Origin of the sequence: Arthrobacter sp. A5, assembly GCF_051131705.1 — a bacterium.
Taxonomy (GTDB): Bacteria; Actinomycetota; Actinomycetes; order Actinomycetales; family Micrococcaceae; genus Arthrobacter_M.
This window is the reverse complement of sequence record NZ_CP180316.1, coordinates 4096324-4152807: the sequence shown is the minus strand read 5'-3', so window position 1 is coordinate 4152807 and position 56484 is coordinate 4096324. Positions and strand designations below refer to the sequence as shown.

Below are 56484 nucleotides of genomic sequence, written 5' to 3'. Positions count from 1 at the left end.
CTGCGCGCGCAGACGGCATTCCGCCGGCTGTCGCTGTCCAACCTGGGGCGGTCGGGCGTGCTGCTGATCGGCCGGCGCGACGACGACGGCAGCTTCGTGCTGACGGTCACGGCCGCGACAAAGCGCCCGGTCAAGCTGCGCTTTGCGCCGTCGTCGACCGGCCTGACCGACGGCGGTGGAATGCGCGACGGCGGCCAAGTGGGCAGGGACAGTGGCGGCGGAATGCGCGACGGCGGTGGCGTGCCTACCGCTGACGGGCTGCGGGCTGCGCTGGACGCGGCGATTCCGCAGTCGCTCTATCACGATGACATCCACGGTCTGCCCGCGTGGCGCCGCGATATGACCTATCGGCTGGCGGAGGAAATCCGCGCCGAGCTTCTCCCTCCCGGAAACAACCTTGACGGAATCACCTCTGACGGAAACAGACCTGACGTAAACAGACCTGCCGGAAACAGTCCCGCCGGAAACGGCCCTGCCGGAACCCGCCAGGAAGGTGCGTAGGACATGGCGATGGACATCAACGGCTCGTCCACGGACGCCCAGCCCCGTCCCGGCCAGTGCTTGCGCACCTTTTTGCGTGAGCAGGGCAACCTGGGGGTCAAGAAGGGCTGTGACGGCGGCGACTGCGGAGCCTGCACGGTCCACGTGGACGGGAAACCGGTGCACAGCTGCATCTACCCGGCGGTCCGCGCCGACGGCCGGCAGGTCACCACCGTGGAGGGTCTGGCCACGCCGGAGGGCCTGCACCCGATGCAGGAGAATTTCCTGGCCGCCCAGGGTTTCCAGTGCGGGTTCTGCACCGCCGGAATGCTGATGACAGCGGCCACCTTTGATGAGGAACAGAAGCGGAACCTGCCCCGGAACCTCAAGGGCAACCTCTGCCGCTGCACCGGCTACCGCGCCATCGAGGATGCGGTCCGCGGGGTCTGTCATGTCGGCGGGGACCGCCAGCAGGCCGGCGACAACGTGGCCGCCCCCGCCGGTCTGGGCGTGGTGACCGGGGCAGCGCGGTACGCGCTGGATGTTCCGGCGGGGGAGCTCCCGGACCTACTGCATCTGAAGGTGCTGCGCTCGCCGCACGCGCACGCCCGCATTCTTTCCATTGATGCCGCGGGCGCGCTGGGGGTGCCCGGTGTTCAGGCGGTTTTCACCCACGAGGACGCCCCCGCCCAGCGCTTCTCCACCGCCCAGCACGAGGGCTATCTGGATGATCCGGATGATACCCGGGTGCTCGACGACGTGGTCCGCTTCATCGGCCAGCGCGTCGCCGCGGTGGTGGCGGACAGCGTCGGCGCGGCCGAAGAGGGAGTGCGCAGGCTCCGCGTTGACTACCAGGTGCTGCCGGCGGTGTTCGATCCGGTGGCGGCCATGAGGCCGGGGGCGCCGGTGATCCACGGGGAAAAGGATCCGCTGGAGTGCCGCATTTCGCGCCCCGAACACAACGTGGTGGCGGAACTGCACAGCGAGCTGGGGGATGTGGAGGCCGGGCTTGCTGTTGCAGACTTTGTCCACGAAAACACCTACCGGACCCAGCGCGTGCAGCACGCTGCCCTGGAAACTCACGCCGCCATTGCGTATTTCGACGCCGCCGACCGGCTGGTGCTGCGCACCTCAACGCAGGTGCCCTTCCTGACCCGGCGGGCACTCTGCCGCGTCTTCGGCCTGCCGCCGGAAAAGGTCCGGGTGATCTGCGAACGGGTGGGCGGCGGATTCGGCGGTAAACAGGAAATGCTCACCGAGGACATCGTGGCGCTCGCTGCGCTGAAGCTGAAACGCCCCGTGCAGCTGGAATTCACGCGCGAAGAACAATTCACCGCGGCCACCACCCGGCACCCCTTCCGGATCCATGTCCGGGCCGGCGCGCGCCGCGACGGAACGCTGACCGCGCTGTCCTTCGACGTTGTCACCAACACAGGTGCCTACGGCAACCACGCCCCCGGCGTAATGTTCCACGGCTGCGGTGAATCCATTGCCATTTACCGCTGCGCCAACAAGAAGGTGGACGCCCACGCCGTCTACACGAACACCGTTCCGGCCGGTGCCTTCCGCGGTTATGGTTTGAGCCAGATGATCTTCGCCGTCGAATCCGCAATGGATGAGCTGGCGGCGGGCATCGGGATGGACCCGATGGAGTTCCGCCGGCGCAACATCATCGCCAAGGGGGACGTGATGTTGTCCACCCAGCCGGAGCCGGAGGAGGATGTGATCCTGCTGCCGGGCAGCTACGGGCTGGACCAGTGCATTGCACTGACCGCGGACGCGTTGGCGCGCGGCCGCGAACGGGAGCGGGCGGCCGGCGTTGATGATCCCGGGCCGGGGTGGCTGGTCGGCGAAGGGTCCGCGGTGTCCATGATCGACACGGTGCCGCCGCGCGGCCATTTTGCCGAGGCCACGGTGGCGCTGCTGCCGGACGGTCGTTACCAGGCAAGCGTGGGCACAGCGGAGTTCGGTAACGGCACGACGACGGTGCACGCCCAGTTGGTGGCCACCGCGCTGGGGACCACGGCGGACCGGGTCCTGGTCCGGCAGTCCGATACCGACGTCGTCGGTCATGACAGCGGGGCGTTCGGTTCCACCGGCACCGTGGTGGCGGGCAAGGCATCGCTGGCTGCGGCGGAGGAACTCGCCTGCACACTGCTGAAGTCCGCCGCCGTTATCAGCGGCGCGGACGTGTCGGACTGCCGGCTGGACTCCGGCTCGGTCGGTTGCGCCGGCGTCCGCATCCCGCTGGAGGAGCTGTACCGGCACGCCGAGGCCGCCGGAACGCCGCTGCTGGCGCAGGGACGTTGGGGTGGCAGCCCGCGGTCCGTGGCCTTCAATGTGCACGGTTTCCGGGTGGCGGTGAATTCAGGCACGGGCGAGCTGCGGATCGTGCAAAGCGTCCAGGCGGCCGACGCCGGTGTGGTGGTGAATCCGATGCAGTGCCGCGGCCAGGTGGAGGGCGGCATTGCGCAGGCTATGGGTGCGGCGCTCTACGAGGACGTGGTGGTTGGCGCGGAAGGGGCGGTGGAGACGAAAATTTTTCGGCAGTATCACCTGCCCACGTTCGCGGATGTGCCGCGCAGCGAGGTCTATTTTGCCAAAACCTCGGACGAGTTGGGTCCGCTCGGAGCGAAGTCCATGAGTGAGAGCCCGTTCAACCCGGTGGCGCCAGCGCTGGCGAACGCGATCCGGAACGCCACCGGGGTCAGGTTCACCGAGCTGCCGCTGGCGCGGGACAGGATCTATCTGGGACTGCGGGACGCTGGCTTGGCGGACGTTGGCTCAGCCCAGCAGATGCAGGCCCTCGACGGTGTCAACGTCGGCACCGTCGGACTGGTCAGAGCAGTCGATCAGATCCACTAGCCCTGGGTTGGTCCGCAGGAAAGTACGGGCGCCAGAGTCTCCGGACGCTACAGCAGCCGCCTGCCGGGCCAGAGATGAATCGAAAAGGACCGGATGCCCGCGCTGCAGGACCGCTGCGCTGTAGGAGGACGCACTGTCCGGGGATGCGCCGTGAGAGGACGGGCTGTCGCGGGAAGCACTGTTGGCGGGCGCGCTTTCGGGGAAGACGCTTTCGGGGGAGGGGATGTACCCGGCGGCGGTCACCCTTCCGCCCCGGTGCGCCTCCAGCAGCCGGGTCACCGTCGCAGCGGTGAGTGCGGGCTGATCCACGAGCGCCACCAGCACGTGGTTCCCGGGATGGGCAGCGCCGATGCCCAGCCGGAACGAGGTGCTCATGCCCTCCGCCCAGCGCGGGTTCTCGAGGATCCGGTAGGACCGCAGATCGGTGCGGGACCGGACCAGCTGAGCATCCGCGCCCAGTACGACGACGACGTCCCGGCAGCCGCCCGCGCGGAGCACGCCGGCCAGATGCTCAACCAGCGTTGTTCCCCGGAACGCAAGCAGGGCCTTCGGGCCCCGGCCCAACCGGCGGCCGGCACCCGCGGCCAGCAGGACCGCCGTCGTCGTCCCGGTCACTCCCTGCTGACCTGCGCATCTGAAGCTTGCGCTGTTCCGGAGTCCGCTGTCCCCGCCCATGCCATAGCGCTAATCTATCCCCACCCGGGGACTCAGGCAGAATAGTCCGCCCGCTGGAAGGCCAGTTCGGCCAGGACAGCCGCGGCTTTCGGCAAGAGAGAGTCATCGAAGGCAGCGCGGGGAGAATGGTTCATAGCTGCCTTCAGGGGTTCCTCCTCGAGAGTTGCGCCGAGCAGCACATAGGCGCCGGGAACTTCGTGCAGTACGTGTGAGAAATCCTCCGAACCCGTCATCGGCACATCCAATTCGCGGAAGCTGCCGGTTCCGAAGGTTTTGGTGATGATGTCCGCCAAGTATTGGTGTTCCTGCGGCGCGTTGACGGTGACAGGGTAGTCCGGTGTCTGCACGAGCTCCACCGTCATGCCATGGGCATCCGCAATGCCGCGGCACAGGCGCTGGACATCGGCAACGATCCTGTCCCGGTTCTCCGACGAGAAGACCCGCAGCGTCAGATCAAAACTTGCCGTGTCGGGAATGATATTCCCCAGAGTACCTGCCGCTATCCGCCCGACGGTGGCCACCACCGGATCGAATACGTCGAAACCGCGCGTCACCAGGGTCTGCATGGCGAGCACCATTTCGCAGGCTACGGGCACCGGATCCTTGGCCAGATGTGGCTGCGACCCGTGTCCGCCCTCGCCTCTGACGGTGACATAAAATTCTTCACAGCCAGCCATGAGCGTGCCCGGACGGGAGTAGAAAACTCCATTGTCGAACTTGCCGGAAAAGACATGGAGCCCGAACGCGGCCTCGACCTGCCGGCCCGCTGCGTCCAGGACGCCGTCTTCAACCATGAAGCGTGCGCCGTTGTAATCTTCTTCACCCGGCTGGAACATGAAAACCACGTCGCCGCAGAGATCCTCCCGTCGCTGGTGCAGCACACGGACGGCGCCGTAGAGGGCGGCCACATGCATATCGTGCCCGCAGGCGTGCATGGCTCCGGGAATTTCGGAGCTAAAATCCAGGCCGGTCTCTTCGCTGACCGGAAGCGCGTCCATGTCCCCCCGCAGTAAAACCACGGGGCCGGCGGTGCCGTCTTCCCTGAGCCGTCCGCCGCGCAGCACGGCAGTGACGGCACTTTGCCGGTGGCCCAGGGTAATCTCCAAGCCGTCAAGGTCCTCCAGCCGGTCAAGCAGCAGCCGCTGTGTCAGCGGCAGGTTGAGGCCGATTTCCGGGATGCGGTGGAGGGCCCGGCGGAAATCGATGATCTCATCTCGGAGGGCGTCCGCGTCATGCTGAAGTGAAGGCACTGTGACCATTTTCTATCGGGCGGGGATTGAGCGTTTGAATACACAGTATTCGGTGTCTGTCCTCAAATCAACAGATTATTCGATGAGGAATTCTCCCGGCCCGGGACTTGGCGGCGTTGACTCGGTGGTCCTACTCGGTTGCGGCAAAGACGCCCGTCAGGAACGGCGGCCGGACGAGCCGGATGAGCCGGGTCTGCTGGATGAGCCGGGTCTAGCGGATGAGCCGGGTCTAGCTTCCGCCAGCCTCGGGCTCGAAGGTCTTCTGTGGTTCCTGCGGCTGTGACTGCGATTCCGCCCGGTTCGGGTCGCTGACATCATGGCACCGGCTCAGCACCTCGACGGCGGCCACCGGATCATTGTCCCTTAGCGCCTGCAGTATGCCGCGGTGGTCATGCACGACTTTTGCTAGATAGTTTGCGCCCTGGCGGTAGGTGAGGGTGATCCGTTTTTGGACGGGGTGGTTCCAAATGGAGGTGAGCACATTGACTAGGAAGTCATTGCCGGAGGGCTCCATCAGGGCTATATGGAAGGCCCGGCCGAGGCGGAAGATTTCCAGGCTGTCCGCCGGATCAATGATCGCGGTTTCCTCAACGAGGCTGTTCATGCGGATCAGTTGCTGCGGGGTGTAGACACCGCAGGCCCGCCGGACGGCCAGCGTTTCAAGGGCATAGCGGACTTCGAAGACATTGGCGATCTCACGGTCGTCGAGCTGATTGACAATGTACCCTCTGCCCGGCACCAGTGTGGTCAGGTTTTCCAACGTTAGCTGTGTCAATGCGTCCCGGACAGGAGTGCGGGAGACGCTGTACTGGGCCGCGACCTGTTCCTGGATCAGGGCCGTGCCGGCGGGGAGCACCCCACTTACGATGTCGCCGCTGATGTGTTCGTAGACCCGCACCGCCAGGGGTCTTACGTCTCTAGGTTGCGCGGCCAAGGCATTCCTCCGCTTTCTGTTCGTTCGACTCTGGCATCTTGGCGTGGCTTCAGGTTTTCCCCGCCACCGACCTGGAAAACTCTCCCCATCGCCTCGGAGCGACGAATTAAGGTAAGCGTAACAAAAAACCCTTGACCCCCGACTGTGACCTCGAATACATTGTATACACCGTCAGTCAGGAGACTTGAAATGTATGTATTAAATACTTGGTACGTGGCTGCGTGGTCCAACGAAGTGACCCGCAAACCGGTACGTCGCGTCATTTGCGAGCAGCCGATCGTGCTCTTCCGTAGGCAGGACAATGCAGCAGTCGCGTTGGCCGACCGCTGTGCTCACCGGGCGTTCCCGCTCTCGGCCGGGCGAACCATCGGAGATTCGGTGGAGTGCGGATACCACGGTTTCACCTACGGTGCCGACGGAGTGTGCACCAAGGTGCCGGGACAGACCACGGTTCCGGAGCGTGCACGAGTGCGGAAATACCCCGTCGTTGAAAAAGACGGGTGGATCTGGGTCTGGACCGGAGACGCGGAATTGGCCGATCCGGCCGATGTGCCGGACACGCATTGGATGGTCGACCCCGAGTGGGCTACCGTCACGCACTCCTACCATTTCAAGTGCCGTGCCTCCCTGATCCACGATAACCTGCTGGATCTGACCCACGAATCCTTCTTGCACAAGACAACTGTGGGCGATGACTACATTTACGAGCACGGCATAACGGTTGAGGTGGAAGGCAACGTGGTCAGTGTGGACCGGCTGATGCCGTCCGTCGCTGCGCCGCCGCTGTACGCCGAGACGATGGACGCCCGGGGGCTGTTCGACCGCTTCCACTGCACCGAGTTCTTCGTGCCCAATATGCATGTACTGCACTCGGGTATCACCGGTGTGGGCCGCCCGCGCGAAGAGGGGTACCTGATCAAGGTACTCAACGGTATAACCCCCATTGACGAACACAATGCCTGGTACTACTACGCCTTCAGCCGCAACTTCGCCGTAGACAATGAACAGGCCACCGAGGAACTGCGCGTCGGGCTGGGCACGGTATTGGACGAAGATGCCGAGGCGCTTGAGGCGCAGGAGATCGGTATGCAGACGCGCCCCGACGGCGAACATGACGTCCTCATCGCCCAGGACGGCGGCGTGGCCAAGGCCCGGCGCATCTTCAATGCTCTTCTCAAGAAAGAGCATCAGGCCCGGCCACAGGTCCAGGAGGCGGCACGACTGGAGCCTGCTGCCGCCAGGAACGGGTAGGTCCGGTATGTGGATGCTGATCAGGGCCAACGCCCTGGGCGCGGAAACCTCCGCCGAGTCGGGTGCGAGGATCCTTGCGGCCTGTCCGGACTCGGCCGAACGTGGCGACCCGTGGCGCTGGACGATAGAGCTGAACGAGTCGACGGTGGAACCGGCTGTGACGCTGGAGGCGGATGAAAGCCACATTGCCGCAGTCAGCGCACGCTACGAGGGCGGGTACACCGGCCTGTTTCAGCGCGGCGCCGGGGAGCAGCTCATCGTGGCGGCATTGACGGGCGAAGCACTCGTGGCCGCGGAGAACGGGCCGTGGGAACGGTGGCTGCGCCGCGGTGATGTCTTCATCGTCGAAGGCGAAGATCCGGAGACCATCCGGCTGTCGCTGCCCGTCGGAGATTCCGCTGTGCAGGTCATTACGCTCGCACCAACGAAGGCCAAGGTACTCCGGTGGGTACCCTGACGGGTTCCCTCAACACCGCGCAGTGCCGCACACGTCAAAACTGCGCAGTGCTGCACTAAATTTCGTCGGTTACGTCCAGAGACACTGTTGCCGGACCATTCAGGTCGGCCCATGAAAGGTATCCAAATGCATCCTTCCCGCAAATCCATCCTCGTGACCGGTTGCCTGCTCCTGGCGCTGTCCATGAGCGCCTGTACCACCGTTTCGGAGGCCGCACCGAAGAACTCCGGAGCGGACACATCGGCCGCAGCGCCGTCCATCACCGAGATCAAAGTCAATCAGAAGGCCCGGGATCTGCTGCCCGAGAGCATCCGTTCGGCCGGGGTCCTGCGAGTCGCGTCCGACCCCACCTACGCCCCGTTTGAGTACTTCGATACGGACAATAAGACCATCATCGGCTGGGATGTCGACTTTTCCGACGCCGTCGCCGCAGCTCTGGGTCTGAAGGCGGAACATGTGGCCGGAACCTTCGACACCATCCTGCCCGGACTGGCATCGGGCAAATACGACATGGCCCTTTCGGCCTACTCGATCACGCCCGAGCGCGAGAAAATTGTTGACTTTGTCCAGTACATCAACGGTGGTTCCGGTGTTGCCGTCATGGCCGGAAACCCACAGAACATCACGATGGATCCGACGTCGATGTGCGGCAAGAAGATTGCCGGGCAGAAGGGGTCCATCCAGTCCATGGAACTGATTCCGTCCTTCTCGAAGGAATGCACCGCAAGCGGAAAGGCGGCTATCGAGGTGCAGAACTTCCCAGCGCAAACCGAGGCCAATCTCGCCCTGACGTCCGGGCGCGTCGATGGAGTGGTGGCGGACAGCACCTCATTGGCCTACCAGAGCAAACTGGCCGGCAATAAGTTCGAGTTGGCCAAGGGCAAGGACTACGACCCGGCCCCCGCGGGGCTGGCGCTGGCCAAGGATTCCGGGCTGAAGGACGCCGTCACGGAAGCCACCCGGGATGTCCTCGACAGCAGCTTCTACCGCGGCATCAGCAGCAAATGGGGCCTTCCGGACAGCGTTCTGGTGACCTCCGACGTACTGGATAAGAAGTAAGCGATGAAGGAAGATTCAGCGACCCTGACGGCTCCGGCGGCAACGGCGGAGCCGTCAGGCGACGCCTACACTGTCGTCAAGGCACGGCATCCCGGCCGCTGGGTGTCCGCCGTCGTCATCCTGGCCGTGGCGGGACTGTTGCTGCGCTCTGTCCTGACGAATCCCCACTTCGGCTGGGACGTCGTCGTGCTCTACCTCAGCGAGGTGTCCATCGGCAGGGGGATCCTAATTACGCTGGAACTGACGGCCATCAGTATGGTGATCGGCACCGTGCTCGGCGTCATCTTCGCCGTGATGCGGCTGTCAACCAACCCGGTGGTGCGCACGGCGGCATTTGGCTACGTGAACTTTTTCCGGGGCACACCGGTCCTGGTGCAGCTGCTGTTCTGGTTCAACCTGGCGGCGCTATACCCGGTCATCACCCTGGGCATCCCCGGCATCCATCTGGACGCCAATCAACTGATCACACCAATGACCGCGGCCATTCTGGGACTGGGCCTGAACCAGGGCGCGTATATGTCCGAGATTGTCCGCGCCGGCATTCTATCCGTGGACAACGGGCAGATCGAGGCGGCCGAGGCACTCGGGATTACCCGGATGCAGACCATGCGCCGGATAGTGCTGCCGCAGGCCATGCGCGTCATCATCCCGCCCACCGGCAATGAGACCATCGGGATGCTCAAAGCCACCTCATTGGTCAGCGTCATCTCGGTGCCCGAGCTGCTGTACTCGGCCCAGGTCATCTACGCGCGTACCTTCGAAACGATCCCCATGCTGATAGTCGCCAGCCTGTGGTACCTGCTGATTACGTCCGTATTGACCGTCGGCCAGTACTACCTGGAACGCCGTTACGCCCGCGGCAACCAGCGGGCCCTGCCGCCCACACCCCTGCAGCAGCTAAAGAAGTTCTTCCGCACCCACGATGCGCTCTCCCTGAAAGGCGGACGGCCATGACGGCACAAGCAACACTGGAGCCGATGATCAAGGCGGATGCGATCTGCAAAAGCTACGGGTCCCTCGAGGTCCTCAAGGGAATCGACCTGCAGGTGGCCTCCGGTGAAGTGATCTGCCTGATTGGTCCCTCCGGTTCCGGCAAGAGTACTTTCCTGCGCTGCATCAACCACTTGGAAACAGTCGACGGCGGGCGGATGTGGGTCGACGGCAGGATCGTCGGCTATGACCTCAAAGGCACGAAGCTCCACGAACAGAGCCACAAGGACATCTGCCGCCAACGCACCGACATCGGCATGGTCTTCCAACAGTTCAACCTGTTCCCGCATATGACCGTCGTGGAAAATCTGATCGAGGCTCCACGGTTGGTGCGCAAGGAAAAGAAGTCGGTGGCGGCCGAACGCGCATTGCGGCTGCTGGAAAAAGTGGGGCTGGGCGACAAAGCCGGCGCCTACCCGCGGCAGCTCTCCGGTGGTCAGCAACAGCGCGTGGCCATCGCCCGGGCATTGTGCATGGAGCCTAAGCTCATGCTTTTCGACGAGCCGACCTCCGCCTTGGACCCTGAGCTGGTGGGCGAGGTGCTCAAGGTGATGAAGGACCTCGCACAGTCCGGCATGACCATGGTCGTCGTCACCCACGAGATGAATTTCGCCCGGGATGTGGCGGACCGGGTGATCTTCATGGACGGCGGACACGTAGTTGAAGAGGGACCGGCCCGCGGCGTCATCACCAATCCCCAGAATGAGCGCACCAAGTCTTTCTTGGCATCAGTGCTCTCCGAGTAGCGGGCAGCTGATGGCCACCGGCCCCGACGACCGAAAGTAAAGCAATGAAAACAGCAGAGTTCTTCGACGTTAACGTCAGCAGCATCAGCCGGGAGTCGGACTGCGTGGTCTCCTTGACGCTCCAGTGCCCCTTCGGCGGGGAGCTGCCGCAGTGGGAGCCCGGGGCGCACGTGGATCTAATGCTGCCCAACGGGGTGATGCGCCAGTACTCCCTGTGTTCGGAAACCGGCCAGGCGGACTGGCGTGTCGCCGTGCTGCGCGAACCGGCCGGGCGCGGTGGCTCTGCCTTTGTCCATGATGAGCTGCGGCCCGGCACCAAGGTCCAAGTCCGTCCACCGCGGAACAACTTCGCGCTGGCGCCGGCCCCCGAATACCTGTTCATCGCCGGCGGCATCGGCATCACCCCGATCCTGCCGATGATCCGCAGGGCCGCGGAGACCGGTGTGCCCTGGCGCCTGGTGTATCTGGGCCGCAGCCGGAACAGCATGGCATTCCTTAACGAGCTAGAGGCCTACGGCGGCAGCGTCCACATCCATGCCGACGATGAAAGCGGGCTTTTCCCGCTGGCGGAGCTGCTTCACCAGCCCGGCGCCGGATTCCATCTCTACACCTGTGGACCGGGGCCGCTGCTTAAGATCATCCAGTCCATGACCGGGGCCTGGGCGGACGCCTCCCGGTTTCACTTTGAGCGGTTTGTCCCGGACCCGGCGGACGCCGGTGCTGCTGCGGCGGTGGTGGACGGAGACCACGATTTCACCGTGGAGCTGTCCGATGGCTCCGAAGTCGAAGTGCCGGCCGGAACCACCGTCCTGAAGGCGCTGGAAGGCGCCGGCCTGCCGGTGCTCAGCTCCTGCCAAGAGGGCATTTGCGGTACCTGCGAGACAGCGGTGGTCAGCGGCGAGATCGATCACCGGGACAGCCTGCTTTCGGAGGACGAGCGCCTGGCCGGGGATACCATGATGATCTGCGTCTCGCGCTGCAAGGGTAAACGGCTCGTTTTGGACCTTTAGCAAGGCTTCGGATCTGTTCACGGAGCCGGTGTGCGCGTGGACCCTTTCGTCCTGCCGGGTCAGATCCGCACAGAAAAGCCGGTCCGTCATGGGCCGGCTTTTCTGTGCACTCCCGGTGGCAGGTCCTGCCGCCGGGACGACGGCGAAACCCCGCCTTTAGTGTGGCGCTGGCGCGGCGCTAGCTGTCGCCGCCCGCGCCGCCCGTGGTGCCGGCGTTGACGTTGTTCAGCTGGTACTTCTCCGCGGCCAGTACCGGTACCGAGGAGTCGACCTCCCCGCGCTTGGCGAGCAGCTGCAGCGTCCGGACGACGACGGAGTGGGAGTCGATCTTGAAGAACCGGCGGGCGGCGGCGCGGGTGTCGGAGAAGCCGAAGCCGTCGGCCCCGAGCACCGCGTAGTCGCCGGGCACAAACTGCCGGATCTGATCCGGGACGGCCTTCATGTAGTCGCTGACCGCGATCACGGGTCCGCTGCTGCCCTGCAGTGCCGAGGTGACAAACGGCAGGCGCGGTTCCGCCGTCGGGTCCAGGAACTCCTGCTCCTCGGCCTCCAGCCCGTCGCGGCGCAGCTCGGTCCAGGACGTCACCGACCAGACATCGGCCGAAACTCCCCAGTCGTCGGCGAGGATCCGTTGGGCTTCCAGCGCCCACGGCACGGACACGCCTGAGGCGAGCAGCTGGGCCCGCGGGCCTTCCGTCCGGGAGGGAGCCAGCAGATACATCCCCTTGAGCAGCGCGTTGACGTCCAAGCCCTCCGGCTCGGCTGGCTGCGTGATCGGCTCGTTGTAGACCGTGATGTAGTACATAACGTTCGGATCGGTGTGCTTGCCGCCGTACATGCGCTCCAATCCGGCACGCATAATATGGCCGATTTCGTATCCGTACGCGGGGTCGTAGGTGACCACGGCCGGGTTGGTGGAGGCCAGCAGCGGGGAGTGTCCGTCCGCGTGCTGCAGTCCTTCACCCGTGAGGGTGGTGCGGCCCGCGGTGGCGCCGATGATGAAACCGCGGGTCATCTGGTCCCCGGCGGCCCAGAAGGCGTCGCCGGTGCGCTGGAACCCGAACATGGAGTAGAAGACGTAGACCGGGATCAGCGGTTCGCCATGCGTGGCGTAGGCGGTGCCCGCGGCCGTGAACGCAGCGACGGAACCGGCCTCGTTGATCCCAGCATGCACAATCTGACCGGACGTGGATTCCTTGTACGCCAGCACCAGGTCGCGGTCCACTGACAGGTAATTCTGGCCGTTCGGGTTGTAGATCTTCGCCGTCGGGAAGAAGGCATCGATGCCGAACGTGCGGGCCTCGTCGGGGATGATCGGCACAATCCGCTTGCCGAACTCCTTATCCCGGATCAGTTCCTTGAACAGCCGCACGAAGGCCATCGTGGTGGCGGCCTGCTGTTTGCCGGAGCCACGCTTGGCGATATCAAAGCTCTTCGAATCGCTCACCGGCAGCGCCTTATGCGCCGTCCGCCTTTCGGGAACGGAGCCGCCCAGTTCGGCGCGGCGTTCCATTAGGTATTTAATCTCCGGCGCCTCCATCCCCGGGTGGTAGTACGGGGGCCGGTACGGGTCCTTCTCCAGTACCTCGTCGGAGATGGGGATGCGGAGCAGATCGCGGAAGTCCTTGAGGTCCTTGAGCGTGAGTTTCTTCATCTGGTGCGTGGCGTTGCGGGCCTCGAAGTTGGTGCCCAGCCCGTAACCCTTGACCGTTTTCACCAGCACCACCGTGGGCTTGCCCTTGAACTCGGTGGCGGCCTTGTACGCCGCGTAGACCTTGCGGTAGTCGTGACCACCGCGCTTGAGGTTCCAGATCTCGTCGTCGCTCAGATCGGCAACCATTTCCTTGGTCTGCGCGGTCTGGCCGAAGAAGTGCTCGCGAACAAAACCGCCGGACTCGGCCTTGTAGGTCTGGTAATCGCCGTCGACCGTGGTATTCATGACCTCCACCAGCGCGCCCTCGCGGTCCTTGGCCAGCAGGTCATCCCACTCGCGGCCCCAGACAACCTTGATCACGTTCCAGCCGGCGCCGCGGAAGAAAGCCTCCAGCTCCTGCATGATCTTGCCGTTGCCGCGCACCGGCCCGTCCAGCCGCTGGAGGTTGCAGTTGATCACGAAGTTGAGGTTGTCGAGCTTGTCATTGGCCGCGAGTTGCAGCAGGCCGCGGCTTTCCGGCTCGTCCATTTCGCCGTCGCCCAGGAACGCCCAGACCTGCTGGTCGGAGGTGTCCTTGAGACCACGATTGTGCAGGTACCGGTTGGACTGCGCCTGGTAGATCGCGTTCATCGGGCCAATGCCCATGGAAACGGTGGGGAATTCCCAGAACTCCGGCATCAGGCGCGGGTGCGGGTAGGAGGAAAGCGCGTGCCCTTCCTTGGACTTTTCCTGCCGGAATCCGTCCAGATCCTGCTCGGACAGCCGGCCTTCCATGAACGCGCGGGCGTACATGCCGGGGGAGGCGTGGCCCTGGAAGAAGATCTGGTCTCCGCCGCCGGGGTGGTCCTTGCCCCGGAAGAAGTGGTTAAAGCCGACCTCGTAGATGGTGGAGGCGCCGGCGTAGGTGGAAATATGCCCGCCCACGCCGATATCGGGGCGCTGCGCACGGTGCACCATCACGGCGGCATTCCAGCGCAGCCAACGGCGGTAGCGCCGTTCAATATCCTCATCCCCCGGGAACTCCGGCTCCTGGTCCGCGGGGATGGTATTGACGTAGTCCGTCGTGGTCACCATCGGCACGCCGACGCTCTGCGCACCGGCCCGCTGCAGCAGGCTGCGCATAATGAATTGGGCGCGTTCCGTGCCCTGTTCCTGGATCAGGGAGTCCAGGGACTCGATCCACTCGGCAGTTTCTTCCGGATCGCCGTCCGGCAGTCGGTGGGTTAGTCCGCTCAGGATGTGGGAGTTCTCTTCGCCTGCGGCCACGTCAGACCTTTCGTCGTTGAAAGCGTTTCTCCCGGAGGTTCGACCGGTACGTCATATTTTCCGTATTATGAGAAACAAATATTGTAGAATGAGAATACAGGTGTCTGCGGGAGCGGTCAATACCCATCGCCCGGTGGCATGTCGGTTGAATGTTGAAATGGAGATCCCGTGAGCAGCGGACTATGCAGCGACTCGAGGAATGACGCGGGGAGTATGTCGGACAGAGACCCGGGCAGCGGGTGCGTCGGCGGGAAGAACGACGGCGGCAGGGTCGCCGTCGTGACCGGCGCCGGCTCGGGGATCGGCCGGGCCGTGGCACGACTGCTGCTGCGCTCCGGATATCGGCTGGTCCTGGCCGGTCGGAGGGAGCAGGAACTCCACGACACCGCCGACGGTCATGCCGCCGCACTGATACAGCCAACCGACGTGACCCTGCCGGACGAGGTCGAAGCACTCTTTGACCGCGGGGTGGGGGAATTCGGACGGGTGGATGTGCTGTTCAACAACGCGGGCATATTTGGTCCCGTCGGGTCGGTGGACGAGATCTCCCTGCGGGACTGGGAAAGCACCGTGTCCGTGAACCTGACCGGATCCATGCTTTGCGCCGCGGCCGCAGTACGGGCCATGAAGGCGCAACAGCCGCAGGGCGGAAGGATCATCAACAACGGCTCGATCTCCGCGCATTCGCCGCGGCCCCGGTCGGCAGCCTATACGGTGACCAAACATGCCATGACGGGGCTGACCAAGTCCATCGAACTGGACGGGCGCGAATTCGGCATCACCTGCGGGCAAATCGACATCGGCAACACCGCGACGGACATCATGTCAACCCTCGGCGTGGGCACGGGTGCCCTGCAGGCGGACGGCCGGCGCCTGGTGGAGCCCACGTTCCCGGTGGCCGAAGCGGCCCGGGCGGTGCTGATGATGGTGGATATGCCGCCGTCGGTCAGCGTTGGATCCGTGCTGATCACGGCTGCTGGCATGCCTTTCATAGGCCGAGGCTGATCTGACGTAGTCAATGGATACAGCCGGCACAACGCTGCCGTCCGCTTCCCGGCAGGGCTGCTGACGGCAGCGTTGAGCCTGCTGCGGATCCAGTGTCCCGAACGCATCGACTGTGCAGCCGATGGGTGAACGAGACCCCGTTCGGTCACCTGCTGCACAGTCGACGTGAATCTAGTGCCCGGATTCGACCCGGCGGATCGGCACCTCGGAGCCGGCAGCATCAATGAGTTTGCCGTCTTCCCAACGGTCGCCGTGCTCCAGGGCTTCCACCACCTCAGCAGGAACCAAGCGGTCAGCTGCGGCGGCGAACACTGACGGGTTCTCCGAGTTGCCGGCCTTGAGGTGATTGAACAGCAGGTTCAGCAGGATCGCCATGATGGCTGCAGAGCTGATGCCGGAGTGGAAGATGGTCGCGAACCAGTCGGGGAACTTGTTGTAGAACGTAGGCGCGGCGATGGGAATGATCCCCGCACCAATGGCTGTCGCCACGATGATCAGGTTCATGTTGTTTTTGTAGCTGACCGTGGAGAGCGTACGGATACCGCTGGCTGCCACCGTACCGAACAGGACGATGCCCGCGCCGCCCAGGACCGACGTCGGCACGGCTGCCACCACGCGTCCCATCACGGGCAACAGACCCAGGATCACCAGGATGACGCCGCCGGCGGCAACGACAAACCGGCTCTTAATGCCCGTGACGGCCACTAGACCTACGTTCTGGGCAAAGGCGCTTTGCGTGAAAGAGCCGAAGATGGGGGCCACGGCACTGGCGGCCATATCCGCCCGCAGGCCGTTGCCGAGCCGTTTGGCATCAACCTTCGTGCCGACGATTTCGCCGACCGCCAGGATATCCGCTGAGGTCTCCACCATGATGACCAAAACAACGATGAACATGGAGATGATGGCGGCAATGTTGAACGTGGGCAAGCCCAGGTGGAACGGTACGGGGAACGCGGCGATCTCACCGACGCCGACTTTGGAGAAGTTGGCCATCCCGAGGGGTACAGCCACCAGCGTGCCGATCACAATGGCCAGCAGGATCGAGAGGCGCGAAATGGTGCTGCTGCCAAGCTTGCTGAGCAGCAGGACGATGGCCAGGGTCAGGGCTGCCAGCCCAATATTGGCGACGCTGCCGTAGTCCGGGGCTTTGGCGTTGCCCCCCATGGCCCAATTGGCCGCGACGGGCATCAGGGACAGCCCGATGACGGTGATCACGGTCCCGGTCACCACGGGCGGGAAGAACTTTATGATCTTGGAAAAGATGGGGGTGATCAGGAACCCGATCACGGAGGAGACAATGACGGCGCCGAAGACAGATTGGATGCCGCCACCGCCCTTGACGATTGCCACCATGGTCGCAACGCCGGCAAACGATACGCCTTGGACCAGCGGCAGCTGGGAGCCGAAGAACGGCACACCCACAGTCTGCAGCAACGTGGCGAGGCCGCCCATGAAAAGGCAGGCGGCAATCAGCAGGCCGATATCCGCGGTGTTCATACCCGCGGCCTGCCCAACGATCAGCGGCACGGCAATGATGCCGCCGTACATGGTCAGGACATGCTGGAGCCCGTAGCCGAAGCTGGCCCCTATCGACATCCGCTCGTCTTCGGGCCTGTCGGTGGTCGCGGGCCGCGAGCGTCGTAATCTGGTTGATTTAGACATTTTGCTGTATCTCCGTCTCGGCAATCAATCGTGCCGTCATGAAAAATTTTGGTCATGCGGGGTGCATGAAAAGCTTTGGTCATGAAACTGCCCGATTGATACTTCGCTTGGCGGGTTCTTCCGCGCTGAAAGTGTCGGGTCAAGAGTGTCCCGGGACGGGCGGTCAGCCCGTCCCCGGGGCACCAGGTCCTAGCAGAAGCCGGCGATGCCTTCCCAGGCCCGGCCGGCGTCGGATGCGTCTTCACGCAGGACCGTTGCTTCGATCAGACCGTAAGGACGGTCAGCGGCGAAGAAGACCTCGTTCGGATTGTCCAACCCGAAGGGAGACAGATCCACGAGGAAGTGGTGCTTGTTCGGCATGGAGAACTTGATCTCATCGATTTCGGGGTGGGCCTCGAGGACCTTCTTGCCCATTCCGTACAGGGTGTTCTGCAGGGCTGTGGAGTAGTTCTCCGTAAATCCTTCCAGCAGCAGGGCCTTGACGTCGTCGTAGGCCTTGTTGAAGTCAACGTCGGTGGTGTTGTAACGCCACCGGGCTGCGACCTCGGTCGACAAGATCCGCTCACTTGTCTCAGCCAAGGTGGTGTACTTGTCCACCGGGAAGCCCTCGAAGCCGGACTGAGTGGTCTTAAGGACCGTCAGGCCCTTGAGGCCGCCCACGACCTGGACGTCGTCGCCGTCCTTGACGACGACGGCGGTCCGGGTTTCCGTTCCGTTCTTGACGAACGAGTGGTTGTGCGCGGACCCATCGGCCTGGATGCGGTCCCAGGTATAGGACTCTGCCGCCCACCGGCCGCCGTCCACCCACTCGAAGCCGGAGGTGAAGTGCTCGGCCAAGCGGAGCAGGAACTTCTCCGGCGAGCCGACGCCTTCACGGGCAAAGGCGTAGACGGTGTTCTTCTGCGTATCCGTCGGGACGACATGCGCGTTGTCGCCTTCCAGGTGGGCTGCCTCGAAGTCCCCGCGCAGCTCGGAGGTGACGTTGAGGTCCTCGATCTCGTGGCGGTCCGTGTCGCGGGTGACCTTGACCAGGCGGACCTCCGCCTTGCCGAACTGGTTGGCGCCGAGAATGATGTTGTTGCTGCTCATGATTAGTTTCCTCTGTACGTTGAGTAGGCGAATGGACTGAGCAGCAGCGGCACGTGGTAGTGCGCCTCGCTCTGGGCGACAGTGAATGTCAGCACAACCTCCGGGAAGAAGGTGTCCGTGTTGATGCCGGCGAAGTAGGCCCCGGTGGCAAAGTGCAGCCGGTAATCTCCGGAGGCAAGCCGCTCGGGGCCAAGGTCTTTCACCCGACCGTCGGCATCTGTTTTGCCCGTCGCAATCGTGGACCAAGCGTCACCGTCGCGGGCATAAAGCTCGACGGCGACACCTGCCGCCGGCGTGCCGGCTGCGGTATCCAGAATGTGGGTGGTCACATGGGAGACGCTCACGCGGTTACTCCTCCTTTGAGCCGCAACAGGGCGATTTCGCGCAACTGCTGGGCAACGATGGGATTCTCGGTTTCGGGAGTGTTCTGCAGACGCTCGTTGAGGGCGGCCAGGATTTCGCGTGAACTCCGACCGGCGGCCCGGATCAGGAAGACCCGGCCGAATTTTTCCTCATACGACCGGTTTCCCGCCACGAGCTCTGCCGCCACCTGTGCATCGGTAGGGCCGAGAGCTGCCTGTTCGGAACGAGACAGGGCAGCCTCGGCATTGCTGCCGGCTGCGCGTTCCCCGATCCGGGGGTGGTGGGAGAGCGCCGATTCGATTTCCGCGTCTGCGAACGGATTGGCTGCCTTGCCGGCGTAGTCCAGCAAGGCTTCGATGCTGATAAAAGGCCGGGCCTGGGCTATCTCGTCGATCCAACGCGGTACGTCAATACAGGGGCGGAGGACGGCGACCGCCTCGGAGGGCTCTAACTGATTGAATCGCTCAAGGGTCATTTGTTCAAGCAACATTGCTTGTACCTCGTACTAAAAATGCTGGCATCCACGGTGTAGGGCTATACGAAAATAAATCTCGCATCGTGGAACTGTTATTTCAGCATATGTAATAGTGAACCGTGTCACATCGCCCCTGTCAAGCCCACGACGAAAGATTCTCGGGCAAGGAAAGATTCTCGGGCAAGTTTTGTCCAGAGGACCGGACGCGGCGGCGGGCCAAGGCCCCTGGCCCGCAGCGGAAGCCGCAGGTTTCGGGCGCGCCAAGGCCCCGGCCCGGAGCGTCCGGGTCGGGGCCTGTCGTGGATGGGGTCAGCTCACGCCGAGGGTCTCCCGCAGCTGCGCGACGTGACCGGTTGGCGCAACACTGTAGGCTGCGTGGGTCACGCGGCCCTCGCTGTCCAGCACGAAGGTGGAGCGCAGCACACCCTCCGTTTCCTTGCCGCTCACGGTTTTAGCCCCCCAGGCGCCCCATTCGCGCGCTACCTGCGCGCCGTCGTCGGACAGCAGCGGAAAGGTCAGGCCCTGGTCCTCGATAAAACTGCTCAACTCTTCGGGTGAGTCGGGGGAGATCCCGACCACCTCGTAGCCGCCCTTCTTCAGCGAGCCGAGGCTGTCGCGGAAGTCGCAGGCCTCGGTGGTGCACCCCGGCGTCGCGGCCTTGGGATAGAAATACACCACAACGTTGCGGCCGCTGAAATCGGAGAGGGAAACGGTGCTGCCGGAGGCATCCTGGAGGCTGAAGCCGGGCGCAGTTGTTCCGGGCTTGAGTTGTGACGACATGGTGGGTCCTTAATTCTCTTCTGAAGGGTTTGGGTTATCGGTTTTTGACGGCAAAATCTCTCCGCGGACTTCAGCCGTCGGCTTGGCCGGGTCGGCGGAGCGGGCCGGATTACGGAAGCGCCGGATAAAGGCCGAGCGCCGTTGCCAGGGTGAGAATCTTGCGGGCGCGGCCTATCCGGGGCAGATCGCTGCCGTCCCGGATAATCCCGCCGCGGGCTTCGAAATCGGCAAGGAAGTCGCAGGCCCAGGCCATGTCTGTCGGGGTAGGGCTGATGACCTCGTTGACCACTGGCGTCTGATCTGTGGACAGGCACAGCTTGCCGGTCATTCCCATCATCACAGTAATGCCCGACTGCTCCCGCAGGATCGGATGACTGGTGCCAACGGTCGGGCCGTCGATGGGACCGGGAAGGTTCCCTGCACGGCTGGCCACCACCAGTTTTGCCCGCGGGTAAGCCATGGCCTCCCGGTCCGCACTCATGCCGGTATCGCGCCGGAAGTCACCGCTGCCGAACGCCAGCCGGAAGGCGCCGTGGGCTCTCGCGATGTGGGTTGCCTCCTCGATGCCGCAGGCGGATTCGACCAGGGCGACTATCCGGTGCTTGCCGCCGAGCCGGTCAAAGGTGGTCGAGACCTGTTCCGGCGATTCGGTTTTCGCGAGCATCACGCCCAGCAGACCGGGCGCATCCCGGAGGGCCGCCAGATCGTCGGCCCAGAAGTCCGAGGTCGCGTCATTGACGCGCACCCATGCCCTGCCGCCGTCGTGCAGCCAGCGGTTGACGGCCTCCCTGGCCTCAGGTTTTTTACCCGGATCAACGGCGTCCTCTATGTCCAGCACGATGGCGTCGGCGGCCGAGGCTGCGGCTTCTCCGAAGGCTTCGGGGCGGGTGGCCGGCACCAGCAGCCACGAGCGGGCGACGTCGGCCTCTACGGTCTTGGGCCGCACTGCCTTAGCCTGCGCCGGCTCGCTTGAGGATTCGGCGCGCAGTGGTTCCCTGCTGATGGTGGCGCTGTGCATCACGAGGTGCCTCCTTCTATGATTTCGTATCGCGAAAAGAAATTATTGTCCAGTGAAATAATGCTAGGACTTTCCCTCGGGTTAGTCAACGAAACCGCATCCGTATCATTCGGCCACAACCGCGATGCTGTCCCTCCTGCGCGCCTGATGGTGGAAGGTCACCGGCGGAACCCGAGTCACGCGCGGCGGGTGCCGAGTCACACGCCGCGGAAGCCGAGTCACGCGCCGCGGAAGCCGAGTCACGCGCCGCGGAAGCCGAATCAGACGGTGGCGTCGTCGAGACGCAGTTCAAGGGGCCAGCCAATGACCTTCTTCGGGCGTGGTGTCGCGTAGGTGCGCACCTTTGAGGTTGAAAGTCCCATCCGGACCAAGGATTCCGCGATGGTCACTGCGGAGGCTACGCCGTCCACCACCGGGACGCCCAGCCGGGTGCGGATCTGTTCGTCGAGGCCCGCCATGCCGCCGCAGCCGAGGACGATAACTTCTGCCTTGTCCTGCGTTACCGCGCGTTCGGCCTGGTCGGTGATCGCAGCCACGGCCCGCGCCGGGTCTTCCTCTAGCTCCAGCACCGCAAGCCCGCTGGCCCGGACGGAGGCACAGCGTGCGTCCAGTCCGGCCAGTTTCAACCGGTCCTCGATGAGCGGGACCGTCCGATCCAAGGTGGTCACCACGGAGTACTTGTGGCCCAGGAACATGGCGGTGCTCGCCGCCGCTTCGGTGATATCCACCACCGGCACGTCCAGCAGCTCCTGCAGCCCTTCGCGCCCGTGCTCGCCGTACCCGGCCTGGATGACGGCGTCAAAAGGCTCCGGATAAGCAAGGATCTTGTCCATCACGGCGACGGCGGCCAGGTAGCTTTCGAAGTTCCCCTCGCAGGAGTCCGCTCCGAACCGCGGCGTCAGCCCGATGATTTCGGTGCCCGGCGCGGCCACGGCACGGGCTTGGTTGGCGATGGAATCGGTCATGGACCGGGTCGTGTTCACGTTGGCGATCAGGATGCGCATCAGAGTGGTCTTTCAGGTTGGCTGGTTCAGTTGGCTGTCAGTGCCCGCCGGCCCGGTGTCATCCGGGCCGGCGGCCCGTGTTAATGCGCCCGGGGGCACTGAGTTAGTGCACGTGAGTTAGTGCACGCTGTTAGTGCACGCTGGGGACGGCGATCGGCTCGCCCGAAACATCACGGAATGTCCGCTTGCGGTCGGCCAGTGCAAAGTAGAGCACTGCCCCGAGGCCGGCGCCGAAAAACCACGAGAACGCGGAGAGCGGCTCAAGCACAGGAACGAAGGCGATGACGAGGGAGATGACGGCGGCAGGGATGAATGCGGCGATTGCCCGCACGTTGAAGCCGTTGCGGTAGAAGTAGGATCCGCTGGCGACCTCGCTGTATAGCTCCGGGACGTCGATCCTGGTGCGGCGGATCAGCCAATAGTCGGCCATGATAACGCCGAACAGCGGGCCGAGCAGGGCCCCCAGGCCACCGAGGAAGTACACGATCACGACTGGGTTGTTGTACAGGTTCCAGGGCAGGATGACCAGTCCGATGATGGCGCTGACCAGGCCGGCACGGCGGAAGTTCAGCTTCCTGGGGAACAGGTTGGTGAGTGCGTAGATAGGAGCGACGAAGTTGGCCATCAGGTTCACCGCGATGGTCAGCACCAGCAGGGCCAGTGCGGCGGCCACCAGCAGGATCGTGTTGGGGACGGTCTGCACGATGTCGGATGGGCTGGCGATAATAGTGCCATTGATTTTGAACTGGGCGCCGGCCAGGACGACGACGATGACGCCGAAGAGCAGCATGTTGATCGGGATGCCCCAGAAATTACCCTTAATGATGGACTTGCGGGTAGTGGAGGAACGGGTGAAGTCGCAGAAGTTGAGCACGAAGGTGGCGTAGATGGAGACCCAGAGGGCGCCACCGGCGAAGATGGTGCGCCACATCTCACCGCCGGTGAGGCTGTGGCTCGTGGACCACGCGATGGATCCGCCGGCCTGGACGAACATCCACACGGCCAGGGAGATCATGGTGACGAGGATGATGGGTCCTGCGAACGCCTCGTACTTGCGGATCATATCCATGCCGTACCTGACGATGACGACCTGCACAATCCAGAGGAACACGAAAGTGACCCAACCCAGGGTGGACAGTCCGAGGATCGAGTTGCCGTCCAGATCCTTGAGCCCGGGGACGAGAGCGATCAACAGAACGCGCAGCACCAGGGACGCAAGATAGGTCTGAATGCCGAACCAGACGATGGCGACCCCGCCTCGGATCAGGGCGGGAATTTGTGCCCCATGAATGCCGAATGCGATGCGGCTCATGACCGGGAACGGGACACCGGTCTTGTGCCCCATAAATCCAGAAAACGTCAGCAGTATGAATAGGAGAACCGCGCCAATGCCCAGGGCCAGCAGAATCTGCCAAGCGCCAAGGCCCAGTGCAAAGAGTCCAAGAGCGAAACCATAGTTGCCCAGACTATGCACATCGTTGGCCCACAGCGTGAAAATGCTGTACGCGCTCCACCGCCGGCCGGCCATCTGAGTAGGGGCGAGGTCCTGGTTGTAGAGCCGCGGACTAGTGGAGGGGACGCCCTGGATACCCAGCGCTACGGCCGGCGGCTGATGCATTATCGGGTCGGGGTGTTCGTGGTGTTCGTGGTGTTTGTGGTGTTCGTTGTGTTCGTTCGGGGTCATGTCGGCAGGTGGCGTGGCGTTCGGGGCGAAACTCATCGGGAACCTTTTCTGCGGGAAGGCGCTTCGGATATATGGAAGCGCGTCAGAATGTTTAGGGACCGGTATCTGAATGCGCCGCTTGGGCGATCAGATACACGTAAGGGGAAGCCAGGCGGAGTCGCCCGGGTCTCCCTGACTGCTGCCGAACTCGCTTTCAGCGCAGTGTGCTTGGAAGTATGCATCGATCAGAACCAATCATTCGTTCCACCTCACCGTGGAGGATTGAGACAACTGTAATCCGCATCATAGATTTCCGCAATAGAAGAACAAATATCCGCATCGTGGAATATGATGACGGCGGGAGCCCTGAACACCGTGTCCGGGGAGTTCCGCACCCTCGCCCGGTTTCTGCCGCGGCGGATGCAGTGATCAGCGGCGCTGCCGGGCCTGACATGCCGCCCCGCCGTCGATGGGTTCTTTTATGACGGTGAAGATAGGCCCCGCATGGTGCGCCGGGCCCGCGGCTGGCAGACTGGGAGCACACTGAAACTCGCAGGAGGAAAACCGTGGGACTTGACATCGGGAATAACAGCAACCGCCGCCTTAAAGCCGTGCTCGACATCATGGCGGCCGGGGTCTGGCGGGGCGAGAAGCCGGGCGCCGGGACGGTACTGACGGAGGCCGTCGAACGGGTACCGTTGGACGCTGAGGAAAGCCAGTTGCTCAGCGGGGGAGTGCCGAGGGGCCACAAGGCCCTGACCACGGCAACCGCCAAGCTGGTGAAGGCCGGATGGCTGTTGAAGGGACGGTCCGGTTGGTCGCTCACCGACGACGGGCTGCGGGCCACGGTGGCCTTCCCCGACGCGGACTCGCTGGCGGCTGCGCTTGCGGCCGGGACGCCGGTACCGGCCGACATGCCGGTGCCGACCGCCGCGCCCGAGCAGCCAAAGGAAACGGTGGCTCGTGCCGCAAAGGCGTCCGCAAAGACTCCGGCGGCGCGGGCAAAAGCGACGACGGCGGCGGACCAGCCCGGGACTGGCGCGCCGGAAGCAGCGGCGACCGGCACACGGAAATCCCGTCCGCGCAAGGCTGCTGCCGCGCCGGACGCCCCAGCGTCTGTCGAAGCGCTGGCACCCGAAGCGCAGACACCCGAAGCGCAGACGCCCGTAGCGCAGGCGCCGGAACCCGCGCAAGGTGGCCCGTCCGCCGTCGAACTCGGCCCGCAGCCGGACTCGGTCGCCATCGTGGGTGACTTCGGCATTCTGTTGGGCGCGCCGGAAAACTGGGAACCCGACTTTGCCGAGGTGCAGATGAGCTTCGACGACTCGGATCGGCTCTGGAAGCTGAGCGCCGAACTGCCCGAAGGTTTTTACAGCTACAAGGCCGTGGTCAATCGGAGCTGGGACGAGAACTACGGGGCATTTGGGGTGCGCAGCGGGTCCAACCACGAGCTGCACCATGCCGGCGGAACGATCACTTTCCGCTACGACCACGGCACCAAGGACGTCCTGACTGACTGACGGCCACGTGGGCGGCGGGCGGGGGATGATGTTCCGCACCGGACGCACCGGACGCACCAGCTGTGGACATCGGAGCCTGCAACTTGGAATAGCGGGGGCGGATGTCCACAGCTGGTGCGAAATCTTGTCTTCCTGCTGTTCCACCCCGACTCACGGCCGCGGTGCTCGAGGGGGATTAGCGGTTTTTCGGGCCCGGACGTTGTCGCGGTAGAACCCGATAGCCGGTCAGTGTCACTGGCCGGCAGGACGACAGCTTTGAAGGTCTAGTCCATGGTCCGTCTACTTAGATTCCCAGCAGCTCGTCGAGCCGTTCGTATCCCTCGGACAAGCCGCCTTCCATGCCAGCGGAAGCCATGCCGTCGCGGGCCTCCTGGCTGGGGTAGACGGCGTGCCCGCGGAGCCGCGTGCGTCCGTCGCCGAGGTCTTCAAACGTCGCGAATTCGATGCTGACTACGTCCGGATAGCCGTCGAATTCGAAAGTTTGGATGGCAAACTCGTTTTCCCGGACGGTATGGAAGACGCCGCTAAACGCGTAGGAGACGCCGTCGGGACCGGTGTGGTGGTAAAGGTAGTGGTGTGTCTCCAAAATAGTTTATGACTTGTGGATTAAGCTGGGAACATGTCGAATCCAGCTCCCGCATTGACCCTCACCGACGCCCAGCACCAGGTCTTGGAGGCCCTGTCCAAGTCTCGGCTTGCTTCACATCGCGAGGTGCAGCGGGCGCAGGTTCTCCTGATGGCTGCCGAGGGCCTGGCTAACGAGTGGATCTCCCGGGTGGTGGGTGTAAGCCCGGCGACGGTGCGGGCTTGGCGTGCCCGGTTCGTAGGGGAAGGGCTGAAGGAGTTCGGCAAGGTCAAGGAGGGGCGGGGGCGCAAGCCGGCGATCCCGGAGTCGAAGATCGCCGAAATCGTTGAATTGACGCGGTTTTCCAAACCGGAGGGTGCGACGCATTGGTCGGTGCGGTCCATGGCGGCACGTGTCGGTGTGTCTCCGGCGCAGGTGCAGCGGATTTGGGCGGCACGTGGGCTGAAGCCGCACCTGATCAAGACGTTCAAGCTCTCCACCGATCCGAACTTTGACGAGAAGCTCATTGATGTGTGCGGGCTGTACCTGAATCCGCCGGAGAACGCGATGGTTTTCTGCATGGATGAGAAGACCTCGATCCAGGCTCTTGACCGTTCCCAACCGTCCCTGCCGATGGTCAGGGGTCGGGCCGAGACCGTAACGCATGACTACAAGCGCAACGGAACCACCACGCTCTTCGCGGCCTTGGAGGTCGCCACGGGAAAGGTCCTGGGATCCTGCGTGCCCAAGCACCGGCACGATGAATTCCTGGGGTTTCTAAAAACCATCGAGAAGGAGGTCCCCAAGGGCCTTCAAATCCACCTCATAGTGGACAACTATGCGACCCATAAGCATTCGAACGTGAAAGCGTGGCTGGAGAAGAACCCGCGGTTTCACCTGCATTTCACCCCAACCTCCTCCTCCTGGCTGAACCTGGTGGAGCGCTGGTTCAGGGACCTCACGGAGAGGGCACTGCGCCGCGGGGTCTTCCACTCGGTGCCGGATTTAATCGAGAAAATCGAAGCCTACATCCGCGTCAACAACGAGAACCCCACGCCGCTGATTTGGACAGCGACCGCCGACTCCATCATCGAAAAAGTCCGCCGCGGACGCGTAGCCCTCCAAGCCACAAAACAAAACTGAGACACTACAGTAGCTGCCGCCGGTGCGGAAATCGTAGTGGTCGATCTCGATTTTGTTGTGGCGCGGACCGAGCCATTGGGCGATCAGCTTCGGCTCAGAGTGCGCCCGGAACACGGCCGCCACGGGGAAAGCAAACTCCCGCTCAAAGTCAATGAACGGGACGCCGTCGGAGACGGTGAGTTTGAGTGCGTTGCTCATGATCAGTCCTTTGTCTGCTGGCCGTCTGCTTCGGCGGCTTGGGATCGGAGTATGGCTTGGGCTTGAAGTACTGCATCAAGGCCGCGGAACTGCCCTTCACGGACCAGCCGGTACTGGTCGATCCACGCGGTGAGTGCCTCCAGCTGAAGGGGGTTCAAGTGAACCGGCCGGCGCTGGGCGTCGCGGGTACGCGTGACCAGTTGTGCCTGTTCGAGGACCTGGATGTGTTTTGAGATCGCCTGCTTGGTGATGGCGAAGGGTTCGGCAAGTTCGTTGACCGTGGCCGGTCCCCTGCTGAGTCTGGCGATGATGCGGCGGCGGGCCGGGTCTGCGAGGGCTAGGAATGCTCTGTCGAGACGGTCGTCGTCGCCGGTGTCGGTGATGGTTATCAACCTCCTTCTTTATCAACTAACTAATTGATAAAAAATCTACGCCCTAAGTCGCTTGGGGTCAAAGGCTAACATTCACCAGAACCGATGAAACTGCCAGGGCGAGCGGGTGCCCGGCATTTGCGCACCAGAAACGGCCAACCCCTGCTATTTCAGCCGCGGCTGTCCATGTCGGTTGCGGTTTGGCACCCGCTGGCCGGGTAGGCGTCCGCGCGCTCAGAAGCGCGACGGAGCGGCCGGCTCGCGCTCTGGTCTTGCCGTTCCGCAGCCGTAAAGCCGCAGACCTTCGACGGGCCTGCAGTTTCCAGCGCTTCAGCCGAGGCGCCGAAGATGTTATTGATGGTCCGATTCCGCCTCAGTTCCACGACGTACGGCAGGACGACGACGGCGCCTGCCCGCCTTGCGTCGTCGGACTTTCCGGTCGGAGCGCGCCGACAGGCGGGGCGCGTTCCGCTCCCAGGCCGCCGCCGAGGACGCTAGCTCAGGATCTTCAGACCGGTGTTCCAGTTGAAGTCGGTGAACTCCGGGTTGGCCTGCAGAGTCATCAGGACGAACTGGAAACCTTCGAGTTCGCGGGCGCGCTTGAGCGGCCCTACCACCAGCGGGCGCATGCCGCCGGCAGCCACGAGGCTGCTCACCGCGGAATTGGCCGCCGTGTCATCGCCTGCGATGAAGACATCCAGCGGCTGGCCCGCGGCTTCGCCCGCCACTAAGGTACCGGCGAACGTGGTGTTGAAGGCTTTCACTACGTGCGTGCCGGCAGGCGCCAGCGCGGCTAATTCTTCGGCGGCGGAGCTGCCCGGTGCGACGACCAGGGAATCAAAGGTCTCCATGTTCACCGGATTGGTGATGTCCACGAGGGTCTTGCCAGCCAGGGCGGTGCCATAAGCCGAGACCACGGACTTGGCCGCTCCGAACGGAACGGCCAGCACAACAATCTGGCCCTCGGGGGCCTGATCCATGGTGCCGGAGGTGGCGTTGGCGCCGAGCTCAGCGGCGAGAGCCTGCGACTTGGCCGCGTCCTGGCCCAGGATCTGGAGGGTGCGGTCGGCGGCCAGCGCCCGGGTGGCGATACCGCGGGCCATACTGCCGTTGCCGATGATGGTGATGTCGGTGCTGCTCATGGTTTTCTTCTTTCCGAAAAGGCGGTTCAGGAGCGAGGTCATGGAATCTGTTCTGCTGGAAGACGTTTACTTGAACCTACAACTAAATATAGGCCTAAAAAGTTGAAGGGTCAAGTGTTGTGGGATGATTAATTTATGAGTGAACCGAGGTGGTTGTCCGCGCAGGAGCGCCAGGCGTGGCTGGCGTTGTTGTCCACCATGACGCTGCTGCCCGGAGCCTTGGATGGGCCCCTACAGCAGGAGGCCAGGCTCTCGCTGTTCGACTACAACGTGCTGGCCATGCTCTCCGAAGCCGCGGAGCGGACCCTGCCCATGAGCGAGCTTGCCGCCCGGACAAGTGCGTCGCTGTCGCGGCTGTCGCACGTCGTGAAGAAGCTGGAAGGCCGCGGCTACGTCACGCGTTGCACGCACGCGGAGGACGCGCGGGTCACCACGGCCACGGTCACGGATCCTGGAATGGAACTGATCGCGGCGCTGGCGCCGGGGCATGTGGACACTGTGCGGGCCCTGGTGTTTGACCAACTGGACGACGACGACGCGGCCGACCTCGCGCGGATCGGCCGCAAGGTGGTCCGTGGTCTGGACCCGCAGCACTGGATCCTCCGCGAGCCCGCGCCCTGACAATGCGGGTCGGCGCCCTTAGGCCGGGTGGCCGGCCTGCATATCCTGCAGCTGCGAAAAGTACAGCCCGGCGGGGCCGGGGCCGGTGTGGATCTGCGTCGGCTCCAGCAGGAATCCGGCGTGGTCGCCGAGATCGGTCCGGTGCAGAACATTTCCGACCAGCCAGCGCGGGCACTGGGTGAGCAAGGGAACTCCTCCGGGACCGTGGCGCCATTGGCAGCCGGCGAACTTGTCGACGTCGTCCCCGGTTTCGCCGCCGAACAGCTGGGCCAGATCATGCTGCTCGGGGCCCAGGACGTGCAGCCCCAGGATGGATGCGCTGCGGGCGAGTCTATAGGTGTGGTTGGCCTTGGAGATACAGACCAGGAAACGCGGCGGGTCGATACTGCACTGGGTGGCGAACCCGACCAGGCAGCCGGAGCGGGATTCCGGTGGTGACTGCTGGTCCCTACCCACGGTAACGATATACATGGGGTAATCCAGGTCCGCGGCAAATGCGTCGACGGCTTCATCCATGCGCACAGTTGCTACCCCATGGTCTTGGCGCCGTCGAGGGACTCGCGGAGGATATCCGCATGGCCGGCGTGCTGGGCGGTCTCGGCGATGATGTGCAGCAGGACGCGGCGGGCGGACCACCGGGCGCCGGGCTCGAACCAGGGGGCCGCAGGCAGCGGGTGCGAAATGTCCAGGTCGGGCAGAGTGGCGACGAGCTCGTCGGTCCGGGCGGCGACCTGATCGTACGCCTCCAACAGACCGGTGAGCGTCTCGCCCTCCAGCATGCTGAATTCGCGGGCCCGGTCGCCCAAGTCCGCATCGTCCGCCGAGCCCAAAGCGGCTGCGCCGTCCATCATGAAGTTGACCCACCCCTGCTCGGTGGCTGCAACGTGCTTGAGCAGACCGCCCAGACACAGCTCGCTTCGAGTGGGACGTTCCGCCGCCTGCTCGTCAGTGAGGTCGCGCACGGTGAAGCGCAGGAAGGACCGATGCCGGTTCAGGGATTCGAGCAGATCGGCCCGTTCGCCGGTTTCGGTATTGATAGACGAGGTCATGGGGGTCCGCCTTCAGCAGGAATTACCGGAATTGATCGCTCTACAGGAGACTACCGCTCCGGACGGGCCACCGCCACAGCTGCGGCTGCGGATGGCGATCGCGGTCAGCCGCCTCATTTTCGATAGTGAGAGTTCTTATGAAACGGAGGCCAAGCTCCGGCGCTGAAGGACTCCATGCAAGAGGCGGACGTGGCCTTTACCGCCGTCGTCCATCCGGACGCGGGGCATGCTTTCTTCAATGACAGCAACAAGTGTGCCTACCGGCAGGGTGCCGCGGACGACGCATGGCAAAAGACACTGGCCTTCCTGAGCGCAGCGCTGGAGGCCTGACCCAGCCTCAGGTGAGGTCATCGACGGCGCGATGGGGTCCCGGGCCGACCTTGACCGCTCGATCCGTCCCGAGCCCACCGCCTACTTGGGGAATAAGGGGCCGCTGGGGGCGGCGGGGCGGGACTGGGGTCAGCGGTATCTGCGGCGCTGGTTCTCCTTGCGGCTCGGGCCGGGGGCGGCGTCGGAGATCCACGGCCCGGTGCCCTCCGAGACGTCGATGATGCCGTGTTCAAGCCAGCCGAAATCGCCTGCCAGCACCTGCGACGCAAGCCGCCTGTCGCCGTCGTCCGTGTTATGCCACAGGTCCGTGAACAGCGCGTCGACGCGGAGCCGGGCCTGGCCGCAGAACGCATCGGCCAGCTCTATCGCGTACCGGCCCTGCACGGGATCCTTCACGCGCAGCATCTCCGCGCGGCTGCAGCAGGCGGCCATGGCGAACAACTCGGCGCCGATGTCCACGATCCGGCCAAGAAATGCCTGCTTGTACTCGAGCTTGGCCTGCCAGCGGCCCATCCCGTAAAAGGTCTGCCGGGCCAGCTTGCGGGATTCGCGTTCCACGTAGCGCAGGTGCTTCGCCAGCGGGCCGAACTCGTTGTAGGAGCGCGGATCCATGCCCCTTCCGACGGCCAGTTTGGGCAGCCACTTGGCGTAGAAACCGCTCGCGGCGACGGCGGCCTTGCCCTTGTCCTGCAGCGACGCGGTGGTGGAGGCCAGGTCACCTGCGGCGCTCAAATGCGCATCCACCGCTTCGCGGGCGATCAGCAGATGCATGATCTCTGTGGAGCCCTCAAAGATCCGGTTGATGCGCATATCGCGCAGCAACTGCTCGGCCGGAACAGCGCGCTCACCCCGGGCCGCTAGCGACGCCGCCGTCTCGTAGCCGCGGCCGCCGCGGATCTGCACCAGCTCGTCGGCACACCGATAAGCCATCTCCGAGGACCACAGTTTGGCCAGCGCGGCCTCGATGCGGACGTCCTTCATACCCGAATCGGCCAGTTCCGCGGAGAGTTCGAACACCGCTTCAAGGGCAAAAGCGGTGGCGGCCAGGAAGGCGATCTTCTTGCCCACGGCTTCGTGCTCGCCCACGGGTTTGCCCCACTGCGTGCGGGCATTGGACCACTCGCGGGCGATCTTCAGGGTCCACTTTCCGGTCGCGGCGCACATCCCCGGGATGGACAGCCGGCCGGTGTTCAGCGTGGTCAGCGCAATCTTCAGCCCCTGGCCTTCACGGCCCAGCCGGTTTGCTACCGGGATGCGCACCTGATGGAAACGCGTCACGCCGTTCTCGATGCCGCGCAGGCCCATAAAAGAATTGCGGTTTTCAACCGTGACGCCGGGGGTGTCCGCCTCCACCACGAAAGCCGTGATGCCGCCCTTGGCCTGTGTTCCGTCCGGCAGTGTGTGCCGGGGCACGGTGGCCATCACCACCACGATTTCGGCGATCACCCCGTTGGTGGTCCAGAGTTTAACGCCGTCGACCACATACTCGGAGCCGTCCTCGCTGAGCACGGCGGTGCAGCCCATCCGCGCCGGGTCAGAACCCACATCCGGCTCGGTCAGCAAAAACGCGGTTATGGCGCCGGCGGCACAGCGGGGCAGGTACTCCCTTTTCTGCTCCTCGGTGCCAAAGACCTTCACCGGTTCCGGCACGCCAATGGACTGATGCGCGGAAACCAGCGCGCCAAATGACGGGTGGACGGAACCGAGCAGCTGAAGCGCCCTACCGTAATACGTCAGGGAAAGGCCCAGGCCGCCATATTCACGGGGAATCTTCATGCCAAAGACGCCCAGTTCGGTCAACCCGGCGAGGTATTCATCCGGGATCAGCGCGTCCCGTTCGATCCGGGCGGAGTCCAGCGTTTCACAGTAGGTTCGCAGCCGTCCCAGGAATTCTCCGCCGCGCTTCGTGTCGTCCGCCGTGGGCTCCGGGTGCGGATGGATCAGGGCGATGTCGAAGCTGCCCAGGTAGAGCCCCCTGGCGAAGCTCGGCCGGGTCCAGCTGGTCTCACGCGCATCCTCGGCCACCTTCCGCGCGTCCTGCTCGGTGACTTTCGGGCCAGGGTTTTCAGGGGAGTGGTTTTCCGAAGCCGGGTAGGTTCCTGCGCTTGCGTTGTCAGCCTTGATGCTCATGGTGGCCCCTTTCGCCGCCCCGTTGTTGCAGAGCCTGCCCGGGTGGGAACCCGACGGGGTGTGACCCATGCTACTCGCGGGTAGCTTGGGAAGCCATGGGCGGGGCGCGAACCATGGCGACATAGGCTGGAGGGCATGACTAAGCGCGCCCGAGGGTTTGCCGCCCCAATGTTCGACGCCGTCCGCGACCTTCTTGATTCCCTGCTCGCCGCCGATCCCCGGTACAGTGCGCAGCTGGCCGTCTATCACGAGGGTGCCAAAGTCGTCGACCTGCACGGCGGCCCGGACATTGCCGCTGACTCCGTCACCGGGGTGTATTCCTGTTCCAAAGGCGCCAGCGCGCTCGCATTCAGTCTGCTGGTCCAGGACGGCCTGGTGGACCTGGATGCTGACGTTACCCGGTACTGGCCCGAATTTGGCAGCCACGGCAAAGACACGCTCACCGTCCGCCAGCTGTTGAGCCATCAGGCCGGCGTCGTGGGCGTACCGGGCGGTTTCAGAATGGATGAATACAACGATTCGGCCGCCGTCGCCGCCCGGCTGGCCGACGCGGTCCCGTATTGGCGTCCGGGTACCGCCTTTGGGTATCACGCGCTGACCATGGGCGTGCTGCTGGAGGAGCTCTGCCGACGGGTCACCGGCGGCACGCTGCAGGCGTTGTACGAGGAGCGGATCCGGGATCCATTTGCCGTGGATATGTTTCTGGGGTTGCCGGAGGGCCAGGAACCTCGCTTCCGGAACGTGCTCTTCGACGAGGACCCCCGTGCGCCCTTCGTGGACCCGGCCGGCATCCTGGGCAGCTCGGCCAACATGTCGGCGGGCAATCTGCTGGCGCTGCCGAACATGCGGTCCATCCGCGCCGCGGGCAGCAGCAGCGGCGCCGGTGTGGGTTCCGCCGTCGGGCTGGCGAGGTTGTATGCGGCCGCCAGTACAGGGGTCGACGGCGGCGCGCCGTTCCTGACGCCGCAGACCATTGCGGTGATGAGCCAGGAGCAGGTCTGGGGCGCCGACCGTGTGTTCAGCGAGCTCGGCGCGTTTGCCGTGGTGTTCATGAAATCCCACGCGCGGATGGATTTCGGCAGTGCGCAGGCGTTCGGGCACGACGGCGCCAATGGGGCTTTGGGGTTTGCGGACCCGGCGTACGGGGTCGGTTTCGGCTACGTTCCCCAGCGCGTCGAGGAGGGCGGAACGGCCGGCCGGGGAATGCAGCTTAGCATCGCCGTCCGGAAGGCCCTGCTCGGCCTGAAATAAAGCCTAACCAGGGTTACCGATCGCGTTTTGCCGTTCGCCCGGAAGAATGCCGTGGGAATTTCCGCGGCACGTGTCCAGATACAGGGCAATCTGGAGCAGCCTTGGAACGAAGATCTTCAGAAGTAATCAATCTCAGGCAGTCCGGCTGCCGAAGGCCCTGGAGATGCCGCCGTCGGTCCGGGAGGTTTCCATTCTGGCGCAGGGAAAGACGCGAATCATCGCTCCGGTGGATATGGTCTGGAATAGCTGGTTTGACGGACCGGCGGTGTCTGCGGATTTCCCGGCCCACCGAGAGCACCCGCCGCAGCCCGAGCGTGAAGGTCTTTAATGCTGCGTTACCTGCCGGACACCTACACGGTGATCTTTATTCTCAAAAACAGGCCGGCGTACCTGCGGGAGAAGTTCAATGGGCTCAGCGGAACATTGGCGATGTCAACCGTGGTGCTCTCGGAACTCATCTACGGGGCCGAATGCTCGGCCACGCTTGAGGCGAACATCGCACAGCAAGGCTCGAGCTACTGTCCTTTGATGACGCTGCCGCCTACCACTGTGGTCAGATTCGCGGCCAACTGCGCAAAGCGGGAACTCCCATTGGTTCATATGACGTCATGATTGCCGGCCATGCCCGCTCCCGGGGTCTGACCGTTGTCACCAATAATGTTTGGGAATTTGGCCGGGTGCCAGGGCTTCAGGTGGAGGACTGGCTGGCCGCGGAACAGCAGCACGTCCATGGTGGCGGGCCCTCGGATTGCTGACGGAATCGGCCTAAGCTGGTCCATGAGCACAAACACCTATGTCACCGGCGGCCAAGAGTACACCCGCGACACCAATTACATTGAGGACCGGATTCTCCGCGGTGGCGACGATCCGGAGGCCGGCCGGTGGCCGGTAAATCCGGGTCGCTACCGGCTGATCGCCGCCCGCGCTTGCCCCTGGGCCAACCGGACGGTGATCGTCCGACGGCTGCTGGGCCTGGAGGACGTTATTTCCCTCGGCCAACCGGGTCCCACCCATGATGTGCGCAGTTGGACCTTTGACCTGGATCCGGACGGACAAGACCCGGTGCTGGGTATTGAGCGGATCCAGGACGCCTATTTCAAGCGCTTCCCCGGCTATCCGCGCGGCATCACCGTACCCGCCGTCGTCGACGTTCCCTCCGGCGCCGTGGTCACCAACAACTTTCCGCAGATCACGCTGGACTTTTCCACCGAGTGGACCGACTACCAGCGCGACGGCGCCCCCCGGCTCTATCCCGAAGAGCTGCGCGAAGAGATCGATCAGGTCAACAAGCGGGTCTTCACCGAAGTCAACAACGGCGTCTACCGCTGCGGCTTCGCCGGCTCCCAGGAAGCCTACGAGGATGCCTACGATCGGCTGTTCACTGCGTTGGACTGGCTGGAGGAGCGGCTGGCCGCGCAACGCTTTCTGATGGGGGAGACGATTACCGAAGCGGACGTGCGGCTCTTCACGACACTGGCGCGCTTTGACGCGGTCTATCACGGGCATTTCAAATGCAACCGGAACACGCTCACCGAGATGCCCGCTCTCTGGGGCTATGCCAGGGACCTGTTCCAGACCCCTGGCTTCGGTGACACGATCGATTTCCAGCAGATCAAGCAGCACTACTACATGGTGCACACGGACATCAATCCCACGCAGATCGTGCCCAAGGGCCCGGACACGTCCGGTTGGCTGACCGCGCACGGGCGGGAAAAGTTGGGTGGCCGGCCGTTCGGGGATGGGACTGCACCCGGACCCGTGAAGGCAGGCGAGGAAGTGGCACTGGGGCACGGAGCATGAGCCGGCGGCCTTCCCCGGGCGACGCGTTCGCACAAGTCCCGTTACCGCGAACTGACGTTACTTCGATACGATCGCGACGGTGAACACCACCGCTCCGGAGTCTGACCTGCCACCGGAACCACCCGCTGAACCGCTCCGTGGGCCGGCTGATCTCCGGAGAGTTCCTGGGCATGCCGCCGCGAAGCTCCTGCTGGACCCCGAGGCGGACGAGGTCCCCGCCGCGATCCCACCCGCGTCACGGGCCGCCGCAGCCTGCTGTACATCGCGACCTGCCTGATCCTGGTGGGGCTGAACCTGCGCACGGTTTTTTCCAGTTTTGCGGCGGTGCTGACGGAAATCACCGCGGCCACGGGACTGCCGCCGCTCGTGGTCACTCTGCTGACCACGGTTCCGGTGACGTTCCTGGGCCTCTTTGCGCCGTTGGCTCCCGGCCTGGCGCGTCGTTTCGGCGCGGAGCGGACGCTGCTGGGCGCCATGATCGTGCTCACGCTGGGGCTGACCGTGCGCGGCCTGGGGGCGGTGCCGGCCATGCTGGCCGGTACGTTCGCCGCGGGAGCTGCCATCGCCGTCGTCAACGTCTTGATGCCAGGCCTGGTAAAGCGGGATTTCCAGCACCGGCTGGGCCTGATGAGCGGGCTGTACACCATGTCCATCTGCGGCGCCGCAGCCCTTGGCGCCGGCTTCACGCACCCGCTCTATGAGGCCACCGGCTCGTGGCAGACCGCCCTCGGTTTCTGGGCCCTGCCGGCGGCGGCGGCCGCGCTGCTGTGGGCACCCATCGCGGTGCGTCAGCGGCATGCGCGGCGCGGGCGGATCGCGGCCGGTCCAAGCGTGTGGCGCTCGCCGCTGGCCTGGCAGGTCACCTTGTTCATGGTCTTCCAGGCGATGATGTCCTTTTCCGTCTTCGCCTGGCTGGCGCCGAGCCTGCGCGAGAGGGGGGTGGACGGTGGCACCGCAGGAACCATCGTGGCCGTGTCGATCGTGCTGCAGATGGCCGGCTCGCTGCTGGCCCCCGCGCTGGCGGTCAGACTGCGGCGCCAGCGCGGCGTCAACGTGGCGGTGGCGCTGATGACCGGCACCGGCTTCGCCCTGAGCATCTTTGGCCCGCTGGGCGGCATCTGGATCTGGACCGGGCTGCTGGGGCTGGGTCAGGGGAGTCTGACCGCCGCGGCGCTGACCATGATTGTGCTGCGGACCCGGGACGCGCACACCGCCGCGCACCTGTCCGGCATGATGCAGGGCGTGGGCTACGGTGTTGGGTCCACCGGCACACTGCTGGTGGGCTGGCTGCACGCGGCCACCGGAAGTTTTGCGCCGGCCGGCTTCATGTTCCTGACGATCGGGGTGCTGTGCGCCCTGTTCGGCTGGCGTGCCGGCCAGCCGCGGTTCGTGGAGGACGACGGCGCCCGAACGGTTTAAGCCCCCCAGGCCCCCGCGCGCCGTGACGGACGGGAGCGCATCAACTTAAAGCGCCTTATGGTCCTACCACCCGGCGTCGACGTGGAGCGGGGCACAGAGAATAGGACAGCCAGGTCAGGTCGCGCCATGTGTTCCCAGTGACCTGGACTCCGCGGGCCATCTGCGGCGATACCCGGACCTCCAGTGCTGCCGCGGCGGCGCCAAGCGCTTCCAGACTATGGTGCATATTAACGACCGCTTGTTCTACCGCCGCTTCGTTCGCGGCCTCCCGAAATACGGTGCCAGAGCGCGACCCTCCCTTGTTTCCGTAGCTGCACCGTACGGCGTGAAATTGTCGAGAGGAAGGGAACAGACTCAGACGAGGCAATGAGGGCTCCTGCGATTCGCCAGGCGGCCCTTTTCGATGTGCCGCAGCGCAGTCCTACTCGTATTCCCGCCCGCCGGAAATTGCAGGATCGCTTGCGGCCCCTCCCAATAACTGTTAGGCCTTAGATAGGTGCGCGCAGCCGCCGCTCGTCCCACCGTCGGGACACGCCGTCGTTAGTGAAGGGAAGTGCCCCCAATGGCCCGCAAAAATCCCCAGGTCGAGGACGAAGACAAAAGCCAGATCGAGGTCGGCAAGCCGAAAACCTGGGCTGCTGGCCTGCCCGGCGTCCTTCATTCGATGGGCCCCGCGCTGAAGGATATGGGAGTGAACAGGAGCCGGAAAACCCTGCTGGCGATGAACCACCGGGACGGCTTCGACTGCATGAGCTGCGCGTGGCCGGATCCGGACCACCGCAAGGCCTTTGAATTCTGCGAGAACGGGGCCAAGGCGGTCACCTGGGAGGCCACCCCCATCACCGTTGACTCGGACTTCTGGGCGCAGAATCCGGTGAGCGAGCTCCGCACCAAGTCGGAGTACTGGCTGGGACAGCAGGGCCGCCTCACCCAACCGGTCTACAAGCCCGCCGGCAAGGACCACTACCAGCCGATCAGCTGGGATGAAGCGTTCAAAATCATCGCCGCGAAGCTGAACAGCCTGGACTCCCCGGACGAGGCCTCGTTCTACACCAGCGGGCGCACCTCCAACGAGGCGGCGTTCAGCTACCAGCTGTTCGTGCGCGCCTTCGGCACCAACAACCTGCCGGACTGCTCCAATATGTGCCACGAATCCACCGGCTGGGCGATGGGACAGACGCTGGGCATCGGCAAAAGCACCATCGCCTACGACGACTTCGGCAAGGCCCAGCTGATCATCGTCATGGGCCAGAACCCCGGCACCAACCACCCGCGTATGCTCACCGCGCTGGAGGAGGCCAAGAACAACGGCGCGCAGATCGTCGCCGTGAACCCGCTTCCCGAGGCCGGCCTTCGGCGCTACAAGAACCCGCAGGAGGTCAAGGGGATCATCGGGTCCGGGACCGAGATGGCTGACCAGTTTCTGCAGATCCGTTTGGGCGGGGACATGGCGCTGCTGCAGGCTCTCTGCAAGCGGGTCCTGGATGCGGAGGACGCGAAGCCGGGTACGGTGCTGGACCATGACTTTATCAAGGAGCACTGCCAGGGGCTGGAGGAACTGAAGGCGCACTTGACCCGGTTGGACGAGGGCGCGGTGTTGGAGGCGACGGGCCTGCGTCGGGAGGAGATCGACGAGCTGGCGGACCGGTACCTGCAGGCGGACCGGGTCATCATCACCTGGGCGATGGGACTCACCCAGCAAAAAAAGGGTGTGGCTGCCATCAAGGAGGTCATCAACCTGCTCCTGCTGCGCGGCAACATCGGCAAGCCCGGCGCCGGCGCTTCCCCGATCCGCGGGCACAGCAACGTCCAGGGGGACCGGACGATGGGCATCTGGGAGCAGATGCCGCCGATCTTCCTGGACGCGCTGGAGAAGGAGTTTCGTTTCAATCCGCCCCGCGAGCACGGCACCGACGCGGTGCAGACCATTGAGAAGATGCGCGACGGCGGCATGAAGGTTTTCGTGGCCATGGGCGGGAACCTGGTGGGTGCGATTTCCGACAGCACCGCGGCCGAGGCGGCGATGGAAAACCTGGATATGAGCGTGCAGATTTCGACGAAGCTCAACAGGTCGCACACGGTGGTGGGCCGGGAGGCGCTGATCCTGCCCACCATGGGCCGGACGGAAATCGACCGGCAGGCCAGCGGCATTCAGTTTGTTTCGGTGGAGGACACGGTCTGCGCGGTGCACCCGTCCTGGGGCAAGGTGGAACCGGTGGCGCCGAACCTGCTCTCCGAGGTGGCCATCGTGTCTCGGCTGGCCCAGGCGACACTGGGGGACAAGGTGGCGGTGGACTGGGCCGGATTCGAGCGGAACTATGACCTGATCCGGGAGCACATTTCGCACGTGGTGGGCGGCTGCGAAAACTACAACGAACGCATCCGCCAGGACGGCGGCTTCGTGCTCGCGAACGGGCCGCGGGATTCCCGGACTTTCCACACACCCACCGGCAAGGCCGTGTTCACGGTGAACGACCTGGAGCACGTCGACTGCCCGCCGGGGCGGCTGATCCTGCAGACCATGAGGTCGCACGACCAGTTCAACACGACCATCTACGGCCACAACGACCGCTACCGGGGGATCAAGAAGGGCCGTCAGGTGGTGTTCGTGAACCCTGAAGACCTTGCCGCACTGGGCCTGGCGGACGGCCAGTACGTTGACGTGCACGGCGAGCACCACGACAACCAGGAGCGGGTGCTGCGCAACTACCGGCTGGTCTCCTACCCCACGGCTAGGGGATGCGCTGCCGCGTACTACCCGGAGGCGAACGTGCTGGTGCCGCTGGACAGTGTGGCCTACGGAAGCAACACTCCGGTCTCCAAACATGTCATTGTGCGGCTGGAGCCCACGTCAGCCGGTTGACATGGCAGTGGGTGCCGATAGCGGCGACGGCAACGGACGGCGCGCGCGGACGGACTGCGGCTGACGGGCGACGGGAAGGTGGTTGACGGGCGACGGCGGGAGGGTGGCCTTCAGTAATTTGTCGGCGCGCTACCGCGCTACTGCGCCGTGCCGGCCCATCCTTCCGTGTCGGGGCCGCCGGGCGTTCCGTCCTCACACAGCTTCAGGGCGGTGTCGGCGGCGGACCTCACCGCAGCCTGCGGGTCGACATGGCCGCTGGTGGCAGCCAGCGCCGCGGCATAGCCGACGACGAAGGTGCTGATGGGGCCTGCGGAGGGACCCACCGACCGGCCGGACTCATCGGCCAGCCGGAGAATCAATTTCTGGTCCACCTCCAAATCCAAAATCTGCAGCGCCTGAGAGAGTCGATGGCCCCAACGGGCCAGGGCCTGCTCCTCGTCGTCGTGGTCAGTCATCGCTGCTCCTTTGTCTGGTTCGGTACCTTTTGTTCTCGTGAAGGACCTTCCGCGGTCCGACCCGCACAAAAGACCCTGCCCTCAAGGAATAGCATCCGAGGCGGCATTGCACAACGCTTCTCCTTCGCTCCTTCCGGGCGAGAGGTCACCTGGGAGCGGGCGCGACGGCGCCGGAGTCGGGAGCGGCGGGACGGCGCTCGGGCTGAGAGCAGGCGCAGCGATCGCTGGTGAAGCCGGGATGGTGCGCGAGCTGGACCGGTATTTGGTCCGCAATGCAGGCGTCCAGCCCGATCGCGTGGCATTCATGGGTTACTGGCGGCTCGGCAAGGCCGAGCACGCCTGAGGTGTTTCAAGTGCTGAGCCGCGCCAATCGCTTGAGCTGCACAAAATGCGCTGAGGCCCCGTAGGGATCTTAGCCGGTACGCCGGGCGACCAGTCCCGCGGCGAGGGCCAGCAGCGCGGCGACGCCAAATGCCACGGCGAAACCAGCCTCCGGATTGACCAGCAGGGCGGCAAAGACTGCACCCACCGCACCCAGCACGGCGGCGGTGGTCAGCGTCTCGTTCAACTGCAGGGCGGAAGCATTGCTTCCCTGGTCCGCGGGCGGCGCCTGCTCCAGCACCAGGACGGACTGCGTCGGGTAGGCCATACCCATCCCTAGCCCAGCGAAGGCCCAGCCCAGCCACGCGATCCACACGGGCGTGGTCGGCAGCACCACCAGGGCGCAAATCACCACGCCCAGCAGGATTCCCAGCGCCCCGAGCATCAGCCGGCCATGCGGTGCCACGACGCCGCGGCCGGCAAACCAGGAACCGGTGAACCAGGTAATGCCACCTACGGTGAGCGATAGCCCGGCAAGCCACGCCGGCAGCCCGCGCTGCTGAATCATCAGCAGCGGCAGATACACATCGCCCAGCGTGAACGCGGTGCCAATCAGCGCGCGCATCAGGATCAGCGAGGGCATGCCGCGTCGTGAACGCCAGGTTCCCTGCGGCAGCAATCTGGGTACGGCGAGAATCAGGACGACGACGGCAACGCTGAGTTCCACGGGCCACCAGGGTTGCGTGCGCTGGGCTGCGTTCCCCAGGACCAGCACTGCGACGGCAGATGCAAGGGCCCAGCCGGGCCGACGCCATACCGGAGCAAGCCGCAGTTGGGGAATGCGCAGTTGGGGGACGCCCAAACGATGAAGCCTGATACGGGACACCGTAGCGCGGGTCGGAGCGGTCATGTTCATACCGCGGGTGCCGGAGCGGACCAGTGCCACGGCGGAGACGGCCAGGAAGGGAACGGAGACGAACACCCAGCGCCAGCCGAACTGATCAGTCACAGCTCCGCTGATCGCAGGCCCGACAATTGAAGGCAGCACCCAGGCGGCAGCAAGCGCGGCAAACATCTTAGCCCGCAGGGCGGCCGGGAAAACGCGGGCAATCACCACGTACAGGGCCACGCCCTCCAGCCCGGCGCCCAGACCCTGAATGGCGCGCCCTGCCACGAGGACTTCCATGGTGGGCGCGGCGGCAGCCACCAGCAGGCCCAGGCAATCCACCGCGATGCCTGCCATCAGGGGCGCGCCCGGCCCGGAGTGGTCAATCCATGGCGCCGCGAAGGCCATCGCGACCACGGAGGTCGCCATGGTGACAGCAAAGGCCAGGCCGTAGAGTGGAAGGCCCTGCAGTTCCTGCGCTGCCCGGGGCATCGCCGTGGTGATGGCGGAGACGGAATACGCGACGAGAAAGGCCAGACTGAACAGGCCCACCGTCGCCTTGCGGTACTTGGTTCCCCAAATGCCCACCCGCGAGATTTCCGTCTTTTGCCCTGCACCCTTTTGCCCTGCACCCTTTTGTTCTGGGACCTGTTGCTTTGGCCGGGCCCTGCGGATCAGCACGTGGTCGGTGTCGCGGAGTTAGGATTCACTCCTCTATCATCGTCCGTCACCAAGCCCTCAGCCCTCGCTATCCTGATCGGGATGCTTCCATGACTGCGGCTGCGGTTTTCCGCTGGCGACATTGAGCATGGCCGCATGAATCAGAATAAAGTCATCCTCGGCCAGGGGGATCACACCTCGACGCAGTGCGTAGCCCCAGTTCTTCTCCTGCGTTAGCTGCAGGCGTGGCTTGAGCGCCTGTAGCGGCACCGGCGCACCGTCGTCGTATGTCACCCGCCGCCGCCACGGCTGGAACTGGCCTTCGTCGGCCTGCCACGGGTCGCCGTCGGCTATCCGTCCCACGGCGGTGAAGGCTTGCAGCATCAGGCCGTCCAGCAGGCTGGTTCGGGGTGAGTAATAAACAAGGCCATCGCCGGGGAGCATCCGGCGCAACGCTCCCGGTTTGCCATGATCGACCTGCGCAATTCCCAGCTGTACGCCCCGGGCGACGTGGTCCGCGCTGACTACACCTAACCAGTAATTCAGCACGGCCGGCGCCTCTCGATAAAGGGAATGGATGACGGTCTGCTGGCCCGGAGCAGCATGTGCGGGTCCGCATCAATCTCATCCAGCAGCTCGGCGACCTGCACACTGCGGGGCAGCGTGTCATAGCTGTGCCACTGGTTCATTCCACTGGTCCACAACAGCTGCCACTCTCCAGAACTGCCCAAATACCGTAGCCGGGCGGCAGGCCTGTACGTCCACGTGAATTCCTCACCAGGACGGTCCGAGGGCCATAAACGGTACTCCAGCAGGGTCACGTCCCGGCCCCTGACCAGAACGTCGATAGGGAAACCGGATCCGTCAGTCTCGCGTACCTTGGCCGCGCATCTGGTTCTAATAACCAGTAGATCGGCGTCGGGGATCGTGTGAACCGATGGTGCGATATTAGGGTCGGCGCCGTTGATGGGGTGAAACAGCGCCCGGCGGGCGAATTGATCCAGGCGCCGTTCGATGACGGAGCCGAACTGCCAGTACGAGGCCAGTTCCAGGAGACCGTTGGACAGATCGGTTACCCCGTCTGTCGGATATCCCTGGTCCTTTATTCCGCTCCGTAACGCCTCTGTATAGTTCCGCGCGGTGGCGTCGGGCACATCAGTGACCCTCGCCGTGGTCGTCGCGTGTTGCGAGACCAGGCCGGCAAACCCCCGGCCGCAGCCGCAGGGCCCGTCGGGATCCTTCCGGTCTGCGGCGCACGGCGGAAGGATAAATACCAGTTCACCTTCGACGGCGAAGCAATAGTCGTTCTGCCGCTCACCCTGGGTCAGGGCAGTGGCAACGAGTAGTTTCATGACAGCCTCCTTGGTAGTGGTACCAAGTGGTCTATCAGCTGGCTCGGACATTCACGGTTTCACCGGCGGCTGAAGGGTGTCGGCTCCGTCCCGGAAGGTGGCGGCAGGCCTCTAGGCGTTAGTTGGAGCGGCGCTCTCAGCGCTCTCAGCGCTCTCAGCGCTCTCCCGCTCGACGAATTCTTCGTCAATTTCATAGTGCCGAAACTCCGTCTCCGGGTTCGGTTCGCCATCCACGACATATTCGCGGTCAAGCTGGCGCTGTATTTGGCTGTCGAGGATCTGCAGTTTCTTGTCCGCGATCTTGTCGAGATTTTCGGGAAACGCGTCGTTCGGGGTGAGGCGCAGGTTGGTGGGCATGAGGTGCTCTCTATGTCAAGGATCTCCGGAGAGGTCGGTTTGGGATCCGGCCGGATTCGGCGGTTGCCACCAATCGTAACCGCAGCTGAACCGGAGTGGGGGCCGCGAAGGGTGACGGCTAAATCGAAGCGCTGAAGCTGCTCGGGCGGCCGGGAAGGTGAAACTGTTGTCGGTCGCCCTCGGTGCGCATCCGCTGATCTCGTCGTCGGCCGCTGGATGCGCACCAAGAGCTCCCGCGCTGGAACCGTCTCAAGGCCGGCAACCGCTGCCTACACGAACAGAGTCCCCCCGTTTCGGGGAACCTTCCGGCCTGCCGCTGGCGGCGGTCTGCTGCAGGAAACCAGTGCGTAACGCATCCCGGAACCCGACTCGGTGCGCGGGTAGATGCTCCTGAACGGGGTTCAAGGGAACGGGGTTCGGCGGCACCTTCCAAGCCAGGGTGGTATTGATCATAGGATTAGGTATCCAGTTCCCCGAGACGGAGGTAAGTGTGGAATTTACGGCGAAATACGTGGCACTCGGGGATTCTTTCACCGAAGGCATGGGTGACACCGATGCGGTGCTGCCACACGGTTGCCGCGGTTGGGCGGACCGGGTGGCGGAACAGCTCGCCAAGTCCTTCGCGCCCGGTGAACCTGGTCTAGGGTATGCAAATTTGGCCATCCGCGGGAAGAAAATGCGGCAGGTACTGAGTGAACAGATCGATGCCGCCGTGGTGCTGGGCCCCACTCTTGTCAGTATCTACGCCGGAGCCAATGACATTCTGCGGCCCAAAGTCGACATCGACGCACTAATGGGGGATTACAGCCGCGGCATCGCCAAACTCCGCGCCACCGGTGCTGCGGTGCTGATGTTCACCGGCTTCGATTCCAAGGCCTCCGGGGTTTTCGGGAAAACCCGGGGGCGGACCGCGATTTATAACGAGCTGGTGCGGGAGGTAGCCGATAAGCACGACGCGTTGACGGTGGACTACTGGCGTTTTGATGAATACGACGACCCGCGGATGTGGAGCGTGGATCGCATGCACATGTCCACGCCGGGACACATTAATATGGCCCGGCGTGTGCTGGCTGTGCTGGACCGGGAATCCGTGGTGGAAGTCCCGGAACTGGAGCCTCTGCCGGTGCTCAGCCGGTTGAAGGTGGCCGCGGCCAATGCCCAATGGGCGCGCGAATACGTGGGACCGTGGATTAGCCGGCGGCTGCGTGGCGTCTCCTCCGGCGACGCCCTGAGTCCGCGGTGGCCGGAACTTCACACGCCCCCAGCATCCTGACCCACACGCCACCCAATTCCCAGCACCCCAGGCACATCCGTCGGGGAGGAAGACGTCGTAATGCGGCCCCGAAGAAGTATCTGCTGCTCAGCAGGCGGCGCCGGGGCGGGCTACCGGGGCGACCGACCGATTGGTCTTAATCCGCCCCAGCTCATAGAATGGACAGGCGTCAGGTGGCGCGGAGCGTGCGCAATTGCTCCGGTTGCCGGGATTCATCTCCCGGAGGCCGGTAGTTAGGGGCTCAAGTTGCGCGGAATCGCCATTACCTCGGCTGCTTCGGTTGCCGGCCAGGGACGCCCCTGAACGCATTTCATGGCGGGTAAAACCGCTGAACATTCATTTTTTTGGAGGATAGTCATGGCAGCTCACTGCCAAGTGACTGGAGCCGAGCCGGGCTTTGGGCACAGCATTTCGCACTCGCATCGACGCAACAAGCGTCGGTTCGATCCGAACATTCAGAAGAAGCGCTACTGGGTTCCGTCCCTGCGCCGCAATGTCACCCTGACCCTTTCGGTCCGTGGCATCAAGACCATCGACGTGCGCGGTATTGACGCCGTCGTCGCGCAGATCCAGGCACGCGGGGTGAAGCTCTAATGGCAAAAGACAGGGACGTACGTCCGATCATCAAGCTCAAGAGCACCGCGGGTACGGGTTTCACTTACGTCACCCGCAAAAACCGCCGTAACGACCCGGACCGTCTGGTTCTGAAGAAGTACGATCCCAAGATCCGCCAGCACGTCGAATTCCGAGAGGAGCGCTAAACATATGGCTAAGAAGTCAATGATTGCAAAGAACGAACAGCGTAAAGTCATCGTTGAGCGTTACGCCGCCAAGCGCCTCGAGTTGAAGAAGACTCTGGTCGACGCGAACGCCACCGACGAGGCCCGCGAGGCCGCACGTCTGGGCCTGCAGAAGCTTCCGCGCAACGCATCGCCGGTGCGTCTGCGCAACCGCGACACGATCGACGGACGGCCCCGTGGCACGCTCCAGAAGTTCGGTATCTCCCGTGTCCGTTTCCGCGACATGGCACACCGGGGCGAGCTGCCCGGCATCACCAAGTCCAGCTGGTAAGTCGCTGCGGCAGAGAAACGGCTGTTTTGTGAGCTGATTCGCTTCGTCGCATCAAGAAGGACGGTGGCCCCTGTGGCCGCCGTCCTTTTTTCATGTTTCGAATCTGGGTCGCAGCAGCTGCATCCATTCCGGCGTTTGAGTGCGTGTGCTGCTACGTGGATGAGGAACGACGACGGCGGCAGCGGGCCGCCGTCGTCGCTCCCGTTGACCGGTACCGGCACGGCAAAAGGTTGGCTGAGAGCGCAAAAAGCGCGATGACGGCCGGAAAATTCACGGAAATCCCCGAAAAACCCCGAGAAGTAGCCGATTTAGAGAGGTGGAACTGGTATGTTCGCTAACAGTGGTTGGCACGCAACCGGCGTGCAAGCTTCATCCATCCCACGTCCAGGAGGACATACATGGCTAAGAATCGTAGTGAATTGGTTGCAGAGGTCGCGGCTAAGGCTGACACCAGCCAGACCGCAGTGAACGCTGTGCTGGACGCCCTTTTCTCGGTTTTCGAGAGTTCCGTCGCCTCGGGCGAGAAGATCACCATCCCGGGTTGGTTGGCTGTTGAGCGCACCGACCGCGCCGCACGCACGGGCCGCAACCCGCAGACCGGCGAGGCCATCCAGATCGCCGCCGGCCACAGCGTCAAGCTGACCGCAGGCTCTAAGCTCAAGGCTGCCGTCTCCACCAAGAAGTAGTCTTCGCATGGTTTCGTAAAGCATTGGCGGAGGGTGGCTGCCGCAAGGTGGCCGCCTTTCGCCGTCACGCGGGCTCTTCTCTCCCAACTAGGTAGCAGCACCTGCAGTCATAACGTGGTTCGAGTGCAGGTGCTGCTACCTAGTTGGGAAGGAGCCGACAGCGGCTGGCTTCCCCCGGCGCTAGTTCGCGTAAGGCAAGGGAGCGCGGATTCGCGTAAGGCAAGGGAGCGCGGATTCGCGCAAGCCAAGGGGGTGCCGGAGAATGGATGTGTGCCAGTAACCACCGCTCCCCAGAAAACCCCTTCCACGCATGGCTCAGTAGCCGCAGCGGGGATCCGAAGCGTGTGGCTGCTGGGCGGCGGCGGCGCCGCACTGCTGGCCCTGGTGATCGCCCTGATCTTTTCCGGCGCGGCCGCTGCCAAGGCACTGGTGGATCCGGGGGCTTTGACCCGGTGGGGATTACCGGTTTCCCTGACCATCCATAACCTTTCGATTGCCGCGGTAATTGGCGCACTCATTTTCGCGGTGGTGCTGCTGCCCAAGGAACTCAAACCCACGCGGTCCAGCCCCGCGGCACGGGCCGCCCGGAGCACCCGGGATGCGCCGTACCCTCCTGCGCCCGAGCACCCCGCCTTTACCCGTGCCATGACCCTGGCCGCCGGGGCCGGAGCCCTCTGGACCATCTCCGCGGCGGCGGTGCTTATCTTCACCTATTCGGACATCGCGGGCCTGCCGATTTCAGGAACCGGCGATTACTCGAACCAGTTGGTCTACTTCATGACGGACCAACCCACCGGCCAAGCCTGGCTCTCCATCTGCATCTTCGCCGCCGTCGTCACGACGCTTTGTTTCGGAATCCGTTCGCAGACCGGATTGGGCCTGACCCTGGTGCTGGCCCTTCTCGGGCTCGTGCCGCAGGCGCTGATCGGCCACTCCTCGAGCGGCTCGGACCACGAGGGCGCGGTGAATTCCCTGCTCCTGCACATCATCGGAGTTGCTCTCTGGGTGGGCGGCATCATCGCGCTGGCCGCGGTGTCGGGCAAGCTGGGCCTGCTGACCGCACCGGTACTGAAACGGTTTTCCGCCCTGGCGCTGGTGTGTTTCTTCGTCGTTTTCGCCTCCGGTGTCATCAACGCGGCCATTCGCGTGACCAGCTGGGACTCCCTCTTCTCCTCTTCCTACGGCCAGCTGATCATGGCCAAAACCGTCGCCATCATCGTGCTCGGCAGCATCGGCTACATGCACCGGTCCTGGATCATCCCCCGGCTGGAGAGCGGCACGTCCGGCAAGCAGGCGCTGTCCGCCACCCGGGTGCTCTGGCAACTGATCCTTAGTGAGTTGATCATTATGGGAGCCACCAGTGGAATCGCGGTGGCGTTGAGCCGGTCCGCTCCGCCGCAGCCCACCAGCTTCGCCCCTGACGCCACCCCGGCGGTCATCCTCAGCGGATACCCGTTGCCGCCGGAATTGACTTTTTCCCGCTGGTTCAGCCAGTGGCGGCTGGACTGGCTCTGGATAGCCTTTGTGCTGGTCAGTACGGCGTTCTACGTATCCGCGGTGCTCAAGCTCCGCCGGCGCGGAGACAAATGGCCCGTGCCGCGGTTGATCTGCTGGCTGATCGGCATGGCGTCGCTGGTTTACATCACGTCCGGCGGCCCCGCGGTATACGGCCGCGTTCTCTTCAGCGCGCACATGGTGGACCACATGGCGCTGATGGTGGTGGCACCCCTGTTTATGGTGCTGGCAGCCCCCGTCTCGCTGGCCCTGAAAACCTTGGTCCCGCGCGGCGATGGCAGTCGGGGCGCCCGCGAGTGGATACTGGTGATTGTCCACTCCAGGTTCTCGAAGCTCGTAACTCACCCGCTTTTCGCGGCAGCCAACTTTGCCGGCAGCCTCGTGCTTTTCTACTACTCGGGCGCCTTCGGCTACGCCATGCGGGACCACATCGGACACGAGCTGATGATTCTGCACTTCACCCTGACCGGTTACGTCTTCATACTGACCATGATCGGCATCGATCCGCTGCCCCGTCGGGCCCCCTACCCGCTGCGCCTGTTGCTGCTCCTGGCCACCATGGCCTTCCACGCATTCTTCGGTGTGACGCTGATGAGCTCCACGGCCTTGTTGGCCGGGGACTACTTCGGGAACATGGGTCGCAACTGGGGTGCCTCCGCGATTGCCGATCAGCAGGCCGCCGGAGCCATCGCCTGGGGAATCGGTGAGGTGCCCACGCTGCTGGTCGCCCTGGGCGTTGCGGTGATGTGGTCCCGATCGGATGAGCGCGAGACCAAACGCAAGGACCGTGCGGCGGACCGGAATAATGACGCAGACCTGAGTGCTTACAACGATATGTTTGCCGGGCTGGCCCACCGGGACAGTACCGTGCACGACGCGAAGCAGGGAGAACAACGATAGTGGATGCACCAGTAGGAACCGCACCGCACCTGAGAATCAGGGCCTCCGAGCTGCAGGGCCGCGGCTGGCTGAATACCGGCGGAAAAACACTCGGGCTGGAGCAGCTGCGCGGCAAGATCGTGCTGCTGGATTTCTGGACGTTTTGCTGCATCAATTGCCTGCACGTGATCGACGAGCTGCGGCCGCTGGAGCAGGAATACTCCGACGTGCTGGTCACCGTTGGTGTTCACTCGCCCAAATTTGAACATGAGGCCGACCCGGTGGCCCTCGCCGCCGCCGTCGAACGCTATGAAATCCGCCACCCCGTGCTCGATGATCCGGAGCTGCTCACTTGGCAGGCCTACGCTGCCCGCGCCTGGCCCACCTTGGTGGTCATCGATCCGGAGGGCTACATCGTGGCGCATCTTTCCGGTGAGGGACACGCGGCCGGGTTGGCGACGCTGATTCCGGAGCTGATCGCGGAGCATGAGGCCAAGGGCACGCTGCACCGTGGCGACGGCCCGTACGTTGCCCCGGCGCCGACGTCGGGCGCCCTGCGCTTCCCCGGCAAGGTCCTCCCGCTGCCCAATGGCCGATTCCTGGTCTCCGATACCGGACATCACCGGCTGGTGGAGCTCGGCCCGGACCTGCAGAGCGTGCGGCGGACCATCGGCTCCGGCGTGAAGGGGCATGCCGACGGCACGGCCGAGACCGCGCAGTTCAATGAGCCGCAGGGCCTGACGCTGCTCCCGGATGCGGTCGCCGCCCAGGCCGGGTACGACGTGGTGGTCGCCGATTCCGTGAACCACCGGTTGCGCGGCGTGCGGCTGACTGACGGCTCCGTGCGGACGCTGGCCGGAAACGGTGTGCAGCGGTTGCTGGAGGGCGGCCCGGCCCGCGTGGACGACGACGGCGCCGCACTGACGGGCGGCGATCTGGGCTTGTGTCCGCTGGAGGTCGCGCTGTCATCTCCCTGGGACGTTGTCTGGTCGGCGGCGCTTAACCGTGTAGCCGTGGCGATGGCCGGCGTGCATCAGATCTTTGGTTTCGACCCGGCGACCGGCCAGGTGACCATCGTGGCGGGCAACGGTCTGGAGGGGCTGCTGGACGGCCCTGCCGGTCAGGCCTGGTTTGCTCAGCCGTCCGGCCTCGCGGAGGCACCGGATGGCAGCATTTGGGTGGCTGATTCGGAAACGTCCGCGCTGCGGGTGCTGCGGTTCGCGACTCCGCCCCCCGCGCAACTAGGTAGCAGCGCCGGCACGAATGAGCCCGCTAACGTGCCGACAGTGCGACCTGGTTGGGAAGGTGCCGCAGGGGAGGTCGCGGTGGAAACCGCCGTCGGCACCGGACTCTTCGACTTCGGCTTCCGAGACGGAGCCGCGGAGCAGGCACGCCTGCAGCACCCGCTGGGCGTCACCGTGCTCCCGGACGGTTCGGTCGCCGTCGCGGACACCTACAACGGCGCTGTCCGGCGTTTCGACCCGGTCGCCGGGACACTGAGCACCCTTGCCCGCGGGCTCGCAGAGCCTTCCGATGTGCTGCTCGACAGCAGCGGCGACACCCCGCTGCTGATTGTGGTGGAAGCCAACCGGCACCAGCTGGTCCGGTTGCCGGTCCCCAAGGAAGCCCAGCAGGTCGACGAGGGTGCCGCGCAGACCCAGCGTCCCAAGACGCCGGTGGCACCCGGCGCGCTGGCCCTGCAGGTGCGCTTTTCCGCACCGACGGGACAGAAGCTGGACGACCGCTGGGGCGACCCGACGCAGCTGAAGGTCTCCTCCACACCGCCTGATCTGCTAACGGCGGGCGGCGGCACTTCGATTGGTCTGCACCGTACGCTGACACTTTCAGCCGACGTCCCTGAGGGGGTCCTGCATATCACAGCTCGGGCGGCGGCCTGCGACGGCCCGGAAACGGCCGACGGACAGATCCCAGACCACGCAGCCTGCCACCTGTACCAGCAGGATTGGGGCATTCCGGTACTGCTGGACGCCTCCGGCGACACCGGGCTGACGCTTGATCTGCTCGGAATGGACTAACGGGCAGGCTGCGACGCCATGCCCGTTCGGTGCCTCGCCGAGAGGGTCGCGCATTGCCAAGAGGGTTGCACATTGCCGATAGGGTCGCATAGCCCAATATACGGTCATCCTCTCTCCACACCCTGCCCCGGTGGCGCAGCCGGGCACATAATGGCGAGCGATGCTGCCGCTCCGCGTTGCGGCTTGGAATGCTTGTCGGCATGGATGTTGAGCAGGTTTTGCGGAGCCTTGGTGGGGCGGCACGGACGGAAGCCCTTGTGCAGCGCGGTTTCACGACGGCACAGCTGGCCCGGGCGGTCGCGGGGAAGCAGGTGCAGACACGGGAGCGGGGGATTTTGGCGGTTCCCGGCGCCCCCGCCGCGTTCGTGCAGGCGCTGCGCCACCGCGGCGTGCTGACCTGTGCCTCCGCCGCCGGGCAGTATGGGCTGTGGGTGGTGGCGGAGCCTTCCCTTATACATCTTGCTGTCGGCAACGGTCTCCGCGGTCCGGAAACGGGGCCGCAACCGGTCCTGTACTCCGCACCCCGGGCCGGGCCGCACCCCGTTCCGTTGCCTGAACCGCGCACCGTGCTGCACGCGGCACCGCTGTCGTGCCCCGTTACTGGTGCGCCGGTGGCCGCGCTGGAAGACGTGCTGATCCATGCGCTTTTCTGCCTGCCCATACCGGAGTCCGTGGTCATGGTGGAATCGGCGGTGAATCAAGGACTTGTGGATCCGGAGGTTCTGCGTCGACATCTCCCGGCAGGTCGTGATGGGAAGGCCCGAACTGCGCTGGATCTGGTGGAGGAGGGGGCCGATTCGCCGTGGGAAACGCTGGCCAGAATCCTGTTCCGGCGGTTCGGATTCGAGGTTCAGGCCCAAAGCTGGGTCCACGGTGTGGGCGTGGTGCACTTTCTGATCGACGGTTATCTCGTCGCGGAGATCGTTGGATTGGAGCGCCGGCCGCCGGCCGGGCAATTCGCGTCTGCCCCATGGCGTGACGCGGCTGCCGGCATCTCCGGCCATGTGCTGCTGCGGATCCAGTACCCTGATGTCCTGTACCGACCGCACCGGGTCGCGGAAAGGGTGCAGCTCGCGCTGCGCGCCCGAAGACCGACCCGGACGCGCCGCCCGATACTGATGGCAGGTTAAACGCGCGCCCGTGGTCCCGCGGGGCGGGCCATCCCGCTAACGCTTGTGGTCAATAATCCACGACGGGGGTGACGGTGACGCTCCCGCCGCCGGTATCCAATTTGGCGGTGAAGCCGAAGCTCTGCGCCTCTTCCACCGGTACCACCGCGCCCGTGTACAGCTGCTGTTCCTGGTAGCTCACCTGCGCCTTGACGGTCAGTGGAGCGATCACCCATTCCCCACCGTAGGCGGAGATCCCGACCGTTGGATAACTTTCGATGCTCCAGACCACCGGGGTGACAATCCGGTTGTCCGAATGATTGCTGAACGGGCAGCCGGCGGGAAGCAGCACCTGTTGTTTGGCGCAACCGTCCAGATACTGGTGGAGCTGGCTGTTGACATCGGCCATGAGTTTCGGCGACGGCGCCGTGTTCAGCTCGACGGCGAAGGGCTTGTCCCCTGCCGAAGTCACGGCGGTGGTGACCGACGGGGCCTGGAATAGTCCGCTCTGAAATGAGGCCTTGTACTGCCCCGGGTACAGGACCGAAAAAGTGCTCCGGCCCGACGGCATGGTGACCCCTACGCCGTTCAGTGAGGCGGTCGTTTCATTCACGACGGAAACATCGATGGTTGGCAGCGGAGCAGGAACAAACGTCCAGGTGCTGAAGAAGAGCCACCGGTTGCCGGCCGGTTCCAGCAGGAACTCGGTGCTGTGGTCGGCTCCGTCGATTTTGTAGCTGGCGGGGACTTTGACCCGGCCGTCTGCCTGCTCCTGAGGGTCCCCGATCTGCAGGTCCTCGATGGCCGCAGCCGCGCTCTTGAGTCCGCTGCCGTCCAGTACCGCGGGGTTGCCCGCGGGTACGGTCGCCTTGAGCAGGCCCAAGGCCTTGGCTCCGTCGCCATCGCGCAGGGCCTGGAGGTAATCGCGCACGGGCTGTTGCGGACCGAAAAAGCTGGCATTTACCATCGTGATGGTGATGATCGCGGCGGCCACGGCCAGCATCAGTCCCAGCAGCCAGCCGGCCGCGATCCTCATGAGTCGGGTGCCGTTTTTCACTGTGTCCACGATACCCGCTGCTTCGGCGCGTTCTGCTGTCACCGCACTGCAGAGTGAGGACGTGACCGGACGGCGGAGGGGTGCCTCTTAGGCCAGCAGGGCGGAAACGCCTTAGGCCAGCAGGGCGGAAACCAGGACCAGAATCGGGACCCCGACGGCGGTGGTCAGCAGCACGGTGTCCTTGGCCACCGCCACGCCCGATTTATAGCGGGAGGCAACAATAAAGACGTTCTGTGCCGTGGGTAAAGCGGCCAGTACGACGGCGGCAAATAGGGCGTGTCCTCGAAGATCCAGCAGGTAGCGGGCCAGGAAAAATGCGACGGCCGGCTGCAGCGCCAGCTTGACCGCGGAGGCCAGTAAGACCTCAGCGCGGCCGGCGCTGTTCTGCAGGGGCCTTGAACCATGAAGGGAAATCCCGAAGGCGAGCAGCGCGCCGGGGACGGCCGCCCCGCCCAGCAGAACGAATGGCTGCATGACCAGATTCGGGGGCTGCCACCCGACTGCGGCGATCAGCAGTCCCAGCAGCGAGGCAATCAGCACCGGGTTCCTGGGTATCTGGCCCAGGAAAGTCCACAATGACGCGCGGCGCCGGCGACCGGCGTTGTCGAGCAGCAGCACGAAGAGCGGGGTGTAGAAGGCCAACTGGAAGATCAGCACCGGAGCTGCGAAGGAGGCGTCCCCGAGGACATATACCGCAATCGGAATACCGAGATAGGCGGCATTGACCAAGGACGCGGACATCGCACCGACCAGCGCCGTTCCGGTCGGGCGCTTGAGGACGACGCCGGCCACCAGCAGGTAGACCAGCGACGCCGCAAAGGCGCTCAACGCGGCCACCAGCAGGGACGTGGAGAAAACGGCGCGCAGATCCGTGTGGCTCAGCGTCTGCAGCATCAGCGCCGGGGTGGCGACGAAGAACACCAGACGGCTGAGGATACGCTCGCCGTCCGGCCCGAGCACGTCGACGCGGCCCAGCAGATAACCCACCAGGATGACGACCCAGATGACGGAAAAACCCTGCAGAACGCCCAGCATGCTCAGGCGCCTTGGGCCGGTGAATCGGAAGTCAACGACCGGCCACCAGGACGCAGGACCCCAATAGACTGAAGATTGATAAGCAAAACGTCAATAAGGTGCACTGGCTCAGCCTAAGCTGAAGCCACCGAGGCGACGTCCCACACGACGGAAGGACCACCATGAAGACCATTGCGGTCACTGGAGCCCACGGCAAGGCGGGCCGTGCGGCCGTGACCGATCTGCTCGCCCACGGCTATTCGGTGCATGCGAGCGACATAACCGGACCGGTCGGCCGTAATTCGGATCTGGGCTGTCCAACCATGCGCGTGGATCTGACCGATTACGGTCAGGCACTTCAGGCACTCAGCGGAACAGACGCCGTCGTCCATCTGGCCAATATCCCGGAACCGGGCATGTACCCGCCGGCGGAAACCATCAACCGCAACACGGCGGCGAACCAGAACGTTTTTTTGGCTGCGGCGGCGCTGCGGCTGGAGCGGGTGGTGTGGGCGTCGTCGGAAACCACCCTCGGGCTGCCCTTCGGCGGGAGCGACAAGGCGGGCGAGAGGGACGGTGAGCTGCACTATGCACCCGTTGATGAGGAGCATTTCCCCTATCCGAGCAGCGCCTACGCCCTCTCGAAGGTCCTCGGGGAGCAGGCCGCGGCGCATGTTTCCGGCTGGTCGGGCATCCCCTTTGTTGGCCTGCGTATTTCCAATATTTTCGCGCCGGAGGACTACGCCCGGGTTCCCGGCTTCTGGCCGGACGCGCCGTCGCGCCGCTGGAATCTCTGGGGCTACGTCGACGTGCGGGATGTCGCCGCAGCCTGCCGGAACGCCTTGGAAGCGGATACCACCGGATCCGAAAATGTCATCATAGCCGCCGCCGACACCATTATGGACCGGCCGTCGTCGGACCTGTTGGACGAGGTGTTTCCCGGCCTGGAGCGGCACGGGACCATCAGAGGCCATGAAACGTTGCTGAGTATTAAGGCCGCCCGCAGCCTGATCGGCTACCGCCCGGCCCATTCCTGGCGGGACGGCATTGCTGCCCGCGGCGCCGGTGCGGACGAACGCCCGGAGTAGGACACGAAGACCTCCCGGAACCTTGATCAGGGCCAGCGGCGCAGGTAGCGTGGAAAACGGGCGGCCGCACGGGGGCGCTTCGAAGCAGCCAACTGACCCTCCGGAAGGAGACATCGTGGCGACAGTACTGGAATCCATCGACGTAGGGGTGCCGGTCACGCGGGCCTACAACCAGTGGACGCAGTTCGCATCCTTTCCCGAATTTATGAACGGCGTGGAATCGATCACGCAGACCTCGGAAACCACCAATCATTGGGTGACGAACATCGGCGGCGTGCGGCGCGAGTTCGACGCTGTCATCACCGAACAGCACCCCGATGAGCGGGTGGCATGGAAGAGCGTGGACGGCAAATCCCATGCCGGCGTGGTGACGTTTCACCGCCTCGATGATGAGTCCGCCCGGGTAACCGTGCAGCTGGACTGGGATCCGGAGACATTCCTGGAGAAGGTCGGTTCGGCCCTTGGCGCGGATGACCGCCAGGTGAAGTCGGATCTGCGGCGGTTCAAGGATTTTATTGAGGGGCGCCGTTCGGAGACCGGCAGTTGGCGCGGAGACGTTTCAGCGCCGGACTCCGCTGCACATTCCAGGGCCGACGACGTCGGCACCGCGGGTGCGGCGGGCACAGG

Annotated in this window: 55 protein-coding genes and 2 pseudogenes (2 of these 57 cut by a window edge); 31 read left to right on the top strand and 26 right to left on the bottom strand. The window is 64.4% G+C overall.

Annotated features, from left to right (window positions below; all coding sequences use genetic code 11):
* Nucleotides 1–501: the 3' end of an FAD binding domain-containing protein gene (locus ACLLJI_RS19750; protein ID WP_434615967.1), read on the top strand. It extends 549 nt beyond the left edge of the window; only the last 501 of its 1050 coding nucleotides appear in the window; its start codon lies off the left edge, out of view; it ends in the stop codon at nt 499–501.
* Between the two features lie 3 nt (nt 502–504).
* Nucleotides 505–3345, top strand: coding sequence for a molybdopterin-dependent oxidoreductase (locus ACLLJI_RS19745; RefSeq protein WP_434615964.1), 2841 nt, complete (start codon nt 505–507; stop codon nt 3343–3345).
* Here ACLLJI_RS19745 and nboR read toward each other — a convergent pair.
* The 3 genes from nboR to ACLLJI_RS19730 form a co-directional block, all read right to left on the bottom strand.
* Entirely contained in the window at nt 3265–3960 is a 696-nt protein-coding gene (gene nboR, locus ACLLJI_RS19740) for a nicotine blue oxidoreductase (protein WP_434615962.1), read from the bottom strand. The genes ACLLJI_RS19745 and nboR overlap by 81 nt on opposite strands.
* A 92-nt stretch (nt 3961–4052) precedes the next feature.
* Nucleotides 4053–5279, bottom strand: coding sequence for a M20 metallopeptidase family protein (locus ACLLJI_RS19735; RefSeq protein ID WP_434615959.1), 1227 nt, complete (start codon nt 5277–5279; stop codon nt 4053–4055).
* Nucleotides 5280–5499: 220 nt separating this feature from the next.
* Nucleotides 5500–6204 carry a GntR family transcriptional regulator gene (locus tag ACLLJI_RS19730; RefSeq protein ID WP_434615956.1) on the bottom strand — a complete coding sequence of 235 codons (705 nt, stop codon included), beginning with the start codon at nt 6202–6204 and terminating at the stop codon, nt 5500–5502.
* A 189-nt stretch (nt 6205–6393) separates the two neighbouring features.
* On the opposite strand from ACLLJI_RS19730, the gene ACLLJI_RS19725 reads away from it, so the two are divergent.
* The 6 genes from ACLLJI_RS19725 to ACLLJI_RS19700 all read left to right on the top strand — a co-directional run bounded on the left by ACLLJI_RS19725 (nt 6394) and on the right by ACLLJI_RS19700 (nt 11717).
* Nucleotides 6394–7455, top strand: a complete 1062-nt coding sequence (locus ACLLJI_RS19725) for a Rieske 2Fe-2S domain-containing protein (RefSeq protein ID WP_434615953.1) — start codon at nt 6394–6396, stop codon at nt 7453–7455.
* Nucleotides 7456–7462: 7 nt separating this feature from the next.
* Entirely contained in the window at nt 7463–7912 is a 450-nt protein-coding gene (locus ACLLJI_RS19720; RefSeq protein WP_434615950.1) for a hypothetical protein, read from the top strand.
* Nucleotides 7913–8023: 111 nt separating this feature from the next.
* Nucleotides 8024–8971 (top strand): ABC transporter substrate-binding protein, encoded by a 948-nt coding sequence (locus tag ACLLJI_RS19715; protein WP_434615947.1) that lies wholly within the window; start codon nt 8024–8026, stop codon nt 8969–8971.
* Between the two features lie 3 nt (nt 8972–8974).
* Nucleotides 8975–9925: an amino acid ABC transporter permease gene (locus ACLLJI_RS19710; RefSeq protein WP_434615944.1), complete on the top strand. Its 951-nt coding sequence runs from the start codon at nt 8975–8977 to the stop codon at nt 9923–9925.
* Nucleotides 9922–10707 (top strand): amino acid ABC transporter ATP-binding protein, encoded by a 786-nt coding sequence (locus ACLLJI_RS19705; RefSeq protein WP_434615941.1) that lies wholly within the window; start codon nt 9922–9924, stop codon nt 10705–10707. The genes ACLLJI_RS19710 and ACLLJI_RS19705 overlap by 4 nt, the downstream gene beginning before the upstream one ends.
* Nucleotides 10708–10751: 44 nt before the next feature.
* Nucleotides 10752–11717 carry a PDR/VanB family oxidoreductase gene (locus ACLLJI_RS19700; RefSeq protein ID WP_434615938.1) on the top strand — a complete coding sequence of 322 codons (966 nt, stop codon included), beginning with the start codon at nt 10752–10754 and terminating at the stop codon, nt 11715–11717.
* A gap of 178 nt (nt 11718–11895) precedes the next feature.
* Here the strand turns inward: ACLLJI_RS19700 and aceE are convergent, their stop codons facing one another.
* The gene (gene aceE, locus ACLLJI_RS19695) at nt 11896–14637 is read right to left on the bottom strand and encodes a pyruvate dehydrogenase (acetyl-transferring), homodimeric type (RefSeq protein ID WP_434615935.1); all 2742 of its coding nucleotides are present in this window, start codon (nt 14635–14637) and stop codon (nt 11896–11898) included.
* 213 nt (nt 14638–14850) lie between these two features.
* Here aceE and ACLLJI_RS19690 point away from each other — a divergent pair, with 213 nt between their 5' ends.
* Entirely contained in the window at nt 14851–15642 is a 792-nt protein-coding gene (locus tag ACLLJI_RS19690; protein WP_434615932.1) for an SDR family oxidoreductase, read from the top strand.
* 171 nt (nt 15643–15813) lie between these two features.
* Here the strand turns inward: ACLLJI_RS19690 and ACLLJI_RS19685 are convergent, their stop codons facing one another.
* The 8 genes from ACLLJI_RS19685 to ACLLJI_RS19650 form a co-directional block, all read right to left on the bottom strand.
* Entirely contained in the window at nt 15814–17304 is a 1491-nt protein-coding gene (locus ACLLJI_RS19685) for a nucleobase:cation symporter-2 family protein (protein ID WP_434615929.1), read from the bottom strand.
* A gap of 189 nt (nt 17305–17493) precedes the next feature.
* Nucleotides 17494–18393 carry a factor-independent urate hydroxylase gene (gene pucL / locus ACLLJI_RS19680; protein ID WP_434615926.1) on the bottom strand — a complete coding sequence of 300 codons (900 nt, stop codon included), beginning with the start codon at nt 18391–18393 and terminating at the stop codon, nt 17494–17496.
* Between the two features lie 2 nt (nt 18394–18395).
* Nucleotides 18396–18737, bottom strand: a complete 342-nt coding sequence (uraH, locus tag ACLLJI_RS19675; protein ID WP_283560059.1) for a hydroxyisourate hydrolase — start codon at nt 18735–18737, stop codon at nt 18396–18398.
* On the bottom strand, nt 18734–19231 hold the full coding sequence (gene uraD, locus ACLLJI_RS19670; protein WP_434621692.1) for a 2-oxo-4-hydroxy-4-carboxy-5-ureidoimidazoline decarboxylase: 498 nt from the start codon (nt 19229–19231) through the stop codon (nt 18734–18736). Before uraD ends, uraH begins: the two co-directional genes overlap by 4 nt.
* A gap of 309 nt (nt 19232–19540) precedes the next feature.
* Nucleotides 19541–20011, bottom strand: a complete 471-nt coding sequence (gene bcp / locus ACLLJI_RS19665) for a thioredoxin-dependent thiol peroxidase (RefSeq protein ID WP_434615923.1) — start codon at nt 20009–20011, stop codon at nt 19541–19543.
* Nucleotides 20012–20120: 109 nt separating this feature from the next.
* On the bottom strand, nt 20121–21029 hold the full coding sequence (locus tag ACLLJI_RS19660; RefSeq protein WP_434621689.1) for an HpcH/HpaI aldolase/citrate lyase family protein: 909 nt from the start codon (nt 21027–21029) through the stop codon (nt 20121–20123).
* A gap of 260 nt (nt 21030–21289) precedes the next feature.
* Nucleotides 21290–22033 (bottom strand): aspartate/glutamate racemase family protein, encoded by a 744-nt coding sequence (locus ACLLJI_RS19655; protein WP_434615920.1) that lies wholly within the window; start codon nt 22031–22033, stop codon nt 21290–21292.
* Nucleotides 22034–22163: 130 nt separating this feature from the next.
* Nucleotides 22164–23651 (bottom strand): NCS1 family nucleobase:cation symporter-1, encoded by a 1488-nt coding sequence (locus ACLLJI_RS19650; protein WP_434621686.1) that lies wholly within the window; start codon nt 23649–23651, stop codon nt 22164–22166.
* Nucleotides 23652–24262: 611 nt separating this feature from the next.
* Here ACLLJI_RS19650 and ACLLJI_RS19645 point away from each other — a divergent pair.
* Complete coding sequence (locus ACLLJI_RS19645; RefSeq protein WP_434615917.1) at nt 24263–25216, top strand: pullulanase X25 domain-containing protein; 954 nt, start codon at nt 24263–24265, stop codon at nt 25214–25216.
* A 283-nt stretch (nt 25217–25499) separates the two neighbouring features.
* On the opposite strand, the pseudogene ACLLJI_RS19640 reads toward ACLLJI_RS19645, so the two are convergent.
* Nucleotides 25500–25787 (bottom strand): annotated as a pseudogene (locus tag ACLLJI_RS19640) (SRPBCC domain-containing protein); the annotation flags it as partial.
* Nucleotides 25788–25835: 48 nt separating this feature from the next.
* On the opposite strand from ACLLJI_RS19640, the gene ACLLJI_RS19635 reads away from it, so the two are divergent.
* A complete protein-coding gene (locus ACLLJI_RS19635; RefSeq protein WP_434615129.1) occupies nt 25836–26924 on the top strand; it encodes an IS630 family transposase in 1089 nt (362 codons plus the stop codon).
* Here ACLLJI_RS19635 and ACLLJI_RS19630 read toward each other — a convergent pair.
* The 3 genes and pseudogenes from ACLLJI_RS19630 to ACLLJI_RS19620 all read right to left on the bottom strand — a co-directional run.
* Nucleotides 26898–27122, bottom strand: a pseudogene (locus tag ACLLJI_RS19630) (polyketide cyclase); the annotation flags it as partial. The gene ACLLJI_RS19635 and the pseudogene ACLLJI_RS19630 sit on opposite strands and share 27 nt — an antisense overlap.
* A gap of 2 nt (nt 27123–27124) precedes the next feature.
* Entirely contained in the window at nt 27125–27514 is a 390-nt protein-coding gene (locus ACLLJI_RS19625) for an ArsR/SmtB family transcription factor (protein WP_283560054.1), read from the bottom strand.
* Between the two features lie 473 nt (nt 27515–27987).
* Nucleotides 27988–28635 (bottom strand): NADPH-dependent F420 reductase, encoded by a 648-nt coding sequence (locus ACLLJI_RS19620; protein ID WP_434615914.1) that lies wholly within the window; start codon nt 28633–28635, stop codon nt 27988–27990.
* Nucleotides 28636–28770: 135 nt separating this feature from the next.
* On the opposite strand from ACLLJI_RS19620, the gene ACLLJI_RS19615 reads away from it, so the two are divergent.
* Nucleotides 28771–29256 carry a MarR family winged helix-turn-helix transcriptional regulator gene (locus ACLLJI_RS19615; protein ID WP_434615911.1) on the top strand — a complete coding sequence of 162 codons (486 nt, stop codon included), beginning with the start codon at nt 28771–28773 and terminating at the stop codon, nt 29254–29256.
* Nucleotides 29257–29274: 18 nt separating this feature from the next.
* On the opposite strand, the gene ACLLJI_RS19610 is transcribed toward ACLLJI_RS19615, so the two are convergent.
* Both ACLLJI_RS19610 and ACLLJI_RS19605 read right to left on the bottom strand, forming a co-directional pair.
* The gene (locus ACLLJI_RS19610; protein WP_434615909.1) at nt 29275–29772 is read right to left on the bottom strand and encodes a flavin reductase family protein; all 498 of its coding nucleotides are present in this window, start codon (nt 29770–29772) and stop codon (nt 29275–29277) included.
* Between the two features lie 11 nt (nt 29773–29783).
* A complete protein-coding gene (locus tag ACLLJI_RS19605; protein ID WP_434615906.1) occupies nt 29784–30305 on the bottom strand; it encodes a DinB family protein in 522 nt (173 codons plus the stop codon).
* A gap of 162 nt (nt 30306–30467) precedes the next feature.
* Here ACLLJI_RS19605 and ACLLJI_RS19600 point away from each other — a divergent pair, with 162 nt between their 5' ends.
* Nucleotides 30468–30635, top strand: a complete 168-nt coding sequence (locus ACLLJI_RS19600; RefSeq protein ID WP_434621683.1) for a dienelactone hydrolase family protein — start codon at nt 30468–30470, stop codon at nt 30633–30635.
* Between the two features lie 129 nt (nt 30636–30764).
* On the opposite strand, the gene ACLLJI_RS19595 is transcribed toward ACLLJI_RS19600, so the two are convergent.
* Nucleotides 30765–32765, bottom strand: a complete 2001-nt coding sequence (locus ACLLJI_RS19595; RefSeq protein WP_434615903.1) for an acyl-CoA dehydrogenase family protein — start codon at nt 32763–32765, stop codon at nt 30765–30767.
* A 135-nt stretch (nt 32766–32900) separates the two neighbouring features.
* Between ACLLJI_RS19595 and ACLLJI_RS19590 the strand changes: the two genes are divergently transcribed.
* The 7 genes from ACLLJI_RS19590 (at nt 32901) to ACLLJI_RS19560 (ending at nt 40098) form a co-directional block, all read left to right on the top strand.
* Nucleotides 32901–34016: a serine hydrolase domain-containing protein gene (locus ACLLJI_RS19590; RefSeq protein ID WP_434615900.1), complete on the top strand. Its 1116-nt coding sequence runs from the start codon at nt 32901–32903 to the stop codon at nt 34014–34016.
* A 46-nt stretch (nt 34017–34062) separates the two neighbouring features.
* Nucleotides 34063–34344, top strand: a complete 282-nt coding sequence (vapB, locus tag ACLLJI_RS19585; RefSeq protein ID WP_434615897.1) for a type II toxin-antitoxin system VapB family antitoxin — start codon at nt 34063–34065, stop codon at nt 34342–34344.
* The gene (locus tag ACLLJI_RS19580) at nt 34344–34628 is read left to right on the top strand and encodes a hypothetical protein (protein WP_434615895.1); all 285 of its coding nucleotides are present in this window, start codon (nt 34344–34346) and stop codon (nt 34626–34628) included. The genes vapB and ACLLJI_RS19580 overlap by 1 nt, the downstream gene beginning before the upstream one ends.
* The gene (locus ACLLJI_RS19575; protein WP_434621680.1) at nt 34535–34771 is read left to right on the top strand and encodes a hypothetical protein; all 237 of its coding nucleotides are present in this window, start codon (nt 34535–34537) and stop codon (nt 34769–34771) included. The genes ACLLJI_RS19580 and ACLLJI_RS19575 overlap by 94 nt, the downstream gene beginning before the upstream one ends.
* A 22-nt stretch (nt 34772–34793) precedes the next feature.
* Nucleotides 34794–35816: a glutathione S-transferase family protein gene (locus ACLLJI_RS19570; protein ID WP_434615892.1), complete on the top strand. Its 1023-nt coding sequence runs from the start codon at nt 34794–34796 to the stop codon at nt 35814–35816.
* Between the two features lie 282 nt (nt 35817–36098).
* On the top strand, nt 36099–37235 hold the full coding sequence (locus tag ACLLJI_RS19565) for an MFS transporter (RefSeq protein WP_434615889.1): 1137 nt from the start codon (nt 36099–36101) through the stop codon (nt 37233–37235).
* Nucleotides 37236–37797: 562 nt separating this feature from the next.
* The gene (locus tag ACLLJI_RS19560) at nt 37798–40098 is read left to right on the top strand and encodes an FdhF/YdeP family oxidoreductase (protein ID WP_434615886.1); all 2301 of its coding nucleotides are present in this window, start codon (nt 37798–37800) and stop codon (nt 40096–40098) included.
* A gap of 137 nt (nt 40099–40235) precedes the next feature.
* Here the strand turns inward: ACLLJI_RS19560 and ACLLJI_RS19555 are convergent, their stop codons facing one another.
* Nucleotides 40236–40553, bottom strand: a complete 318-nt coding sequence (locus ACLLJI_RS19555) for a DUF6457 domain-containing protein (protein ID WP_434615883.1) — start codon at nt 40551–40553, stop codon at nt 40236–40238.
* 37 nt (nt 40554–40590) lie between these two features.
* Here ACLLJI_RS19555 and ACLLJI_RS19550 point away from each other — a divergent pair, with 37 nt between their 5' ends.
* Complete coding sequence (locus tag ACLLJI_RS19550; RefSeq protein ID WP_434615880.1) at nt 40591–40896, top strand: SIP domain-containing protein; 306 nt, start codon at nt 40591–40593, stop codon at nt 40894–40896.
* 69 nt (nt 40897–40965) lie between these two features.
* On the opposite strand, the gene ACLLJI_RS19545 is transcribed toward ACLLJI_RS19550, so the two are convergent.
* The 4 genes from ACLLJI_RS19545 to ACLLJI_RS19530 all read right to left on the bottom strand — a co-directional run bounded on the left by ACLLJI_RS19545 (nt 40966) and on the right by ACLLJI_RS19530 (nt 44129).
* On the bottom strand, nt 40966–42348 hold the full coding sequence (locus ACLLJI_RS19545; RefSeq protein WP_434615877.1) for an MFS transporter: 1383 nt from the start codon (nt 42346–42348) through the stop codon (nt 40966–40968).
* Nucleotides 42349–42498: 150 nt separating this feature from the next.
* Complete coding sequence (locus ACLLJI_RS19540) at nt 42499–42969, bottom strand: EVE domain-containing protein (RefSeq protein WP_434615874.1); 471 nt, start codon at nt 42967–42969, stop codon at nt 42499–42501.
* Nucleotides 42963–43772, bottom strand: coding sequence for a DUF7715 family protein (locus ACLLJI_RS19535; protein WP_434615871.1), 810 nt, complete (start codon nt 43770–43772; stop codon nt 42963–42965). Before ACLLJI_RS19535 ends, ACLLJI_RS19540 begins: the two co-directional genes overlap by 7 nt.
* A gap of 111 nt (nt 43773–43883) precedes the next feature.
* A complete protein-coding gene (locus ACLLJI_RS19530; RefSeq protein WP_434615868.1) occupies nt 43884–44129 on the bottom strand; it encodes a hypothetical protein in 246 nt (81 codons plus the stop codon).
* Nucleotides 44130–44619: 490 nt separating this feature from the next.
* Here ACLLJI_RS19530 and ACLLJI_RS19525 point away from each other — a divergent pair, with 490 nt between their 5' ends.
* The 8 genes from ACLLJI_RS19525 (at nt 44620) to ACLLJI_RS19490 (ending at nt 52719) form a co-directional block, all read left to right on the top strand.
* Nucleotides 44620–45402 (top strand): SGNH/GDSL hydrolase family protein, encoded by a 783-nt coding sequence (locus ACLLJI_RS19525; protein ID WP_434615865.1) that lies wholly within the window; start codon nt 44620–44622, stop codon nt 45400–45402.
* A 357-nt stretch (nt 45403–45759) separates the two neighbouring features.
* Nucleotides 45760–45996, top strand: a complete 237-nt coding sequence (gene rpmB / locus ACLLJI_RS19520; protein ID WP_196397815.1) for a 50S ribosomal protein L28 — start codon at nt 45760–45762, stop codon at nt 45994–45996.
* Entirely contained in the window at nt 45996–46163 is a 168-nt protein-coding gene (gene rpmG, locus ACLLJI_RS19515) for a 50S ribosomal protein L33 (RefSeq protein ID WP_196397816.1), read from the top strand. The genes rpmB and rpmG overlap by 1 nt, the downstream gene beginning before the upstream one ends.
* Before the next feature lie 4 nt (nt 46164–46167).
* Nucleotides 46168–46473, top strand: coding sequence for a 30S ribosomal protein S14 (gene rpsN, locus ACLLJI_RS19510; RefSeq protein WP_283560037.1), 306 nt, complete (start codon nt 46168–46170; stop codon nt 46471–46473).
* 398 nt (nt 46474–46871) lie between these two features.
* A complete protein-coding gene (locus tag ACLLJI_RS19505) occupies nt 46872–47159 on the top strand; it encodes an HU family DNA-binding protein (protein WP_283560036.1) in 288 nt (95 codons plus the stop codon).
* A gap of 270 nt (nt 47160–47429) precedes the next feature.
* Nucleotides 47430–49574, top strand: a complete 2145-nt coding sequence (locus tag ACLLJI_RS19500) for a cytochrome c oxidase assembly protein (protein ID WP_434615859.1) — start codon at nt 47430–47432, stop codon at nt 49572–49574.
* Complete coding sequence (locus tag ACLLJI_RS19495; RefSeq protein WP_434615856.1) at nt 49574–51589, top strand: NHL domain-containing thioredoxin family protein; 2016 nt, start codon at nt 49574–49576, stop codon at nt 51587–51589. Before ACLLJI_RS19500 ends, ACLLJI_RS19495 begins: the two co-directional genes overlap by 1 nt.
* 200 nt (nt 51590–51789) lie before the next feature.
* A complete protein-coding gene (locus ACLLJI_RS19490) occupies nt 51790–52719 on the top strand; it encodes a type IV toxin-antitoxin system AbiEi family antitoxin domain-containing protein (protein ID WP_434615853.1) in 930 nt (309 codons plus the stop codon).
* Between the two features lie 49 nt (nt 52720–52768).
* Here ACLLJI_RS19490 and ACLLJI_RS19485 read toward each other — a convergent pair whose 3' ends face one another.
* Entirely contained in the window at nt 52769–53764 is a 996-nt protein-coding gene (locus ACLLJI_RS19485; RefSeq protein ID WP_434615850.1) for a hypothetical protein, read from the bottom strand.
* 102 nt (nt 53765–53866) lie between these two features.
* Nucleotides 53867–54790, bottom strand: a complete 924-nt coding sequence (locus ACLLJI_RS19480; protein ID WP_434615847.1) for an AEC family transporter — start codon at nt 54788–54790, stop codon at nt 53867–53869.
* A 161-nt stretch (nt 54791–54951) separates the two neighbouring features.
* Between ACLLJI_RS19480 and ACLLJI_RS19475 the strand changes: the two genes are divergently transcribed.
* Nucleotides 54952–55857, top strand: coding sequence for an NAD-dependent epimerase/dehydratase family protein (locus tag ACLLJI_RS19475; RefSeq protein ID WP_434615844.1), 906 nt, complete (start codon nt 54952–54954; stop codon nt 55855–55857).
* 115 nt (nt 55858–55972) lie between these two features.
* On the top strand, nt 55973–56484 hold the 5' portion of the coding sequence (locus ACLLJI_RS19470) for an SRPBCC family protein (RefSeq protein ID WP_434615841.1). The gene runs 211 nt beyond the window's last position; 512 of the gene's 723 nt are visible here — the first part of the coding sequence; the start codon lies at nt 55973–55975; its stop codon lies beyond the right edge, outside the window.

Bases quoted from the DNA above. Each gene is read 5' to 3' on its own strand.
- ACLLJI_RS19735 (WP_434615959.1), bottom strand. From the start codon at position 5,279: ATGGTCACAGTGCCTTCACTTCAGCATGACGCGGACGCCCTCCGAGAT.
- rpmG (WP_196397816.1), top strand. From the start codon at position 45,996: ATGGCAAAAGACAGGGACGTACGTCCGATCATCAAGCTCAAGAGCACC.
- ACLLJI_RS19685 (WP_434615929.1), bottom strand. From the start codon at position 17,304: ATGTCTAAATCAACCAGATTACGACGCTCGCGGCCCGCGACCACCGAC.
- ACLLJI_RS19595 (WP_434615903.1), bottom strand. From the start codon at position 32,765: ATGAGCATCAAGGCTGACAACGCAAGCGCAGGAACCTACCCGGCTTCG.
- ACLLJI_RS19475 (WP_434615844.1), top strand. From the start codon at position 54,952: ATGAAGACCATTGCGGTCACTGGAGCCCACGGCAAGGCGGGCCGTGCG.
- ACLLJI_RS19660 (WP_434621689.1), bottom strand. From the start codon at position 21,029: ATGCACAGCGCCACCATCAGCAGGGAACCACTGCGCGCCGAATCCTCA.
- ACLLJI_RS19535 (WP_434615871.1), bottom strand. From the start codon at position 43,772: ATGAAACTACTCGTTGCCACTGCCCTGACCCAGGGTGAGCGGCAGAAC.
- ACLLJI_RS19605 (WP_434615906.1), bottom strand. From the start codon at position 30,305: ATGACCTCGTCTATCAATACCGAAACCGGCGAACGGGCCGATCTGCTC.
- ACLLJI_RS19505 (WP_283560036.1), top strand. From the start codon at position 46,872: ATGGCTAAGAATCGTAGTGAATTGGTTGCAGAGGTCGCGGCTAAGGCT.
- ACLLJI_RS19725 (WP_434615953.1), top strand. From the start codon at position 6,394: ATGTATGTATTAAATACTTGGTACGTGGCTGCGTGGTCCAACGAAGTG.
- ACLLJI_RS19720 (WP_434615950.1), top strand. From the start codon at position 7,463: ATGTGGATGCTGATCAGGGCCAACGCCCTGGGCGCGGAAACCTCCGCC.
- ACLLJI_RS19745 (WP_434615964.1), top strand. From the start codon at position 505: ATGGCGATGGACATCAACGGCTCGTCCACGGACGCCCAGCCCCGTCCC.
- ACLLJI_RS19530 (WP_434615868.1), bottom strand. From the start codon at position 44,129: ATGCCCACCAACCTGCGCCTCACCCCGAACGACGCGTTTCCCGAAAAT.
- ACLLJI_RS19610 (WP_434615909.1), bottom strand. From the start codon at position 29,772: ATGGATGAAGCCGTCGACGCATTTGCCGCGGACCTGGATTACCCCATG.
- bcp (WP_434615923.1), bottom strand. From the start codon at position 20,011: ATGTCGTCACAACTCAAGCCCGGAACAACTGCGCCCGGCTTCAGCCTC.
- ACLLJI_RS19590 (WP_434615900.1), top strand. From the start codon at position 32,901: ATGACTAAGCGCGCCCGAGGGTTTGCCGCCCCAATGTTCGACGCCGTC.
- ACLLJI_RS19715 (WP_434615947.1), top strand. From the start codon at position 8,024: ATGAAAGGTATCCAAATGCATCCTTCCCGCAAATCCATCCTCGTGACC.
- rpmB (WP_196397815.1), top strand. From the start codon at position 45,760: ATGGCAGCTCACTGCCAAGTGACTGGAGCCGAGCCGGGCTTTGGGCAC.
- ACLLJI_RS19555 (WP_434615883.1), bottom strand. From the start codon at position 40,553: ATGACTGACCACGACGACGAGGAGCAGGCCCTGGCCCGTTGGGGCCAT.
- ACLLJI_RS19480 (WP_434615847.1), bottom strand. From the start codon at position 54,790: ATGCTGGGCGTTCTGCAGGGTTTTTCCGTCATCTGGGTCGTCATCCTG.
- ACLLJI_RS19615 (WP_434615911.1), top strand. From the start codon at position 28,771: ATGAGTGAACCGAGGTGGTTGTCCGCGCAGGAGCGCCAGGCGTGGCTG.
- ACLLJI_RS19650 (WP_434621686.1), bottom strand. From the start codon at position 23,651: ATGCATCAGCCGCCGGCCGTAGCGCTGGGTATCCAGGGCGTCCCCTCC.
- uraD (WP_434621692.1), bottom strand. From the start codon at position 19,231: ATGACCCTTGAGCGATTCAATCAGTTAGAGCCCTCCGAGGCGGTCGCC.
- vapB (WP_434615897.1), top strand. From the start codon at position 34,063: ATGCCGTGGGAATTTCCGCGGCACGTGTCCAGATACAGGGCAATCTGG.
- pucL (WP_434615926.1), bottom strand. From the start codon at position 18,393: ATGAGCAGCAACAACATCATTCTCGGCGCCAACCAGTTCGGCAAGGCG.
- ACLLJI_RS19490 (WP_434615853.1), top strand. From the start codon at position 51,790: ATGGATGTTGAGCAGGTTTTGCGGAGCCTTGGTGGGGCGGCACGGACG.
- ACLLJI_RS19570 (WP_434615892.1), top strand. From the start codon at position 34,794: ATGAGCACAAACACCTATGTCACCGGCGGCCAAGAGTACACCCGCGAC.
- ACLLJI_RS19560 (WP_434615886.1), top strand. From the start codon at position 37,798: ATGGCCCGCAAAAATCCCCAGGTCGAGGACGAAGACAAAAGCCAGATC.
- ACLLJI_RS19620 (WP_434615914.1), bottom strand. From the start codon at position 28,635: ATGAGCAGCACCGACATCACCATCATCGGCAACGGCAGTATGGCCCGC.
- ACLLJI_RS19700 (WP_434615938.1), top strand. From the start codon at position 10,752: ATGAAAACAGCAGAGTTCTTCGACGTTAACGTCAGCAGCATCAGCCGG.
- ACLLJI_RS19690 (WP_434615932.1), top strand. From the start codon at position 14,851: ATGTCGGACAGAGACCCGGGCAGCGGGTGCGTCGGCGGGAAGAACGAC.
- ACLLJI_RS19705 (WP_434615941.1), top strand. From the start codon at position 9,922: ATGACGGCACAAGCAACACTGGAGCCGATGATCAAGGCGGATGCGATC.
- rpsN (WP_283560037.1), top strand. From the start codon at position 46,168: ATGGCTAAGAAGTCAATGATTGCAAAGAACGAACAGCGTAAAGTCATC.
- ACLLJI_RS19655 (WP_434615920.1), bottom strand. From the start codon at position 22,033: ATGCGCATCCTGATCGCCAACGTGAACACGACCCGGTCCATGACCGAT.
- ACLLJI_RS19635 (WP_434615129.1), top strand. From the start codon at position 25,836: ATGTCGAATCCAGCTCCCGCATTGACCCTCACCGACGCCCAGCACCAG.
- ACLLJI_RS19580 (WP_434615895.1), top strand. From the start codon at position 34,344: ATGCTGCGTTACCTGCCGGACACCTACACGGTGATCTTTATTCTCAAA.
- ACLLJI_RS19710 (WP_434615944.1), top strand. From the start codon at position 8,975: ATGAAGGAAGATTCAGCGACCCTGACGGCTCCGGCGGCAACGGCGGAG.